Source organism: Butyrivibrio sp. NC2002, from assembly GCF_000702265.1.
Lineage (GTDB): Bacteria > Bacillota > Clostridia > Lachnospirales > Lachnospiraceae > Butyrivibrio.
In genome coordinates, this window is the sequence record NZ_JNKZ01000010.1 from 57672 (window position 1) to 115342 (window position 57671).

A 57671-nucleotide genomic window follows, 5' to 3' on the forward strand; every position below is an offset into this window, starting at 1 on the left:
CAGCTTTGGCCATACGTCCCATGATAAACGATGAATGGAGCGGTTCATCGGGAAGTGCCTGACATGAAACTATAAGGCGACCTTTTATCTTATTTAATATTGCTAAATTCTTTGAATTATCCATATTATCCTTTCAAAGAGCAGCAGATACAGCTCTTACTAAATCATTGTGAACTACTCGGTAATTGAATTGCCGAGGATTCTCGCTTAGTATTCCTAAATACCATTTATTATTCTAGTATTTCTCTCAATTTACATTACAGGCAAATTTACAGGATTTGCAAGGAAAAAACCCGTTTTCCGAAAGTTCTTTCCTGGAAAAGCTGATAATATCAGCTATATTCACAATTTTTGCATCATGTTTTTGTGCATTATGGACAATGGCTGTGAATGGTGTTTCAGATTTCGCGTGACATATTGTGTTTATGTGATAGGCAATCATACAATCAATATAACGATATCCTAATGTCAAATATTGCGGGATTACGACCGCTTCAACAAATATGGGAGGTTTCTTTTTATGAAAATTATCAAAGTAAAAAATTACGATGAAATGAGCAGAAAGGCAGCAAATATCATCTCCGCACAGGTTTTGATAAAGCCCGATTCTGTTCTTGGACTTGCAACAGGCGGAAGTCCGCTTGGAACATATAAACAGCTTATTGAGTGGTATAACAAAGGTGATATCGATTTTTCAGAGATCACCTCTATAAATCTTGACGAATACGTGGGGCTTCCTGACACACATGAGCAGAGTTATCACTATTTCATGCATGAAAACTTTTTCGATCATGTAAATGTCAAACCGGAAAACATCCATGTTCCTAATGGAGTTGCTGCCAACATGACCCAGGCTTGCCGCGAGTATGAAGAACTCATAAAAAAAGCCGGCGGAATCGATCTTCAGTTACTTGGAATCGGCACAGACGGACATATCGGTTTTAATGAGCCCGATGACTTTTTCGAGCCCTTAACTCACGTAGTCAGCCTCACTGAAAGTACGATCAAAGCAAACACAAGATTTTTTGACAGCGAGGATGACGTTCCAAGGAAAGCGATCACAGTTGGAATAAAGACAATCATGCAGGCAAAAAAGGTTCTGCTTATCGTAAATGGAAAAAACAAAGCTGACGCAGTAAAAGAAGCTGTCTGCGGCAAGGTAACACCCGCTGTTCCCGCTTCTATTTTGCAGCTTCATCCTGATTGCACCATAATAGGTGACGAGGAAGCTTTTTCTAAGCTTTGATATAATGATTTCTAATTTCATTGGAGGATTATTATGAAAATAACCGGCGCAAAGGTCTTTGCAGCAGATCATATTTTTAAAAACGAAGATATTTATATAAAAGGCGACCGCATCGCAGAAGCTTCATCCGATGATGAAACATTTGATGCATCTGGATTAACCGCTATCCCGGGACTTGTCGATATTCATTTTCATGGCGCAGTTGGTCATGACTTTTGTAATACAGACTTGGATGGTCTTAGGAAAATCGCAGAATACGAGGCTCAAAACGGAATACTGGCAATATGCCCCGCCACTATGACCTATAGTGAAGAAATTCTTTCAGAAATCTGTGAAAGAGCGCATGAATATGCATCTAAAGAAAATGAGTCATCAAAAGGCCCGGAAAATAACACAGGCAGTGTATCTCCTGCAGCTGATTTTGTCGGCATAAACATGGAAGGTCCCTTCATAAGTAAGGATAAGATAGGTGCGCAAAACCCCAAATATCTGGCAGCTCCCAATGTCGATATGTTCCGCAGACTTCAGAAAACAAGCGGAAATCTTATAAAGCTTGTAGACATCGCTCCGGAACTGGATGAAAGCCTTGACTTTATAAGGGAAGTATCAGGTGAAGTAACGATTTCACTTGCGCACACATCAAGCGACTATGACACTGCAACAAAAGCTTTTAATGCAGGCGCACGCCATATGACGCATTTATTTAATGCTATGCCCGGAATAACACACAGAAGTCCCGGACCAATAATTGCTGCCCTTGAAAACAATGCTGAAGTTGAGCTCATAGCTGACGGAATCCACATTCATCCTGCAATGGTCAGATTTGTGTTTAACACTTTTAGCGAAGATAAAGTAATACTTATCGCAGACAGCATGGAAGCAACAGGTCTTCCCGATGGAGAATATCAGCTCGGTGGTCAGGAGGTAACAGTAAAAGGAAACCTTGCCGTTCTTACCGAAAATTCGGGAACTATCGCAGGCTCTGTGACAAATCTATATGATTGCATGAAAAAAGCAGTAAAAGAAATGGGTGTACCGCTTGAGAAAGCTATTCGCGCATCATCGGAAAATCCTGCAGTATCTATCGGCATCTCCAAGGATTATGGCTCAATCTCTGCCGGCAAGTACGCAAATATCCTATTAGTTGATGATGATCTAAACATTAAACATATCATTCAGCACGGAAAGCTGCGTAGCCTTTAACTACTATGGGGTTGTGAATTTTTTTCACAGCCCCACTTTATATTAATTATAAAAACTTCCCACATCTCGAGGGGTCATGGCGCCTTGGAGCGGGTGCATGACCCCTCGAGATGTGGGAAGTATTAGTTAATTAAAGTCGTACCTTTTTATTTCGCAATTCTTTATGCCGCATGATGAGAATTCTTCGTTGTCCATTTCCCTGAAATATGATTCGACCATTCGGACAATTCCGTTATGCGCAACGAGTATTACTTCTCTATCTCCTGCCTTGATGTCATCAAGCAGGTTATATATTCTTTGCGCAAGGTGGAGCATGGACTCTCCTGTTCCGAATCTGCTTGCCATATCTTTCTTAGCTTCATGGAATTCTTTTCCATCCCGAGGCGTTGATTCATACCTTCCAAAGTTTTGTTCCATAATCCTCGGCTCTACTTCCATCGGAATCCCGGTAACTTCGGAAATATGTCTTGCCGTCTCTTTTGCCCTGATAAGAGGCGAAGTAAGGATTATATCTGCTTTAATTCCCATTTCAAGAATCTTTTTGCCGGTTTCGATTGCCTGCTCATGGCCTTTTTCAGTAAGTTCTATATCCGTTGCGCCGCATATCTTGTTTTCAACATTCCAGACTGTTTCGCCATGCCTTACATAGTAAAAATGATTCATATTTTTAAACTTTCTCCCTTAAAGTCGTAATGCCCGAAATCAGCATTAACCTGCTTCAAATATGCCTTATTGCGGAGGATTTTCCTTGATATATTCATCAAGTATCTCTGCAGCATCTCCTATTATTTCCGGGCAAGGCCTTTTCTTGTAGTATTCAGCAGTACGCGCTTCAGGGACAGGAACATCATGACGGACACTGAGTCCAAGCATTTCGCGACATATAATTGTTCCGTGCTTTTCTTCAAAACGCCTGGCAAGCTCCTGAATTCTTACGTAGTGATCCGCTTTTACCTGACCTGTTTCCGGCCCGTCATATCCATACAGAATTCCGGCAACCATGAACATTCCACTCACAGACCCGCATACCTCGCGAAGTCTGCCCATTCCTCCTCCGAAAGATGATGCCATCCTGGATAAAACAGCTTCGTCTATCGGGATCAGATCCTTAAATGCAAGGACAACCGACTGCGAGCAGTTATAACCATTCATAAAATTTGCCATTGCCGCTTCTCTTCTAGTCAAAGTTCCTGTCTCCTTTTAGTTATAATAATCCCGCCATAACAAATACGAGGGGTGAGTTCCAATAAATTGTAATCTCATTTAATGAATAACACGCAATATCGTCAAGATAGCATTTCATAGGTGCTAGATCTTTAGGAAGTTCCCTTGCTTTCTCGTCCTGAAGACCTGTGTTTGGTCCGCCGGAAACAAGACCCGGCCAGGGTTCTTCTATATCATCCACAGCTGTCGGACGAAGGTGGGGATTTTTAAATGCTTTTTCTCCGTTGCCTGTTACATAGCTGACATCCATACTGTTGCAGCCAAGAAGATAATCAAGTCCTGAGGTAATAGCTACCTTGTACTCATCCTTGTGAACAATCTTTTTATCAGTAGTTGTGAGAACCATAAGGTATTTAAGAAGCTCCATATTGCTTCCCCAGATGAAATCCTCTGCTCTCATGCACAGGCCAAAGCCGTTCTTTTTTGCCTCATTAACAAGCCTGTCTGATTCAGCCTCAAAATGTTTTTTCATCTCATTAAGAAGGTCACCCTCTTCATTTTTAAGCATGATAGAAAGTGCTCCAAGACCTGCAACTTCTGCCCAGCCAAGTCCGGTGAAAGCATCTGCAGTAAAACCCTTCTCTTTTGCTTTTTCACTGAATGCTTCAAGTCTTTCTTTTTCACGGATGATGTCTTCGTAATAGTCTTTATCTCCAAATGCTTCATATAAAGCTGAGGCAGCCCAGAATCTGTTGGAAATATCTTCAGCCTCATCATACTGTCCTGTATTAGAGCCATCAGGGTTATAAAATAAGAGCTCGTCAGGATTCTCCTTAAGCCACTTATAAGCCTTCTTTGAGCAGGATGCAAGCTTATCGGCATAATCCTTGTCATAATCCTTGTAAATGCTGCATGCAAGTGCAAAAACGGCTGCTATATCAGCTGTTGCAAGGGATGATACCGCAAACAAAAACAGCTCTTCCTTATCATCCTCAGGCATTACAAAGGGTGCGTGATTAAATGTGGTAACTTTATGCCACACTGCTCCGTCCTGTCTCTGCATCTTCATAAGGAAATCCAGCTCAACCTTAACCTCAGCAAGTATGTCAGGAAGATTTCCTTTATCGCATGAAACCGCGGGAATATCGAACTTTACATCTAAGAGATTTTCAAAAAATCTGACTCCGTATAAAATGTGAGCCACAGCAACTGCGCCTGCAGTCGAATATCTGCCAAAATCTCCTGCATCGTGCCAGCCGCCTGTTACATCGACAGGCTCTGCATCCTCGCCGTATACTGTTGCCTTAGTCATATGGCAGGGCTTATGGTAATATTTTCCGGCAAATTCTTTAGTAAGCGCATCTCCGCAGCGAAGATAATAAAAGCACTTACATATATCCTTCATAAGCTTTTCATATACATTTTCGCCTATGCTAAATGATGCACTCTTTGCATCTTTTGATATTACATTATATTTTCCGTTTTCCTTAAGGTTACTGAAATCGGCTACGCTAACGTCCTCTCCGGATATATCATCCTTTCCGAAGTGAACAGCTTTTCCGGTGTAAACACATTCCCCATTACTGTTTACTACCTTGTAATCATCCCCTTCAAAATTAAATACTGCTTTTTTTGTGCTATCAGGAGTAAAACCTACCTGATTCAAATAGATCTTTCCCATACCTAATACCTCTCCTTAAAAAATATTTACCCATAAAATCATACCACTATTTTTATCTTTTTTTAATGTGTTACATGTGCTGAACTGATACTTTATATAGTATGATGATAGAGTCAAAAGAAAGGATCATCCCTACTTGTGATATTTAATTAAATTTTGAAAGGATCATATCCGGATATGAATATATTCGACATAGTCGGACCTGTTATGGTGGGACCCTCAAGTTCTCACACTGCAGGTGCTGTAAAAATAGGAAATACATGCTATAAGCTGATGGGCGAAAAAATTGTAAATGCAGACATTTTTCTTCACGGATCATTCTTAAAAACAGGCGCAGGCCACGGCACAGACCGGGCAATTGTCGCAGGGCTCATGGGCTTTTTGGTGGATGATATGAGGATCTCCGAAAGCTTTGAGTTAGCAAATAGCTATGGGCTTAAATTCACGATAAACGGCGCCGATCTGGGAAATGTACATCCCAATTCAGTTAAGCTTCTTCTCACCGGAATAAGTGGCAGAAAACTGGAAATAATAGCTGCTTCCATTGGTGGCGGCAGGATAAGGATCTGTGAAATAGACGGGATCGCAGTTAATTTTTCAGGTGAAAGCCCGACTCTCATCGTGCATAATCTCGATCAGCCGGGACATGTCAAAGAGGTTGCCGGAATACTTGAACAGAAGGCCGTAAACGTGGCAACTATGCAGCTGTACAGAAAGAGTCGCGGAGGCGAAGCTGTAATGGTACTTGAATGTGATCAGGAAATACCCATAGATGCAATCAGATCCCTTGAAAAGATCGAGGGCATAATCAACGTAACTTATTTAAGCCACAAATGATCACAGCTAAATTATCGAAAAAAGCATGACAGGAGTAACACGATATAAATGTATGAATCAATATCAGCAATAATCGAAGATGAAAAAAAGACCTCTCTTCCCTTCTGGAAGCTTATCCAGAGGGATGACTGCATAGAGCGTGACGTCAGTGAAGAAGAATCCTTTGAAAGCATGAAGAAGATGTATCTGACTATGAAAGACTGCGTGAAAAATTATGATCCAACCCTTCACAGCAACAGTTCTCTCGTAGGCGGAGAAGCAGTCCTTCTAAGGAAATACATAGAAAGCGGCAAGCTTTTATCCGGGGACTTCATAGGTCAGGTCATGGAAAAAGCGCTTATGGTGGCAGAATCCAATGCCTGCATGAGAAGGATCGTTGCAGCACCCACCGCAGGATCCTGCGGCGTTGTTCCGGCAGTTTTCATCTCATTGCAGGAAAAGCTTCAGATATCTGATGAAGAAATGACCAAAGCCCTCTACGTCGCTGCAGGTGTCGGCGGAGTAATTGCGATAAAAGCATCACTTTCAGGTGCTGAAGGCGGATGTCAGGCAGAAATAGGCTCTGCATCTTCAATGGCGGCTGCAGGAATGTGCTACCTGCTGGGTGGAAACAGTGACCAGATCGCAAATGCCGCGGCTCTTGCGCTTAAAAACCTCCTTGGGCTTGCCTGCGATCCTGTTGCGGGACTTGTCGAAATCCCCTGCGTAAAAAGGAACGTATGCGGTGCGGTAAATGCCGTGACCAGCGCAGAACTTACAATGGCGGGCATCTCATCCAAAATCCCCGCAGATGAAGTATTTGAAGCAATGCACAACATAAGCAGAACCATGAGCGATACCATAAAGGAAACAGCTACGGGCGGCCTCGCCACCACTCCCACCGGAAAAGAAATTGCAGCAAGGTTGAGCAGATCATGAACTCTTTTCCTTTTTGCGTTCATGAAATCGTGTTATACTGAAAAGATACTTTAGAGAAAAAAGTAATATTTTTTGCTGTAATAAAGGAATAACTATGGAAAAAGAAGTATTTGAAAAAGAACAGGCTCACCTGTCAAAAACCTACAAAAGACTCCTTGAAATGAAGGAAGAGATCGAATCTCAGATCGCTGCCCTCGATGAAAAGGCTCTTGATGATAAAAACGATATGCGCGATAATATGCGTTTTGACTACGCAGATATCGAGACAACCATGGAGACGCTGGCAGAGCTTGAAGTATGGAACAGGTATATCGATACCTATAACGTAGAGAGCGATTCTCTTGGAAAGCGCTTAAAAACAGTTAATAAGCTGTTGGAGTCACCATATTTTGCAAAGATACAGCTTCAGTTTGATCCTTCCGAGGAACCGGAAAGCTATTATATAGGCCGTGCCGCAATATCAGAAAACGGCTACGATCAAATGGTTGTCGACTGGAGATCTCCCATTGCCGAAGTGTATTACAATCAGGAAACAGGACACACTCACTATACCGTTGAGGATAGAGAGATCCCCGTTGATCTGCAGCTTAGAAGACAGTTTGACATAGAAAAAGAAAAGCTTATCTCCTATTTTGATACTCAGATCGCAATTGAAGATCCAATGCTTTTGCAGTCCCTGTCTCAGACACACTCTGACAAAATGAAGGCCATAACTGCTACAATTCAGAAGGAGCAGAACACCGTGATCCGCTATCCCGATATGCCTTTCCTTCTGGTAAATGGTATTGCAGGCAGCGGAAAAACCTCGGTCCTTTTGCAGCGCATAGCCTATCTGTTCTATCAAAAGAGAAAAACCTTAAGACCCGATCAGGTATGCCTTATGACCTTGAACCCAGTGTTCAGGGACTATATTGACAACGTCCTTCCGGATCTTGGTGAGACCAATCCTCTCACCCTCACCTGGCAGGAATTTATGGAAATGGTCAATGTTCCCTTTACAAGTGAGGAATTTGATTACACAGAAGAAAAGAGCCTTAAAAAAATCCATAAAGCCCTTCCGGATCTTGTTCCTGAAGTCGATGATTTCTTCGATATAAGACAAAAAGACAAGCTCGTACTTACAAAAAATGAGGTGTTCTCTGTAGTCAAAAAATTCAGTCAGTTCCCTATGGGTGTCAGACTGATGCAGACCGTATCAGATGAACTCGAAGTAAGGGCAAAGAATGCGCTTCATAACATGGATCATGATGAGAGTGACTCCTCAGGCGTTGCCAAATCAGATTCTGCTGAAAACAACCGAATAGAAAATGATTATGGCGGAGCACTTCGCGAGATCAAGCACTGCAGCTGGATCAACATCATGCATGTTGCAAAGAGGATTCTTGGAACACCCCAGATAACAGCTGCTGAGTGGCTATACACCAAGATGGAGCTGTCAGGCGAATGTGACCGCAACATGAAATACATAATGGTCGATGAGGTGCAGGATTACACCATGGCACAGATGATGGTGTTTAAAAAATACTTCCCCAATGCCCGTTTCATGCTGCTTGGCGATGAGTTCCAGGCTATAAGGGAAGGTACCGTAACATTTGCACAGCTTGCTGATATGGCAAAGGAAGACAAAAAAGAATTCGTGGAGCTTCCTCTTATGACTAGTTACAGAAGTTCACCGGAAATTACCGCCATGTTCTCTTCCATTCTTCCCGAAAAGAAGAAAATGATGGTATCATCCGTAAAACGTCCCGGAGAAGAGGTATCCGTAAAGGTTTGCAGCTCAGATAAAGAGTATATTGAAGCTCTTAAGGATCAGATAGCAGAATATGAGAAAATGGACGGGTTGACCGCTGTAATCTGCAGAAATCAGTACACCTGCGAAAAAATATCAGCTGATCTTAAAGACAGTTCACCAAAAGTAATTGCTGAAGATGATACTCTCCCTAAAAGCGGAGCATTCATCATAGAGCTGACACTTGCAAAGGGACTTGAATTCGATCACGTTATTCTTGCAGATGCTACACCGGAATCATATCCGGATGATGAGCTCGGAAACCACTGTCTGTATACCGCAATGTCGCGTGCTACAGGGCATCTTGCGCTCCTTGCCAATGGAAAGCTTGCAGAAAATATCAAGCATTAACACAATGCTTTAAATATTTTCATAAAAAAATCACTGATTTGCGTTGCATATTTGGTCTCTGATGCATATATATTAATGTATTATTTATGAGGAGGATAAAAAAATGAACAACGAAATAATAAATGAAAACGAACGCCTTACAGATGAGGCACTTGATGATGTTTCCGGCGGAGCCGGTGCTAAGAATTCAGGAAACAAGGTTGTAACCGGATATTGTCCTTTTTGCAAAACCAATAGGACTATCGCCGTTTATTCCGGTACCAGAGGTCGTTGCAAAACCTGCAAACAACCCGTAGAAATTTGATCCACGAGGATGCGCACTCGCGCGAAAGGAATATGTTGCATTCTGCAACCGCGCTCGGCGCGAGAATGTCGCGAGCGACATTCTTTTCTTATCGATTGGTGGATATTTTATAAACTTTTTATGACAAACATACATGTTCTAATATAAAATAAATATATGGAATAAATTCCAAATACTGTTTTCAGGGGGGCTTCATATGGTTTGGACTTTTATAGTAGCGGGATTTGTTGTAATTATTTTAGCTACAGCACTTTTGCATGCGTATACCGTGGCCGGTGCAATGCTTGTACTTCTGTGGATAGCCAACATTATTCATTATGTAAAAGCAAAGAAAGTTATTGCATCTGAAATGGTATGCCCGAAATGCGGAAGCAGTAATGTGACAGTAAGAGATCAGGATGGTGATAAGAAAACTACATTGACCAAAACGTCACATATCATTCCTCAGATCGGTACCTGTCAGGATTGCGGTAATGAATACCAGCATGTTCCGATCGAAGAAATTGAGAAGCAGCAAAAAAGGGCAACAGGTGGTGTTTCCATCGTTACACTTTGCCTTATTATCTATGTGATCATGTATTTCTACGCGAGATAAAAATTTTATAAGCACAGGCTTGGCGGCGCAATTCGCTTCATGCCATGAATTACCACGAATCTAAAATGACTTCTTGAACGAAAAAAAGCATTCAAGAAGTCATTATTCATTTATTCAAATGTCCAATATATGCCGTAGCTTTCGGTGTATTGGTTGTAATGAGTTGTGAAAACAAGTTTTCTGTCTGTTCCGGTGAGGTCGAATTCCATCTCGCCATCTCTCTTTATCAGATACTTATCTATATTGGCGATGAAATCGTCTACTGTTTTTTCTGAAGTGACTTTGACAATATCATTTTCCACGCTCTTTTCGGCAGATACGCTCACCCTTACTCCGTGAGATGTTTCGCTCATTTTGGCATTGCCAAGTCTTGCTGAGAGTACATAAGGTCCATAGATAAATGCATAGGTATTTGGGCCATCCTTAAGATTTGAAACGGTTATTCCCATGGGCAGTTTTGCGGTTATTTCTCCGCCTTCCCTGATCATTTCTGCAGGAATAACGTAGAATCCATCCTGTTTTTCGAGAGATATCCTGCTCTCTCCTATCGAAAACTCTGCTTCATTTTTGAGCCATGAAGGGATCATGAGATAAAAATCATCACTAACTGTTTTTCCTTCTACGGGCTTTACAGATATTTTCACCATATCTGACTTAGTAAGATCACAGTCAAGAGTCAGCTCGTAATCATCTGTTTTTAGCTCTGATGCGATGTACAAGGTAACTGCAAGTTTATTTTGAGCCTTGTAGTATATACCTCTCTGAAGCTTGGTGAAATTCTCGTATCCTGTTCCGGTGCAGCACCAGAAATTGTCATCCAGGTTGTTGAATACCTTATGATATCCGGTTGCCATAGGCTGAAAATATGTAGTAAATCCGCTTTCATGGTTCTGTGAAGCCATTATTGCATTTATCAGAGTGCGCTCTGAATAGTCTATATACTTCTTTTTACCGGTTGCTCCGAACAGTCTTCTTGAGAACTTCAACATATTGTAGGTATTGCAGGTCTCGTTGTTTACATTGGTCCTCTCTTTATCAAGGATATTGTCCTCGCCAAAGTGCTCATCCTCACTGTTTCCGCCCGTTACATAGGTATGTTTGTCGACAACCATATCCCAGAAGGCTTCCGCATATTCAAGGTATTTATCCTCGCCCTCAACGGCATCATATCTTGCAAAAGCACCTATAAATTTAGGGATTGTGGTATTTGCGTGTACGTTGTTAAGAAGGTCCTTCTTACCGGTTAATATCTTCTCAAACAATGCAACATCATCAAAGCTGTGAGCTGCATTCTTGAATCTCTCGTATTCCTTGTAATACAGATCACTTCCGCTCTTTTCAAGATCCCTGTTTATCTCATACAGTTCGTAGAGGCAGTCATTTATTCCACCGTATTCTATTCCGAGAACTGTTTTCTGTGTTTCCTCTGACCAGCCTTCTGTTCTGTTTGCGATCCATTTTCCAAGGTCGTTTGCAATCTCAAGTGCCACTTCAGAGCCTGCTATCGCAAATGCTGCATTAAGGCCTGTAAGTATCTTGTGCATTGTATACCACGGCACCCATGCCTCGTTAAATAGGTGGCTAAGTCCCTTCTCCACGTTGTCAAACTGAAGGACAGGATTCTTCCTGAATTCTTCAGTAGGCATAGCTGCAGCAAAGATATAGCCTTCATAAGGCGTACCAACTGTCAGCTTCTGACACTCTCTTATAGATGTAAGGATATAATCAAGGCGCTCTCTTACCTTAACAGCCTCATCCTCTGACAACGCAGGATTCCCTACTGCCTGCGCAAGTGCTGTGATATAGTGACCCATGGTATGACCTCCAATAAGTCCGTCTTCCCACATTCCACCGTAGCGGCTCTTTCCCTTCATAAATTTAGTGATCTCTTCGCTGCTCATTCCTGCTATAACTCCGGCGGTATCCCGAAATCCCGCAAGAAGTCTGTCTGCATCAAGAAGCAGCATATTTTTTACATCCAGATGAAATGCTTCATCGTAATACTTGTCGGTAACCTTCACTTTATTGAATTCTACCAATGTCCATTTTTTGCTCATTTTCCCTCTCCGTTCTCTGTTGGCCATAGTGTTGTTTCCCGGCCGTTTTGATATTCCCAAGGTTATCATTTTGAATCCTCACTGAAAATAGGACAAAGAAAGAATAGGTGTCATTTTTCCACATCTTTAAAATTGTAATTGACCGGCAATTAATGTATGATATTCTTCGTTGTCTTTAAAGAGGAAAATTTAAATGGAAAAAATACAATCAGATAAAAATTTAATGACTGAGGGCTCTGTATCAGCTAAGATAATAGGCTTTGCAGTGCCTCTTCTTTTAGGAAATCTGTTTCAACAGCTCTATAACACTGTTGACTCTCTTATAGTTGGTAATTTCCTTGGAAGCGAGGCTCTGGCTGCTGTCAGCACCGCAGGAAACCTGATATTCTTCATGATAGGTTTTGTTATCGGTCTCTCTCAGGGTGCAGGTGTTGTTATCGCGCATTATATCGGCGCTAAGGATTCAAAAACAACCGAAATTGCTGTACACACTACTGTTGCCCTTGGATTATTCTGCAGCGTCGCCCTGACACTTGCAGGTGTCATTTTGGCACCTCAAATACTTATTCTGATGGGAACTCCGGATACTGTATTATCTCAGTCAATAGGCTACTTCAGAGTATATTTCGCGGGCGGAACCTGCTTTGTAATGTACAATATCTTTGTTGCTATCTTGCAGGCTGCTGGTGACAGTAAGCATCCGCTCCATTATCTTATAATATCTTCAGTGATCAACATTGTGCTTGATATACTCTTTATCAGATATCTTGGATTTGGTGTTGAAGGAGCAGCCCTAGCCACCGTCATCGCGCAGGGTGTATCGGTAGTTTTGTGCTGCGCACGGCTCATGAGAACCGAAGATGATTACAAGCTTGTCTGGTCAAAAGTAAGATTCCACAAGGACACACTTGTAAAGATCATAAACTACGGTCTTCCGTCGGGATTTCAGAACTCGATCATCGGTTTTGCCAATGTGGTGGTTCAGTCACACATCAACTATTTTGGAGAAATGGCTATGGCCGGTGCCGGTGCTTATGCCAAGATTGAAGGTTTTGCTTTCCTCCCGATAACAAGCTTCACAATGGCGCTTACAACATTTGTAAGCCAGAATATCGGTGCCGGAAAATACGACAGAGTAAGAAAAGGCTCTATATTCGGCACAATCTGTTCCGTTTCTATAGCAGAGCTGATTGGCGTCATTATCTACATTTTTGCTCCAACCTTCATAGCTGCCTTTGACAAAACAAGCGCGGTAATAAATTTTGGAACAGAAAGAGCAAGGATCTGCGCTCTCTTCTACTTCCTTTTATCATTTTCGCATGTTATGTCCTCGATCCTTCGCGGAGCCGGACATTCTGTTGTGCCTATGATAATCATGATGGTATGCTGGTGCATTATAAGAGTCTCTATCCTTATGGTTTCGAGTCTCTTTGTCAGGGATTTAAATATCGTAAACAGTGTATATCCCATCACCTGGGCTCTTTCATCAATCTGTTTTTGCATCTACTTCAAGATCAGCAAGGTATTGCAGCCAAAAGCGACCTGATCTTATCTAAAGCACAAAAAACGGACGTGGATTTTTATAATCCTTCGCCCGTTTTATTTTAATTATTTAAAATATTGTATTTTCTCAACTACCTTCACAGGACTTTTAACAAGTTCCTTGAAAGCTCTTCCGTCTTCTTCTTTTCCGACGATATTGCCGTAATGAGTGGGAATTACATACTCAGGTCTTATAGTGTTGATAAGGTCGGCTGCTTTCTTTACATCCATAGTGTAGGTTCCGCCTATGGGTACCAGAGCCACATCACACTTAACCTTTTTTGCTTCCTTGGTAACCCCTGTATCTCCGGCGATATAGATTCGCTTTCCATCAATTTTCAGGATATAGCCAACCCATTCTGCCCTTTTGGGGTGAAAAGGTTTAATGTTGTTGTACGCGGGAACCGTCTTTATCTCAAGTCCGTTTATTTCCTTGAACATTCCCGGCTTTACTGAAATGATGCTCTTAACTTCCCTCTCAAGTTCTCTTGCATCTTCCACCATACTCTCCGGAACGACAAGTATAGTTGACTCTTTTAACACTTTTCTGATGTCTTCTGCGGAGTAATGATCCGAATGTGGATGAGTTATCATGATATAATCAGCATCATGCTTCTCCTCCCTAATCTGAAATGGATCAATGTAGATTGTTCCGACGTGATCAGTAATCCTGATGCTGCTGTGAGTATAAACCTCGATGTTATCTATCATTCTTTTCCCCCCTAGAAAAAAATATCTAAGATAATAATACCATTTTTATAGGAAACTGTGGAACAAAGTATAGTATCACGACATTCTACGCAATGCTCATGTGAGTTACAGCAGTCGGTCTGAATTCTTCGCGAAGGCTGATGATGATATTGGCGTTATTTTCAGCTTTCTTCCTATCCTCAAAGAAATTGTAATAGATATCTTCTATCTCCTCTTTGGAATAATTGCTCCAAACCATCTTTGCTCTGCAAATATAAAAGAGAGCTGCGTTAGAAGTAATCTCTTCAAGGTCTGAATACTTAAGAGCATGCTCAAGCAGGATCATTACATGATAATGCTGCTCTTCAACAAGAGCATGAAGGTCACCTAATGTTTCAAGACCAAGCTGTCCAAGCAAAGGAAGATATCCTTCCGCGCCTACGTGAACAACTTTTCCGCATGTCATGGAAGCCATCTCATCATAGAGCCCGGTGATAGCCTGGCTATGCTCCATAAATGTATTTAAAGTATGAGTATCTAAAGTCATATCTCCAGCAGAATCTGTACGAATTCTCTCAAGAGTCTCGTTTTCATATCTGCTAAGTGAATTCTTTATATTTTCAAAAGAATCATCTGCGATTTCAAGAAGTCCTGCTATACGCGCAAACTCGCGGCGTACTTCTCTTGGTATCTCAAGAAAAGTCTTATAACCAAGGTCATGCTCAATTTCTGCCCAGGCATGCTGAAGCATAGTCCTAAGCTGGATCTCAAACTTAAGATTGGCAATTTCCTCCGGATAGCCCTTGTCTTTTCTAAGGGTGCAGATCATGTGAAGAGACACGTAGCCAAATGAATTTGCGGACATAGACATACGCTTATCATCTGAATTCTCTGTATCTACATCAAAGACACGTCTTACTAGATCAGCTGCCTCATCCACGTTGGACAAAAAATAGCAGACAATACGGATACCCAGAATATCCGTAAGATCAGATACTTTTGAATAGCGATCGGGCTTCTTTAAAAGCTTTCCCTCTACAGACTGCCAGCTCTTTATTCTGTGCGGAAGCTGCATGATATCCAGACGGGCATGGGAAAGCTCCTGCTCAAGCTGCTCTACAGCTATCTTTTCTACCTCTTTATATTTTAAAATGATCTCTTCATAATTCTGTTTTTGAATTTGTAATTTCAGGTTCATATCGTTTTCTTCGCAGTTTTATCTATTTTAGTTTTTTATTTAATAAAACTATAACTTATGATGTCCAACAAATGTCCAACACAAAACAGAGCTCTCCGATTCATATCGGAAAGCCCTGTTTTTATTCGATCATCTGTTATTTTCTTCGTATTTGGAAGGATCAAAACCAATTGGCTGATCAGAAATCTCTTCAACCGGTCTGTAGTCTACATCAACGTAGTCTTCTTTATTTATCTTTACATCCTTGTATGATACAGGTCTTTCCTTCGCATCAATATAATTCTCATCGCTTCCGTAACCTGTATAGGTCTCATCTTCGATCTGCTCTCTCTCATCAGCATCGTCAAGAATAAATGCAAGGATGAAATATACCCAGATACTTGTTCCCCAGGCAAATGCCAAAACTGCCCATACTATTCTTACCAGAGTCGGATCTATCCCAAAGTATTGGGCAATTCCTCCGCACACACCACATATTTTTTTGTCTCTGGATTTGCAAAGTCTCCGTTTACTCGCCATTTTAATACCCTCCATACGCGTTCTCCTTCAATTCGTTTTTTATTTTATCATATATTGGAATAATATTAGAATATAGAATAAGCTTTGCCAAAAGAATTTCTCTATTTCCCGAAATTTGCAAAAAAAGAGTTCACATTAAAATCGCAGGTGATCATCCGGTGATCACCTGCGCCCTCGTAATAATTCGCTATCCCATAATTTATTTAAGTGTGTCGAGTACCATATCGAATGCTACGCTCTCGTCCATGTCATAAGCATCATATATGGTTCCATCCTCATCTACAAGGAAAGAATCAGCATCTTCATCCTCGAGATGGAAGTGATAACCGAATTCCTTATCTTCGATCAGCATCTTAGAATACTCGCGTCCGTCTTCTGTTGTTCCATCCTCTGTAGTAAATTCGCCGTAGTAGGTATTTCCGAGCTTCTGAACAACAGCTACCGGTACCCCTGCATTTTTGAATATAGCCATCATAAGATCATTCTCAGGATCCTTGATGTAAAGACCACCCATGTAAACAAGGTCTGCCTTCATTGCTTCAAGCTCTTCCTCGGGTGTTCTAATCTCGTCCCCGTCAGCTTCTGCTGCATCAGCAGCTTCATCTAACGCTTCCTCAACATCACTGCTTACCTGTTCCACAGCATCTTCTGCTATTTCACCTGCCTGTGCAACAGCCTCTTCGTTTACTTCTACCGATTCTGTCTTACCACATCCTACAAGAGACATAACTGTTATTGCAGCTGCAGTAGCTAAGGTTATCATTGCATTTCTTTTCATTCCACTTTCTCCTCTTATATTATGTATTGGCACGATTGCTCCGCAATCCTGCCCTATCGGTCGGAACCATTCCAAATCATGACTTCGTCATGATGGTTCCTCCCTCACAGAAAAGTATTATTTTGTTCCCCTTCTCTGAAAGAGATAATAACAGTGCATGTCCAACAAATGTCCAACAAGATGTCAAAAAATAATATGAAAAAGTGAAAGGACTACCAAAAACAGGAAATTTACTGCTGTAAATAAGAGAATATATTTACCGGTTTTATCCTTGTAATCATTAGTATATGCCTTAAATGAGATAAGGCTTGCCATGGAAGCAATAAGCGTTCCAAGGCCTCCGACATTCACTCCAATAAGAAGCTCTCTGTAATCACTCACATAATCAGATAGAAGAAGTGTCGCCGGAACATTACTGATAAACTGACTGGTAACAATCGCCGTAACAAATTCTCTTCCCTGTACGATACTTTGCAGAATATTCCTCACACTGCCTATCTTCCCCATGTTTCCGGTAAATATGAAAAATCCGATAAACGTAAGAAGCAATATGTAATCTGCACGAAGCAGGATCTTGCCATCTAAAACTGCAACAGTTATAAATATGACAAGGAGCATAAGCCAAAAAGGAATGATCCTAAGCACGGTAAGAAGCGCAACTGCAAACAAGACCGAATAGATCACTACCTGCAGAGTACTGCCAAATCCTTTTACTATATTGTAATCTTCGGTTCTGTCTTCCAGTTTTTTATCTTTTCCCGGAAGGAAAAATATCGATATCCCAAGCATAAGCGCAGCCAGGACTGTGTAAGGAAGCATGCAGGATACAAATTCCTTAATCCCCATACCTGTAATTCCGTACAGATAGAGGTTCTGCGGGTTTCCTATAGGTGTCATCATACTTCCGAGATTGGCCGCAACGGTCTGAAGTACGATCACAGGGATCATCATATCCTCTCTTTTGCAGTTATGGAGCGTCATAAGCGCAAAGGGAACAAAAGTGATAAGTGCTACGTCATTGGTTATAAACATGCTTGAAATAAAGCATATAAATATAAGAGCAGCCGCAACCTGCCAGCCTTTCGAGACTCTCTTAAGTAGTGCTTCGCCTATCTTCTCAAATACTGAATTCTCTCTAAATCCCTGCACTACTACCATCAGTCCCCATAATATTCCAAGAGATCTGAAGTCTATGTATTTGATATATTCTTTGCCGGGATGCACGAAAAATGCGGATATTATAGCAAGAATCCAGGCTGCTATGAGCACCGGATCCGATTTTATTTTTCTGAATATCTTAGTTAATATCTTCATGGTCTTACCTTAGTGCCTTTCATCCTCATTCTCATATTTCTCGCAAAACCTTGCTGAAAATGAAGGCATATCCTGTCCCATAGTAAGATGCGTTATATCTCCGATCCTCAGAGTCCTGAATATCGCAATTCCTTTTTGCCTCTCTTCACTTACAACCTCAGTTACAGAAGTCGGCGCCGCAGCCAGATACTGGAAAAGCGTAAACGGAGATATCTGCCAAAGATATGATAAAAGAACACATGTAATTCCAAAATGGCAGAAAAATGCTACTACTTTATCATTTCCTTCTTTTACTCTGAAAATACGGCCATCTCTTACATATCCATAATCCGCAAGTAATTTCTCAAACTCGGAAACAGCTTCATCATATAGAGGTACCATATTACTGCATTTAACTATTTCCGATTCTCTCCACTTAACAGGATCGAATATATCCTGATGCTGCGCATAATATGAAGGGAGCACATCCCAGAGAATCCTTCCGTCGTATTTTCCGGTCTCCTTATTAAAAACAAGTTCATTTTCATAGGCTTGCCTTGCAGACTCGGACAAATTGGGATCAAATACAGCCGGGAATTCTTTTAGCCATTCATATGTAACTGCCTCTTTTCCGAGCCTTAGTAAACTATATGATGCAGTTTCTTTGGCTCTTCCAAGCGGAGACTGATATACATCATCTATCCCGAATGTGTCTATCATATTAGATAGAAGCATTGCCTCCTTTTTCCCTTTTTCCGTAAGTGCGTCCTTCTCGTAATCTGGGTCGCCGTGCCTTATAAATAATAGTTTCATATTATCCTGGTTCCTTTGGTTTTAGTTCTTCGCAGACTTAAGATTTTAGTTTGCTTTTTCATACCCTGTTATATCAAAATAAGTAAACTGATTTAATGTTTCTTCATACTCAGCCATTGATATCTTATTATCGTTTAGATAAAAGTTGCTGTTTTCATCGTAGCTTTCGCCCTCTGAATCCTCATATTCTACGGACAGCTTGATACTCTCAGTGATATTGCCGTCCATATCATACAGACAAAATTCATTGTACTGTCTTCCGAAATGCGTTGTATCACTATGTCCTATATATATCTGTCCATTTCTGTCAAATAAGCAGACAACATCTGCGGTTCCGTCACCGCCCGTTATAAAATGCAGATCAGATCCATCATTAAAATATATATCATAACCATAGTAAATACAGCTTACGACCAGGTCTTCATAACCGTCGCCATTTATATCCATGCAGTATGCTGAAGGATCCTGTCCTATCTCTGAAATAAGCTCCTCATATCTCTCTTCAAATGTCAGGCCGTCAACCCTGGTTATACCTGCAAGATAATCGCCGCATACATCATTGGATGTTACAACTGCATCAGTTTCTTCAGAATCAGCCGCGTCTTCTGTACTCGCAGGCTCATTTATTACCTTATCTAGTGAAGGTGCATCTCCCTCCAGTGTCTCCTGTTTGTCATACTCATAATTCTCTGTCTCTTCTGCAAGGTCAGAAGCACTTTCTGTCTCTGCCTCATAGGCAGCCTCTTCGGATGCTGATTCCGATTCTGACTCGCTTGGAGCCTCTGTCTCATAAGCGGCCTCTTCAGATGCTGATTCATTCATTCCACCGGGAGCCCTGAATCTTCCGGTAACTACTGCCGCTACCCCGAAAGAAGCGATCAGGATGGCAAATACTGCTGCAATCTGTCCCGCCCTGCGGATCACTAGCTTTATGGACTTCTTGCTTCTGCCTGTATCTATAGGCGTTACATTGGTTTTACTTTGCTCAGCGCTTGCTGTTTCTTTTTCTATATTAGACAAAATGCGCTCTCTCATTTCATCCGTAACTTTTACATTGTCCATGATCTCATTATATTTACTCAAAATCGTATGCCTCCTTAAGAACAGCTTTTAAACTATCTCTGCCTCTCTTAAGGTCTGAGCGCACTGTGGACTCATTCCTTCCAAGAATATCAGCTATATCTTTAGTGGAATAGCCTTCCTCATAATACAAATGGATAACTTCCCTGTATTTTTCAGGTAGTTTCTTTACCGCCTCCCAGACAAAAGACAGGTCTTCTCTGCCACCGGCTACAAGTTCTTCATTTAGTTCATCCGTTTCCCGGAGCTTATTATATGAAATCCTGTTTTTGCTCAGATTTGAAGCCACTTTTATAAGCCATGCCTTTTCATGGGAACTGCTCAAAAAATGCGGCTTTGTTGTAAATACCCTGATAAGTGTTTCCTGCAGGATATCCTCTGCGTCACTCATATTGTGCAGATATGAGTATGCCACCCTTAAAATAGTGTCGCCGTAACTATCAAGGAGCCTTCCCGCTATCTCTTTTGAACAGGAAGACTCCTTGGTAGCGGCACCATCACTTTTTTCGCTCATTCTGACCTGCGCAAATAAACTGATCAGATTGTGAGTGATTTTTTCCTTCATAACTATCAGATCTTCACACAGCAAAATTGAAAAAGTCTGTCTGACAGTAAGTGCCAACATATATTTTTATCCTCTTTTCGCTACCATTCTAACCATCTGATAAAACTCATCCCTATATTCATCTCTTGCCTCCAAAGAAGGATAATTACTGATTATATCCTCAAGTGTTGCTGTCCCCTTATTGTCACTGTCTCTTAAAATCATAGCAAATTCAGCAACAAGAGCTGCAAATTTTATATTTTCTCCGGGATCATCTTTATAAGATAAGTTGTCTATTACTACAGAAACCTGCTCAGATTTGCTCTTTTCAGGCTCTTTATACCTAACGCTTAGTGTAGCATATTCGTCGCCATAATCAAGGTCTTTAGAGTCGCCATACTTAAGATTTATTGCATTTTCACTATCAGCAGGAACAAATTCATAGAGGGCTACAATGCTATGACCTGCGCCGATCTCGCCGCCATCTTTTGAATCATCCGTAAAATCTGCATCAGCCATTACTCTGTTTTCATAGCCAAGGAGTCTGTAGGAATTGACAACTGCCGGGTTGAACTCAACCTGAAGCTTGACATCCTTAGCCACTGTAAGGAGTGTTCCTCCCATCTCATCAACCAATACCTTTTGCGCTTCCAGAACTGAATCTATATATGAGTAATTGCCATTTCCGCAGTCTGCAATGCGCTCCAGGTTATCATCCTTATAGTTCCCATCGCCAAAGCCAAGAACGGAAAGGAAAATGCCGTCATCCTTCTTTTTACTGATAAATTTTTCAAGCTCATCAGGGTCCTGAATGCCCACGTTGAGGTCACCGTCGGTTGCAAGGATAACCCTGTTATTTCCGCCGTCTATATAGTATTTTTTGGCGATCTTGTAAGCCTGCTGTATTCCGCTCTCTCCGTTTGTGCATCCACTTGCGCTGAGGCTGTCTATGGCTTCCTTGATTATTTCCTTGTTTTCCATGCTTTCGCCGCTTAGCACAACTTCTTCTGAACCGGAATATGTAACTATTGAGACTGTTCCGTTACCCGGAAGCTCATCTACAAGCTTATTAAACGACTTCTGCAAAAGAGGAAGCTTATTGGCTTCATCCATCGAGCCGGATACATCTATAAGGAAAACCAGGTTGCTGTCGGGTATTTCTCTAAGGTCAATATCCTGTGTTTTCATTCCTACGAACATAAGCTTATGTTCTTCATTCCAGGGGCAGTTTGATACCTCTGTCGTAAATCCGAATTTGTCGCCTTTTTTGGGTGCATTAAGATCATAAGAAAAATAATTGAGAAACTCCTCTGTTCTTACGGCATCTGCATTTATTTCAGACAGGCTTACGCCATTCTCGATCATCCTTCTGACATTTGCATAAGAAGCCGTATCTACATCGGCAGCAAAGGTAGAAAGGGGAGTTGTTTGAACGAGATTGAATTCATTTTCTTCAATTGACTCATAAGACTCTGTATTATATTCGTGGTCATCATAGGGGAAAGGGCAGTTAAGCGACCTGTCGTATTCGCCAAGGCATTCTCCCTCTATGCAGGCTTCCACCTCACAGTCTTCGCTTGCCGCGCTATCGCAGGTGCTTTCTTCATATGTAACCGGCACATCTCCTTCCACCGGCTCTGTTGCAGCATCAGCCTCTTTTTGTGACATCTGAGGCTCTGTAGCAGCTATATCTTCTTTTACTGCCACTTCACTTGCAGCATCCATGTTGCCACAACCGGATAGCATTCCTGCAGCAATCATCACTGTCATTAATTCTGAAACCACTTTATTATTCTTCATAATTTTATCCTCCAAATGTGTGACTTCTTGCGGGCATTTCCTTTTGCCTTAAAAAGTCGTAGGTTTTTTCGCTTCTAACCTATATACATTTGAGAGGATAAAAATGTTGCAAATATTTCAAAAAAAATTTTTTTATTTAATTAAATAGAGATTTCCCCTATAAGGGCAAGACGTGGTCCTTGATCATCAGTTTTTATCGCCTTTTCGTACTTTTAACTCGGGATGATCTTCATAGAATTTTTGCTTTATCTTATACATTTCCTGATCAGCTTCGTGCATGGCAAATCTGATATCCTCGCCGTGACTTGCATAATATTTTCCTACCGCCGCTGTTATCTGGGCCGGATAGGCTGTTTTTTCACGAATCTCATCTATTAGCCGGGAAAAAATGTCTTCTTTGCAATCAGCGCATATAACAGAAAATTCGTCGCCACCTGCTCTGTATACTTCGAATCCATCAAAAACTGAGGATAGCATTGTAGCCGCTTGCCAAAGCATATGGTCACCTGCTTCATGACCGTTTTCATCGTTCATCTTTTTAAGACCGTTAAGATCTACAAAAGCGACGCCATACGGAGTATCGGTAAGAGCCGAGTTCATGACAAACTCATCAACTCTGTTATTCATGGCATTTCTGTTTTTTACTCCGGTGAGCATGTCGATTTTACTCATGTGCTCAAGATCCAGCAGTAAATTGTGGTTTGCTATCTCGGCTGCAAGGAAAAATGAAGTTAGCTCTATAAGTTCCTTGACTTCTGTCACTCTGCTTGTATCAAAATCGGCAACGTACAGATAACCTATTACTTCATTGTTTTGATATAACGGAATAAAACAAAGACTGTGGACTCCGTCACGTTTAAGAGAATCAGCCCATTCGGGATTTTTCCCGGATAAAACCTCCATATCATATTCATTTGCTATGATCAGGCAATTAGTTTTGTAGGTCATTCTCTTCCATGTTTGGACAACTGAAAAAGGAATTCTTGCTATGACCGCCTTGACTTCATCCTGACTACGTCTGGTAGAATGGCCTCCTATATATGTGACTTTTTTGTTGAATTCATCCACACTAAGAACCACGCATGACTTCGCGCCACATTTTTCAAGCAACTCTTTTACGACAGAATCGATAGCATCCTGAAAAGAATCTGCAGTGCGGAAAACTGCGCAGCTTTTTATGACAGAACTGGCCGTATCAATAGATACATCGCCCATTCTGTCGGGGTCCGGTTTCTTGGTCATTTCATACGTAAACAGGCAATATCCAATATCTTCCCTGTCAGACTCAAGCGGCACATAGAACTGGTCCATCCAATAGCCTATGCCTTTGCCGTCCACGTATGTATGCATCAGCCTGTGCTCAAAAGCTACCGTAGAGACAAAGTATTCAAACTTTCTCTCCTTTTGCACAAGTTCTGAATATATTATTCCGGGATAATATTTTGTCTCAAACTGTTCAATATATCCCTTATTTGCAGCTATAACGCGAATGTCTCCTATGTCTCCCGTTTCAGTTTTTTCAACGGATAAGACACAGCCAACACTCTCTATAGTATCTACACACTTCTGATAATCCATATTGAACCCTTTTTCTTATTATGCACATAGAGAGACCATGAAACCATTAACCGGTCTGCACAGTCCCTCTACAATTAAGCTTAAAACACTATCCGATTATTCTCTGCCCGGTTAATGTTTTACAATTCAAATTTAGATACAAAGTTCTGAAGATCCTGTGCATTTTCTGCAAGCTTATCAGATGCTTCTGCAACTTCATGTGTTGATGCCGTCTGCTGCTGTGATGCGGCTGATACATTCTGGGTTTCGTCCGCAACACTTACGCTCATCTCTTCAATCTTCTGAATGTTATTGGCGATAGTATCGGTTCCGCTTGAAAGCTGTCCTACTATCTCGCTCATTCTGTTGGATTCCTCAGCAATTGAGTAAACCATATCAACGATATTGTTGAAGGTCTGACCTGCCTCATTAACAGTTCCGGTTCCTTCTACAACGCTCTGAGCACCTTCTCTCATAGCTTCAAGTGCTTCTTCGGAGCTCTTGGTAATATCTTCGATTAGCTCTGTGATATTGGCAGCGGCCTGATTGGATTCATCAGCCAGTTTGCTGATCTCACTGGCAACTACCGCAAATCCCTTCCCCATCTCTCCTGCTCTTGCAGCCTCGATAGAAGCATTAAGTGAAAGCAGGTTTGTCTGACTTGCGATCTCAGAGATTGTATCAACGAAAGTATCGATATTCTTAAGTTTTTCACCAAGGCCTTCAACAACAGATGCTGTGTTCTCAACGGATTCCTTGATGGTTGTCATCATATTGGTTGCATTGGTCATGTCCTGAGCACCCTTAGCAGCTGCTTCATTAGTGGACTTGATCATATCATTAGAACGGACAATTGCTTCCTCAAATTCCTGCATGTTAGCAACGAAGGACTTGGTTTCATCACTTGCGCCGGATACTGCTGTAATCTGTCCTGAGCAGGAATCTGCAACGTTTGTACAGGATGTAGCAACCATTTCACTGGCCTGTGCAGACTGAGAAGCACTTGCTGAAAGTTCTTCAGATGCTGATGCTACATAAGCGGTTGTATCTGAAATGCGCATCATCAGATCTCTTATATTGGTATGCATAAGGTCAAGTGCCCCAGCAATAAGACCGATCTCATTGTTTTCCTTCTTAAGTTTACGAACATCTCCCATTTCCTTATTTTCAGTAAAGTCGCTGTTAGCCATACGAACCATCTGATTTGTAACAAGCACGATGGGATTTGCGATTTTCTTTCCCATATAAACTGCAGCAACAACACCGATCACTATAAGAACAACCAGGATAATAACTGACTGTGTAATACTCTTTCTAAGTGCCTCATCTGCGTGAGTCTTGTATACTGCTTCCATCTCATCTATGTTGTCAATCCATACTCCGGTTCCTATAACCCAATTGTAAGGTTTGAACTCTACTGAATATGACATCTTGGGAAGAGGTTCTGTCTCATTTGGCTTAGGGAAACTGAAATATGCATATCCACCACCGTCCTGCATACCTGCATTAAGGATTTCCTGGATATACTTAACACCATTTGGATCTACAAGATCATATCTGTTGGTTCCCTCTGTGTCTCTACCAAGAAGAACCACGTTATCACCATTTACGGTGTCAATCCAGAAATAGCCATCACCGTCATCATACCTGAGTTCTCTTACATAATCAGCGCATATCTTCTTAGCTTCTTCTTCGGTAAGAACTCCGGCTTCCTGAGCCTTATATGTTTGTTCAATAAGACTTACAGCCGTCTGAACCTGATTCTTAAGTTCCATCTGCTGATCTTCCATCAATCTGGATCTATAAGCCTCTGTCTGCTCTCTGTTGGTGGCGATTGTTGAATTAATAGTAAATAGCTCAATAATTAGTCCTGTAACAACAACAGCTCCAATAATTACAGCAACTATTACATATAAAAGTGATCCCTTCTTTTTTTCCATCTTAAAGAACCATCCCTTTCTACAATAATGTGTTCGTAATAACGATAATAAAACTATATCATCGTATTTTTTCAGGTACAACTACCCCCAAACCCAAAAGCGCCTCAAACTCCAGATTTAATCAGCACTTCGCGACTTATTAACATTGTATAAATTTATTCTTAAAGAAATAAAACCATTCGATAAAACATATAACAGATAAAAATCAAATTTCTTTATTTTTTTGTATCATGGCGAAATTATTTTTATTTTGGGTATAAAGTTTTTGGAAATCAGAGACGATATATCTATCAGAAAACAAAACATACAGGGGATGAGACAAGACTCCGTTTTCTGTATGAACACTTCCCGAGAAAGCCCGAGCTTTCAGAGGTTGCACCACAAACCAAACAATGACCGGAGAATTTCTCCTTTTTAACTCCTCCTATAAAAAAGACCTGATTTGCCATTATCAGGTCTTTTAAATTGCATTTTTAAATTATTTACACTACCAACATACTAAAGAGCCCTGGCGCCTTGATGTGGGTACATGGTCGCTCAGGATGTGGTGAGTTCAAAAAAAATTAAGAACATCAGTCAGGGTTTTTAGTGCTTTGCTGTCTTTTACGGCAATTCTATAGAAGCCTTTTTTAAGCCCTATGAAATTAGAGCAGTCACGTATCAGGATTCCTTTTTCGAGTAGCTTATCAAAAATATCTATATCTGTTTGCATGAGAATATAGTTTGTATCCGAGTCGAAAACAGTAAATCTGCTTAGGCTTTTTATCAGTTCTTCTCGCTGCGCACGTATATAATCTAATGATTTTGAGACATAATCCGAATTTTGTACTATATCTGCACAGGCGCATCCAGCCTTCTGTGAAAAGATACTCATGTTCCATTCAGGCAAAAACTTCTTTAAAGCTTCAATTTCTTTTTTGCCCGAAATCGCATAGCCTATCCTGACTCCCGGTATTGCAAACAGCTTGGTATAGGCATTTATTACAAACAGGTCCGGAATGATCCCAACATATTTTTCTCCGCTTGCCCTGCCGCTTGAGAGGTCAAAAAAGCATTCATCCAAAATTATCGCAGTTTTTGTTTCCTTGCAGCGATATAGGATTTTACTTAGGATATCGTCGCTTATGCACTTTCCCGTGGGATTATTGGGATTAGCAAGAATGATCAGATCTGTTTTATCAGTTATCTTTTGCAAAAAGGTCTCTGTGAGCTCAAATCCGTCCCTGCTATCAAGTAAATGCTCTTCTATCTTACAATCCGGGATCATATTCAGAGCATGCCTGTATCCGTAAAAGCTTGGAACAGGAAGAAGAACTTTTTTGGGAGCTATCAGCCTGACCACAGCAGATATCAGCTCTGATGCACCATTTCCTCCTATCACGTTATCCGCACTTATGTTATCACCTTTTGATGAAGCGATAGCTTCTCTAAAGAGGGTCTGTGACATATCAGGATACTGTCCAACATCAGAAACGGCTCTGGTAAGAGCCTCTCTGACCTTATCAGGGCATGGGTAGGGATTTAGATTTACCGAGAAATCATATTCTATTTTTTTTCCGTAGATTTCGCCTCCGTGAAGCATTGTCCCTCCCAAAGCAAGAACTATATAAGTATTATTCCTATGATCATCAGTATTATCATGCAGATATCTTCAGTCAGATACATGAGCCGGGCCGCTCTTTTTATATCCTCTGCCTCAATCTGCCTTAACTTGTCACCTATATAGGGCTTTTTTACGATTTTTCCAAAATAGCTGGCATCTCCCGCAAGCCTTAGTCCCAGAGCACCGGCACACACGCTTTCTGTCTGCGCAGAGTTCGGGCTTTTGTGATTATATCTGTCTCTTTTGAAAATCCTGTATGCGTTTTTTCCTGAAAAAATGACACCGTCGGTAGAATCTTTTTTGCCGGATTTAAATACTCCTGCAATGCCCAAAATATAGGCAGACAGGATCATTAAAAAGGCGCTGATCCTTGCGGGAAGATAGTTTACGAAGTCATCGAGCTTTGCAGCTATTTTCCCGAAGTACTCATATCTGTCGTTGTGGTAGCCTGTCATTGAATCCATCGTATTAACTGCCTTGTAGGTAAAACCCAGGATCGGGCCGCCGATAAACGTATAGATAAGTGGAGCTATAACTCCGTCCGAGGTATTCTCCGCAATTGTCTCTACCGTAGCGCGCGTGATACCGGCTTCATCAAGGCTCTTGGTATCCCGCCCTACTATCATAGATACTGCATATCTGGCGCTTTCTATCGTTCCTTTCATAAGCTCAGTGTGCACCTTCATGGATTCATCCTTTAAGCTTTTTGCTGCAAGAATGTAGCAGGTCAACACTGCTTCTACTGCGATTCCTAAGGCTATATGCAATTTATAGGCTGATATGACAACTGCCGCTGTGATGAACGCGGTCAATGTTATCGTTAATATGCACATAACCAAACCATATATAGTTTCACGTCCCGGCTTTCTCTCCTTGTTTTCCACATCTCCAAGAAACTTCTTGTCAAAAAAAGCGATAAGACTCCCAATAAGTCTGATGGGATGCGGAAAATTCATGGGATCCCCTATTATTCTGTCCAAAATAAAGCCTATCAAAAAGGCTGTTAAGTGACTTTTCATATCTGTATTACCCTGCAAACACCCAGTATTATAAGGAAGATGCACTCTCCCATCACCACGAAATAACCTGCCGTATCTCCGGTCACTCCTCCAAAAAGCCTGCCGGTCTTAGCTTTGTATATAAATAAGTAAACGAGCAAAATAAGCGCTGTAAGTGACCCTGCAAAAAGATCTGTATAGACCATAAATGCTGCTCCGAGGAGCGCTTGTACAATAAGAAAAATAATATCTGCGCGGCTGCTCTTTTTGGTTTCCATATTGAGCATTCCGTCCTTTTTGGCTTTCGAAAAACAGATGCTGCCGATCCCGCAAAGAGCTCTGACATAGAAAAACATGCCGCAGTACAGGTTCATAAACAGGCTCGTTCCTGCCTGCATGCAGCTATCCATAGTCAGATACAAAAAGCACACCCAGATAAGTCCAAGAACTGAGAGACTTATTATCGCGAAGGCTCCCACATGAGGATCCTTCATTATTTCCAGCTTCTTTTCCCTATCCTGATATGAATTTCCGGCGTCCTGAACATCCATAAATCCGTCCAGATGAAAGCCCCCTGTTATCAAAACAGGAGTCAGCATCAACAAAAGAACGCGGCACAAAAGCGGAATATCCAAAGCTTCCGTAATCCTGATCACTGCATAAGAAACCGCTCCGATCACTATCCCCACAAGAGGAAGAAAAGCGATCGCATGCTTGGTGTCATCCTCATTCCATGTAAACACAGGCATCGGAATCCTCGAATATAAAGAAAATGAAACAATTATGCTTCTAATTATGCTCACTTAAAACCCATTCTCCTTTAACTAATTCATAGATCTGATCCACTTTTTCCTTCAAGGCATCGTTAACCTTATTGGTAAGCGCAACGTATCTTTTAGTCTCAGCATCAAAAGAGTCATCATCCTCAAACCTGTTTGAAACAATGACAAGGTTCGCAGACTCTTCTGCGATCTTCATTACCTGATCCGTTATCTTCTCTGTAAGCTCTTTATCTCCAAGGTCCCTGTTACTTTCAAGATGCATCTCATTCCCCACAAGGTTAGATATACATTCAAGAAGGCAGGTTTTTCCGCTGATTTCGTCCTTATTATCTGTAAGGAGCTGATCTATGTTGTACTGCTTTTCAATGGTGACAAAGCCTTTTCCTTCTCTTAGCTTTTTGTGCCGTTTTATTCTCTCCTGTCCCTCTTCTCCAAAAGGGATCATTGTGGCAATGTAAACCCTTTGAGAGGGATCTGATAGCGACATGACAATGTCCTCAGCCTTTTTCGATTTTCCGCTGTCAGGAGTCCCCAGAACAAGTATATTCATCATGAAAACCTCTTGTATTCATCTATGCTGTAATCACTGAATTTAGCGCCTTTTACAAAATAGTCATTTGCAAGGTCAATTAGCGGAAACAGCATTATTGCACCTGTCCCCTCACCAAGAGCCATATCGCCGTCTATATAAGGCTTAAGGCCAAGAGCTTTAAGCGCCAGCATATTTCCCACTTCTCTTCCTCTGTGGGAAGCTATGCAGAAATTCGCAGCTCCCTGTACCAGCTTCTCGGCAACAACTGCCGCGGTAGAACTAATTATCCCATCAAGTACAACAGGAACATGATATATCCCGCAACCGATGATCAGCCCGCAAAGAGCGGCTATATCAAGTCCTCCAAGGCACATCAGTATATTAAAAGCCCTTTCCTTTTCATCGGAAATGCTATCAAAATCGTATTTAGAGATGCCTTCCCTGATCACTGCCTTTTTCCTCAAAAGGCCTTCATCATCAAGGCCTGCACCTCTTCCTGTTATTTCATCGCTATCTATGCGAAGGATCGCCGACAAAACAGCGGCGGAGGTGGTGGTATTACCTATTCCCATCTCGCCCGTGGCGAGGATGTCATATCCCCTGCCTTTCAGCTCTTTTACAAGGTTCATTCCGGTCTCTATAGCAAGGCACACTTCTGCGCTAACCATCGCAGGTTCCTTAAGGAAATTCCTCGTTCCGTTGTTTATCTTGGCATATTTGATCCCATATATATCTTCACTTGATGCAATCCCCACATCCACGGGGATAACGTCAACTTTTGCCGATTTTCCCAGAGTATTTGCTGTACTTATTCCGCTTCCAAGGGCTTTTGCTACGGCAAAAGTAACGTCCTGTCCGCACTGTGAGACACCCTCTTCAACAATTCCGTTATCTGCGCAGAATATCACAGCCGCTCTGTTTTCAACCCTGGGAAAATATGTGCCTTCTATAGCCGCAAGAGTGCATATCAGGTCTTCAAAATCGCCAAAGCCGTCAAGTGGCTTGGACAGGCCATCCCAGGCCTTTTTGCACTGCTCATAATATGTGACATCCGGTTTTTGTATTTTTAATCTAAACAATAATTCTTTTGTAAGCATCCATTCTTCCTGCCTGTTTAGTTGTATTCGCGCGTATTTATCTGTAAAAATCTATCTATGAACGCCTCGCAGGAAGGGTAGTAAAGATGCGCAAATCCTGCAAATACATTCCCTTTTTGCCTGTATCCCTGCCAGGAGCGGTTTTTCCCGGGCTTACTTATATTGCATACGCAGCCGTTATCCGAGGTGTCATAGTAGTGAAATTCGTGCGCGCGAACTATTTCATTATCGCACAAATAAGGATTTTTCTCACTCGCTATTACATTGACGTAGCCAAAGTGTGAAAGTTTTCCCGTGTAGTGCGATTTTCCGGAGAAAATTCCCGTCATTTTGTGCTCTTTTCCATCCATATCCGTAAGGCTTTCCAACAGATATAGAAATCCGCCGCATTCTGCAAGTATTGGCATACCTGCATTTGCAGCTGCTCTTATGCTACGCATCATTGACGTATTCTGTGCAAGATCTGCCGCATAGAGCTCAGGATATCCTCCGCCTATTATAAGCCTTGATACATCGGGGATTTGTTTGTCATGTATAGGAGAAAAGGGGACTATTTCTGCGCCTTTTTCCTTCAAAAGGTCCAGATTTGCTTCATAATAAAAAGAAAAAGCTTCATCCATCGCTATACCGATGCGGATTTTCTCAGACGGCATATTCTCTTTTCCTGAATCTGTGAGTGCATTATTATCTGTATATTGATAGTTTGTGCTTGTTATTATGTGTCCATTTTGGTTCCTGAGTCCCTCAGCTTCCCAATATCCGGCTATTTCAATCAGCTTTGTAATATCAAGATGCTCTTCCAGCTTTTCAGAAACCCTGTCGATCTCATCAAGAACTTCCGGAATCTCAGACGGCATAATAAGCCCCAGATGTCTGCTCGCTATAGATAGATCTTTTATGGGAGGAAGATATCCCAGTACCTTGGTTTTAACGGCATTTTCAACTGCTTCTATGATCGTATCCGCAATCATAGGAGATAGATTGTTTAATATTATGCCTTTTATCCTGCCTTCTATCCTACCTTCCATGTCGTAGTCGCAAAAGCCCTTTACAAGCGGTATGACAGAATGACTCATGCCCTTACAATTAACTACAAGTATTATGGGTAGCCCTGTTATTTCGGATATTTCATAGGAAGATCCCTTGTAGGATGAAGCTCCGCTTCCGTCAAACAGCCCCATAACGCCTTCTGCAACGCATATATCCCTGCCGAGGGCGCCTTTACTTAGCTCACTTTTTATGCCATCTTCTCCTGCAAGGAAAATGTCCAGATTTCTTGCAGGAATACCAAGTACCTTTTTATGAAACATCGGATCTATGTAGTCCGGCCCGCATTTAAAGGATGCAGGTTTATAGCCCTTTTTTTCAAGAATCCGCAAAAGGGCGCACGTGATCAGGGTCTTTCCGCTACCACTCGATGTTGCTCCTACTAAAAAGCCCAAAAAATTCTTATCCTGCATTTTCCGCCGCCTTATCGCTACTTATTGTAATAATGTAAATCGGATTTCCTGCATCAGCCATGTGATAATTCCCCACATGCCTGTATCCGGTAATACTTACCATGGTTATGTCAGGCTCTGTAATCCCAAGCTTTTTTGCGGCTTCCAGAGTCTCAGTCAGGGTCTCTAGTGTTATGCAGTTTATGACTATCCTTGTCCTGTCATTCTTATTAAGGACTGCCGCTAAGATCTCTCCTAATCTGCCGCCGCTTCCACCTATAAATACATGAGTCGGAGCCTGCAGATCATTTAAAGCTGTTGGGGCTTCGCCCTCTACTATCTGCATATTTTCCAAGAAAAACTTATCGCGATTTTTTTGTAAAAGCTGCAGAGCATCCTTATTTTTCTCAATTGAATATACCTTTATATCTGGTGAATGAAGAGCTGCTTCAACAGATACAGAGCCTGTTCCGGCTCCTATATCGTAAAAAACCGCATCAGAAGTGAGCTTAAGCCTTCGCATGGATAATGCCCGTACTTCTTCCTTAGTCATAGGAGTCTTGCCCCTGATAAGGTCATTGTCTGATACAACACTTTCCAAAGGCGCTTTGCGTGCAGCCTGATTATTTATGTAAAGAAGGCATTTCCCCTCCGAAAATACCGCTAAATCGTCTTCTTTTGCTATCTTAGCAATTTTCTCAGAAGCCGTTCCAAGGTCTATTCCCGCTATTATCCTGATCTCTTCATATTCTTCCTTTAAACTGAGAATATTTTTGCAGATAGATGCTGCATGATCACAATTTGATGGAAGTACTATCAGCTCTTTTTCCTGCACCGCATAGCCTGTGACATTACATTCTCTTCCGTGAGCACTCACTATATGCACATCTTCAAGGCTAAGACCCAGCTTTCCGGCAAATAGCGAAACAGAAGAAATACCTGATATCTTTTTTACCGTGTAACCGTTTTTAAGAAAAATTGGCTCTGCCTTCTTTGCTCCGCTGCATAGACTTATATCTCCGGAAAAAACAACCAGCGGATTGGTAAACCCAGGGTTTTCATCAAGATATTTAAGTATTTTATCTCCCTGATACCATACTTTTACAGGCACAGTAACTTCTAAAAGCCTTGAAACAACAGACTCTGCGCCAAATATGATATCCGCCTTACCTATAGCTTCTCTTAGCTCACTTGTAAAATAAAGGCGATCTCCGGGGCCTATTCCCGCAAGGGTAATTGTCTTGTCTTTGTGCCCTGATGAGGTATCAAGTGTGTCCGAAACAGGGTCTTTTATATCGGTATAATCCGCAGTTTTTAGCAGTATATCGATTATTTCTTCGAGTAGGTAGCTTTCCTCTTGCTTATTTTTCTCCGGATTACGTATAATTATTGCTTTAATTCCGCACTTCATGGAGGCTTTAATTTTTTCATCAAATCCCCCTGTCCTGCCGCTTTCCTTTGTTACAATAACACTCGCTTTTATTTCTCTGATAAGAGCTATGTTCATTTCTTCGGAAAACGGACCCTGCATTGCAATTATCTGTTTTCCTGTAAGTCCTGCCTCTTTGCATTTTTTCAGGCTATCCTCGTTAGGAAGGACCCTGGCATATATGCTTGCGCGGTTTTTTATATTTTCTGTCAGAGTATTTAAGTCCTTACTTCCTGTAAAAAAGAGGATGTTTCCGTTAATTTTGCCGCTTTTTTCCGCATCTCCCAAAATCCTTGCAGCTTCTGTCATGTCGCCTGCATAGGTTATGTTGTCATCTTCATATTCTTTCATGGAGGTGTCACGTAAAAGGCGCAGATATTTTGCTCCTGCTATCTCGCAGGCTTCTTTTATCTGCTTTGATACATCTATGGCAAAGGGGTGCGTCGCATCGACAACCGTAAGATATCCTTCTTTCTCCATGATATCTGCCATTTCCCCGGCGTTCTTTTTGCCGACAAAGAGGTTAGTTTCGCCATCTTTTTCCTCTATTTCCCGGCCATAGGAAGTGGCAACACTGACTGCATGCGGGATGTTTTCTTTTTTAAGGCATTCTGCAAGCAGCCGACCTTCAGTTGTTCCTCCAAAAATCAAAATCTTATTTTTCACTTAAGTATCCTCTTTGCGTCACCATCATTCCGCCCAGATTCTGTGTCGATGAGTTACCGATAAAAACTGTTGTAAACATATCTGCCTTATACTCTTTGAGATCATAGAGGTTCATGATCCCATACTCTTCGTTATCTCGTCCTATATTTCTCGCAATACCGCATATAGTTTTCAAGCCTCTCTCTGCCAGTATTATCTTACAGGCATGCTCAAGGTAGCCCGCTCTGCTCCTACTTTCAGGGTTATATAGGACGATCACCATATCTGTTTTTGCTGCAGCTTTGAGCCTCTCTTCTATAACTTCCATGGGAGTTAGTCTGTCGCTTAAGCTTATTACGCAGAAATCATGTATGAGAGGCGCACCAAGCAGTGCTGCACCGCTTAGAGCAGCTGTAACTCCGGGGATCACCTGTACCGATATATCGTCATAGTCTCTTGCCATACTTATTGCAAGACCGGCAAGTCCGTATACTCCGGCATCTCCGCTGCAGATAAGGGCAACATCGCTTCCTTTTACAGCTGTATCAAGTGCCATGCGCACTCTCTTTTCCTCTCCCATCATTGGAGTTTCGATGTATTCTTTTTCCGGGTAAAAGGGTCTGACCAGATCACAATATACCGTGTATCCGGCTATATGACTGCACTTTTCAAGAACCTTCTGCGCCCGGATCGTCATATCGTCCATTCCCCCGGGTCCTATACCTACTACATACAATTTTCCCTTAGCCATTTATTTCAAGCTCCATTATTCCTGCAGCGAAGGTCATTCCTTCCTCTGCTGTCTTTTTTACCAGTATTTTTTTGCATCCACAGGCCATAACCGCCCTCTCGCAGACATTGTCTGTGCCTGTCGTCTTTTCTACAAAAGGCGACTTAGTAAAATCGCCCTCCTGCGCCATCAGTTCCTCTGCGGAAAAAGTTTTAAACGGCACACCAAGATGCTCTGATAGCTGGTTCAAACATGGTTCGCTCCTCTTTAGATCAATTGAAGCGATAGCCTTAATACTTCTTAGGTCAAGACCTGCTTCCGACATCTTTTCCTTGCAAAATGCGCATATTTTTTCAAAAGAGATGCCTTTTTTGCAGCCAAGTCCTATCACAATGCATTTGGGGATAAGGACTGGAATGTTTTCATCTGATATGGCAGGACTTATCAAAAATTCGTTTGTTTTTTGGTAGGTGTTATCATGATCCATGTCCCCGGTATTCAAAAAACCATTCAGGTGGATAAAATCCTTAAATCGCTCATCTATTCTGCATTTCGGTCTTATGTCTTCATCCTTTAAAAGAGAGGCGGTATATTCTTTTGCCTTCTTCATATCGGAGATTATCAGATTATTTTTTGTCGCAAAAACGTCAATTGCAAATTTCCCTTCGATATCAGAAGCCGTGGTTATGACTGCCTCTGCTCCCAGTAGGCTTGCTATAAGCCTTGCAGCTTCCACTCCTCCTCCGATATGCCCGGAGAGGATAGGAATCACATATTTTCCGGCTTCATCTATCACAATTACAGCAGGGTCCTGTGTTTTGTCCCGTAAATGCCCTGAGATCGCCCTTACAGCTATTCCGGCAGCTCCTATAAAGACCAGGATATTTCCCTTAACAAAGCATTTCTTTACCCATTCTCCCAGGTCTGAGCTGGATTCTGTGTATTTATCTGTATGCTCCCCTTCGGATTCATCCTGACAAGTGGGACTGTCTATTACTTTTTTTCCGTCTGAGAAAACTTCCTGAATTAGTAGTTTTCTGAGCCGTATCATAAGCCGTCGTCCATTGTCGGTAAAACATATAAATTTATAGTTTAAAGCCTCAGTTATCTCCATACATCTTTTCCTTAAGTTTCTTTATCACTTTGGCATAGTTATCTCTATCATGCGGGAAAGTGCAGTCTTTGCAGTTTTTTGCGCCTTTTTTCGTATATGTGTAGCTTCCTCCGCAGTCCTCAATGTCGTACAGAGGGCAATAGCAGAACAAGCAGCTGAATTTCTCCTCCGGCAGTTTATGGCACGGATAGTATTCGCACTCTTTATTTAGAAAATACGCAGAATGTCTCTCTTTTTTATCCGGTTCAGGGCTAGTATCCCTATTTTTATCTGCAGCGAAGCGGTAGGATGCCAGAGAGCCTTTGACCCTCTCATACATATCATCATTCATTCTGTAGAGATCCTTTAAAAGGTTTTCCCCTATTACTTCTGCGGGAAACTTGCACATAGCATTCCCGTTATCATCTATCAGAAGGAGCCTGTCTGATATTTCAAAAGCATGCTCAAGTTCATGAATAGACATGATGATCGTGATGCCTTTTTTGGACAGCTTTCGCAGTACATCCATCAACTCGATCCTGTACCTGATGTCGAGATAAGAAGTGGGCTCATCCATGATAAGATACTCCGGATCCTGGCAGATAGCCCTTGCAATAAGGCTTCTTTGCTTCTGCCCGTCGCTTAGCGCATCAAACGGTTTATCTTTGCATTTTTGTAGATTCATAAGCGTTATTGCGTTATCTGCGGCAGCAAGATCCTCGCTTCGAAATCTGCCCACTGCGTCTGTGTATGGATGTCTACCTGCAAGAACAACATCAAGACATGTCATATACTGAGGATTTATCCTCTGCGTGGTCACGATTGAAATCTTTTTTGACAGTTCTTTTAAAGGCATTCTTTTTATATCGTCTCTGCCGATATAAACTGTGCCTCCCATCATAGAGAGCTGCCCGGAAATAGTCTTTAGCAGAGTCGACTTTCCGCCTCCGTTTGGCCCGATGACAGATATTATTTCGCCCTTTTTTATATCAAGGCTAAGCTCATTAACTATTATGTTTTTCCCATAACCTGCTTTAACTTTCTCAAGCCTCATGGTTTTTGTGTCTCCTGATGATCATATAGATTACGATCGGCGCTCCAAGGAGCGATGTGACCGCCGAAATATTAAGCTCTGTAGGTGCAAAAAGAAGTCTCGCAATAAGGTCGCTGAACATGCAAAATATCGCTCCTGCAAGAAACGATGCGGGAATAAGGATTCCTGTCCTCGATGATCTGAGTGCCTCTTTCATGAGGAATGGGACAGCGATCCCGATAAATGATACCGGACCTGCAAATGCTGTAACTGTAGCCGCAAGGAGACTTGAAAAGAGGATGATAAGCACTCTGCACAGCTTAATATTGACTCCTACACTCCTTGCGTAGGTTTCTCCCAATCTGAAGGCATCCAGGTTCTTGCTTAAGAGCATTACAAAAATAAACGATATTCCAACTATTGCAATCGAATAATATACGCCTTCCATAGATGCCCCGGAAAAGCTTCCCTGCGACCAGCTATGGAGATTCACAATATCAGAATCGTCTGCAAAAGCTATCAAAAAATCGGTAACAGCGCTACAGATATAACCTATCATTATTCCTGCTGCAAGAAGTGCTGCCATATTTCTAACTTTTCCGGATATCAGAATGATGAATCCGGTTGCCAGAAGCGCTCCCAGAAAAGCTGCGCTTATAAGCAGCATCCCTGATGATCTCCCGGTTTTTCCTACAAAAAATATAAGGAAAAGAGCAACAACCATCTTAGCTCCGGAGGATATTCCAAGGATATACGGGCCCGCTATCGGATTGGCAAAATAGGTCTGGAGCAGAAATCCCGAGACTGCAAGCGCACCTCCCAGAATAAATGTGAGTATTGCACGGGGAAGCCTGATATTCATTATTATGTTTTTGGTCTTTTCTTCCACATTGCCGGTAAATAGAGCATTTATCACATCATTCATGCTTACCTTTATATTTCCTATGCAGATGCTTGCTATAAATGCAGCTGTTAGTAGCACTATGAGTACCGGAAATACTACATATTCTCTGTGTTTTAGTCTATTCATTGAGATTTTTACCCATTCTGAAACCTGTGCTGAAATCAGGCGCATACAGTCTTGATTTCTCATATCCTGTCTGCTTTACCGTTTCGCCTACGATTATCAGCGCTGTTTTGCTTATTCCATATTTTTCTGCTGTTTCGCCAAGTTCCGACAACCTGCACACATATTTTTCCTCGTCATCCCAGGTTGCCTTGTAGACTAACGCACAGGGTGTTTCTGCATCCAGACCGGCGCTAAGGAGCCTGTTCTGAAGGCCGGACGCATCCCCCGCAGATAAGAAGAACACCATCGTCGATCCGTGTTTTGCAAGCTCTTCTACAGATTCCCTCTCCGGTACAGGGGTTCTCCCTTCCATCCTTGTTATGATCACGCTCTGGCTGATCCCGGGCAGTGTGTATTCCATGTTAAGAGCTGCAGCAGCCCCGCAAAATGAACTGACTCCCGGAGTAACGTCATAGCCTATGTTTTTTTCATACAAAATATCCATCTGCTCCCTGATAGCACCGTAGATACTGGGGTCACCGGTATGCAGTCTGACTGTTGTTTTATTCATGGCTTCTGCTTTCACGATTATTTCTATTACTTCGTTCAGGTCAAGCCTTGCACTGTCGTGTATTTCGCAGTCTTTTTTTGCATATTTTAAAAGCCCCGGATTAACGAGGGACCCTGCATATATGATCACATCTGCATTTTCTATGAGTTCTTTTCCTCTAAGAGTTATCAGATCCTCGGCCCCCGGCCCTGCTCCAACAAAGTGAACCATTTATATTTCCTCCATAAACTCAAGGGCATTGTCAGTCCTTATAAGTTCTGTATTTTCATTTGAAAAAACGATTATTTCCGCTTTTATTCTGTCATCGCTCCACAACTCAATGTTTCTGCTTATGTTAAGAGCCATCTCCTTAAATACCGCATCTCCTATTCCTTCTTCATTTAGGATCCTCACCGCCTCATCAGTCATTACGCATTTTGATAGTTTCTCGGATATTTCTGCGGCTTTTTCATCCGGCAGATAGTGACCGGCAAGCTCTGAAAGGATTTCCATTCTATGATCGCCATATCGTGAATGAGTATTCTTTATTCCGCCCGCAACCTTGACAAGCTTTCCTATATGACCCACAAAAAGAAGCTTCTTAAATCCCATATCTGCAGCTATTTTAATGCTGTCGCAAACAAAATTGGAGATCATCACTGCCTTGTTTTCATCTATTCCATACTTTTCATTCAAAAAAACAAGGCCGTAGTTTCCCGGGGCAAATAAGATCACTTCTCTTCCTTCTGCCCTTCGTACACTCACCTCTGCCTTTATAGTGTCTACAATTGCGGTATCACTCATAGGTTCCACAATTCCAGTTGTTCCAAGGATTGATATTCCCCCGACGATTCCAAGCTTGGGATTAAAGGTCTTTTGGGCGATCTCTTTGCCGCCGGGGACGGATATCTCTATCTTTACCGCTCTGTCCTTATAGTTATACTTTCTTAAAACTTCATCAATATTCTGAAGGATCATTTTTCGCGGAACTGAGTTTATCGCATACTCATTGGCAGGCTGATCAAGTCCGTTTTTTGTGACGATCCCGACTCCCTCACCGCCTGTGATCACGTGGTCTTTACCCTCTGTAAAACATACTTTGGCGCAGATCTTTGCTCCTGTTGTAACATCAGGATCATCTCCGCCGTCCTTTACAACCGCGCAGCTTACATAGCCGTCTCCGCGCTCTATATCCACTATTTCAGCGTTATAAACTGGTCCCTTGGGAGTAACTATCTCCGAATAATGGATGTCATCTCCCGTTATCAGCATGGTAAGCGCTGCCTTAGAAGCTGCTGCGGCACAGCTTCCTGTGGTAAATCCGCATCTTAATTTTTTGCCACCTTTTTCTATATATAGCGCATCAGCCATTACAGTTATCCTCTGGTTATCAACGTATGAACGTCCTGTTATGTATTGTTATTACGTTTATCACTTCTCTATATTATATAAGATCGAGTTACAAATGGCAGCCGCAACTCCGCTTCCACCCTTTCGTCCCACGTTTATGATATACGGGATGTCCGTTTCAAGAATAAGCTCTTTTGCTTCGACAACATTAACAAATCCGACGGGAACTCCTATTATCACTTCAGGCCTATAGCCTTCATCTATCAATTCCCTTAGTCTTATCAGCGCCGTAGGCGCGTTTCCTATTGCATAAATTAACGGTTTGCCTAGTTTTGAAGCCTTTTCCATGCTGACGTATGCCCTTGTTACCTGCCTCTTTTTTGCATCTTCGGCAACATCCTCATCTGCCATAAAGCAATGGACTTCGCCGCCATATTTTGCAAGTGTTTTCCTGCTTATTCCGGAAAGTGCCATGTTGGTGTCGGTTACAATATGCGCGCCATTTTTTATAGCATCCCTTGCCTTTTGTATTACACCTTCTGAAAAGCTCATGGTATCAGCGTATTCAAAATCAGCTGTCGTATGAATTACTCTTATCACTGTGGGCTCCAGCTCTTTGGGAATTTGTTTTCCCATTTCTGCAAGCTCGCCTCTTATTATCCTAAAACTCTCCTTTTCTATATCCGAAGGGAGAATATGCTGTATCTGCATGTTATTTACCTCTGTTTCTCAATTCCAATGGCTCTATATATCAGGTCAAAATCCAGGTTTTCCCTAAGAACGTCCGCAAGCTTATCAAGCTCTCTCTCCTGCCTGCTAAAGGCGCTCTCTATACGTACATTTGAAAAATCCAAACCCTTTTTGGCATACAAAATGCCAACCATTCTTCTGCAAAAATCCTCCGAGTCGAAAATCCCGTGAATGTAGGTTCCAAGTACGTTTTCCTCTACTATTACAGGGAAAATATCCTGTTTAGTTCTTGCTCCGGTTCGTCCCATGTGTATCTCATAGCCTGTAAATGCCGCACCTGATAGGGCTTTAAACGGGCCTTCTATTTCGCCGATTGTTCCGGTTGTCTGTTTAAGAGTCTTATCCTGTACAAACTCAGTATCTATAGGCAAAAGTCCAAGTCCCTTATGGGTCAGAGCCTTATTTTCCGAATCGTCACTTCCTGTAATAGTCCTTCCAAGCATCTGAAATCCGCCGCAAATACCCATTATCAGGATTCCCTTTTGCTTCATTTCTATTATTTTTGATGCCACGTTACTTTGATACAATGACATCAAATCATCAACCGTGTTTTTCGTTCCGGGAAGTATGATAAGATCAGCATCGCCTAAATCAGCCGCGTCCTTTGCATAGATGAGATTCACACCATCTACTCTCTCCAATGCGGAAAAATCCGTATAGTTACTGATAAAGGGAAGTTTTACAACGCAGATTTTTACCGGTCTATCATCGTTGATGGCAGCATTTTTGCCTGAGAGTTTCTCTGAAACAGAGTCCTCCTCATCCAGTTCCAGGCTCACATACGGCACAACTCCCGCAAAAGGAATATCACAGTATTCACCAAACATTGACAGTCCCGGTGTCAGAAGAGATACATCTCCTCTGAATTTATTGATAATAAGCCCCTTTACGCGTGCTCTCTCCTGTGCGGACATGAGGTTGACCGTACCAAGAAGCTGCGCAAACACGCCTCCCGGATCTATATTTCCTGCAAGGAGTACCGGTGCATCCAGTATTTCTGCAAGCCCCATATTTACTATGTCATTTTCCCGAAGGTTGATCTCTACCGGGCTTCCCGCGCCCTCGATCACTATAATATCCGCAGTTTCTGATAGATTGTCGTAGGCCTTCTTTATATCGGGGATCAGGTCTTTTTTCATTTTGAAATAGTCAGCGGCCCTCATATTCCCTATGGGAAGGCCATTTACAATAACCTGAGAGGTCGTATCTCCCATCGGCTTTAGCAGGATAGGATTCATATCGCAGGATGGCTCTTTATGGCACGCAGCAGCCTGTACAACCTGTGCTCTGCCCATTTCCTTGCCATCCTTTGTAACAAACGAATTTAGGGCCATATTTTGCGATTTGAAGGGTGCACAACTAAATCCGTCCTGAGTAAGTACTCGAAGGATCCCTGCCGTCAGTATGCTCTTTCCCGCTCCGGACATTGTGCCCTGTATCATCAGATTTTTAGCCAAATTTATCTCCTGTCACTTACTTTTTAGCTTATGGAAAAAATCAGTTTCCTCTTTTTCCTCAGCAAATATTTCATTAAGATTACTTATTATCGTTCCTATTTTATCTGCATATTGATAAAGTGATTTATCCGTATACCACACTTTACCTTCCTTACATGCCTTAAAATCGCCAAATACCGGATTATCGGCAACAAGCTCTGCTACTGATGCCGGTGCATCCTCTATCGCCTGGTTATATATCAGTATATCTGCATCTGCAGCATAGTTATAAAATGCCTCCATGCTGATCGTTACCTGCGACGTTGCTTTTTCATCATCCTTTTTCTCAGGTCCCATATATTCTCCGCCTGCAAGCTCCACCATTTTGGCAAAGTAATCGCTGCTTTTTCTTGTCACAATCTGTTTGTTTGCATTTATGGAAAAAATTGCCACCTTTTTCCCTGTAAATAACGCATCGCTGACGGACCCGGCCATTTCTTTCTGACCTTTAAAAGCATCAGCAGCCTCTTTTTCCTTATCTGTAAAAAGTCCGTAGACCTTCACCCACTCACATCTTCCAAGGGGCTTACTTTCGTAGTTGCTCCATTCGATAAACACAGGTATTCCTATGCTTTCGAGCTTTTCCCTGACTTTGGGAGTCCTAAGGATCATGGTGTTTTCAATGGCTAGATTAATCTCCTCCATCACCATCATCTCATAGTCGGGTGCGCTGTATTTGCCGCCATAGATCAGGCTTCCTTTGTCCATTGCATCTATTGCGCTGTCGATGTACCACGCATCTTTTTCAAGGCCTGATAGCCTTATTTTTCCTATTTCATCAATTGCATCGAACTGGCACATTGCACCCGATGCAGCCAAATATATCTTATCAAGTGGTTTCCTTAGCACTATGAGGTCGTCCGTATCATCAGGCGCTTCTATCTCCTCGGGAAGAATGAGATAATTTCTACCATCACGTACTGAAACCACACAAATATCATCTTCATATCTGTGGATCGCAAAACCTGTTGCATAGTCATTTTTATCGGTACTTATATAGTCAAAACCATAGTCCGTAAGATCAGGCGGTGTAAGCTCATATATCTCTTTACTGCTAAGCGCAGCTTTAGAATCTGCGCTATCTCCGGTGTTTTCTTCTCCTGTAGAGGCGTTGGATTTACCTCCATCTTCCTGTCCTTTTTCCTTATCTGTAAGGCTAAATGTCAATGAATAATCGATCAAATACGGTTTGCTCATGGCTGTAGTGTCAGCCTGAACGTTCATTTTCTTATCAATCGTGACAGGGATTATGAATTCTGAGTTTCCGTCAGTATTCACGGGATAATATTTCTCCCCGTCTACTACCATGTAATCATAGTTTGGGCTGCTCCATGTGATATCTGCAGTCACTTTTCCATCTTTAACAATAACGGTGCATGGATTTTCAATATACGCTCTGCCGCTTCCTCCCTCCATTAGTACAGATGCGGCATATTCCCCATCAGAAATACTGCCGCATCCTGCTAACATGAAGGAGAGAAACATAAGCAAAACAGATTTTTTTATATCAAAAAATGTTTTTATGCTTCTTCTCATAGATTATTTTATAACTTCACCTGTATGTGCTACATAAACGTCCTGAACACCGGCAATTCCGCCAAGTCCTGCAATCTGACATTCAACAGATTCAAAAGATCCGTCTGCTTCAAAGCAGCTCTTCCAGGAATCTTCCTCGTCTCCTGCCATATCATTGTTTGCATGATCGCCTGCTACTACCATGAGAGGACGAAGGATTACCTTCTTGTAGCCCTTTGCCTTAACCGCTTCAATCACTGCATCAAGAGCTGTATCTTCAGGAAGTCCCTCTACTGTTCCGATAAATACGTTGTCATAGGACAATTTATCCATCTGAGCCTGCATCTGATCGTAGGTTACATTTGCTGTGTGTGATGTTCCATGTCCCATGAACACGAATGCAACGGAATCTTCTTTTGCTGCTTCAAGGCTGTCATATCCAGCAGTTTTAACCGCTTCTTCAGTTATAGCCTTTGCAACTGTTTCCTTATCTTCGTTTATTACAGTAGCATCTTTTCCAACTTCGCCAAGAAGAGGCTCTGCGACTGATACACTTTCGAATTTATCCTTATAGCCATCTAAAGCTTCTGTAAGCTCATCATACTCGGCGCCGTGCATGAGGTGTGTGGGCTGAACCACAAGGTTTTTTACACCGTTATTTACTGCTCTTTCAAGTGCCTGCTCCATATTGTCGATCTTTTCACCATCCCTTGCATAGATGTGGTTGATGATGATCTGCGCTGTAAAAGCTCTTCTTACTGACCAGTCAGGATATGCTTTTGCAAGAGCCTTCTCTATTCCGCCTATATCATTTACTCTGCTGTCATTAAATGAAGTACCAAAGCTTACTACCAAAAGCTCGTTCTCGCCTATTTCATCGCCGTTTAACGGATCATCTTTTGATGCATCACCGGTATCTGCTCCAAAATAGTCAGGTGATGCTTCTTCGCCTTCTACAAGTTCTTTCTCCTCATCAGAGAGAGCATCCCATGCTTTCTTTGCCTCTTCGCAGAGAGAATCTGTATCCTCTGTCCACTCCTGAACATAAATTGAATCTATAAGCTCAGCAACTTTATCTGCGCCGGCCTTGTCTTCGTCAGAACCTGCATTCTCTGCCTGTACATCAGATACAACTACTTCATGGTCGTACCACTTTCCCTTTGTTCCTATAAGTGCAACCTGGAAGGGCTCATCAATTGCAGGAACGGGAATGTCAAATCCATTTACTTCTTCAGTTGTTCCATCTTCATAAGTTACTTCATCTGTTGTGGGTTCGATCAAAGCAGCTCCCTCCTTCTGCGCATCCTCTGCAAGTCCCGGGAAAAGATTTACGATATTCTTGGAAGGCATTGTGATATGAATAGTCATCTCACCATCTTTTACTGTAAGAGTTCCTCTGTCACCATATACCTCGTTTACGTGAAACATTGAGCCATCGGTTGTAAAGCTCGCGCTGTAAGTACCATCCTCAAGGGTTTCTTTCTGAGTATCTGCTGCATCCTCAGTTTCTTTAGGTGCAGCATCCTCTGTGCTCTCTGAAGGCTCTTCGATTTCATCCTCTGATAAAGCCTCTGCTGCGCTTTCTTCTGTGCTCTCTTCAGAGCTTTCAGTTGTCGCATCAGTCTGTGTTTCTGCTCCTTTGGAACATCCTGCTATAGTAACCATAGTCAGCGCCATAGCAAGCAAAACTGCGATAGATTTTTTCTTCATATTATTTTTTCCTCCTATTGTTTTATTACATCTAGGATAATTGAGCACACGAAACAGACTCTGCGAATTTCCATTTCATAAGAGCTACCTATTAAAATGAAAAAGCCCCGTCAGAAGACGAGGCGAAAAGACACAGAAAGAAAAGCAAATATCACATTTGCTAATATCTTCGTACAGCCAATTCCTCGTGGCTCGGTTACCCATGTACAACGACAGGCAGGTCTCCCGGCTGATCGGTTCATAATAACACTCCTACTCCCTTCCCGGCTTTTACCAGTGGCTAATAGCAGAAACTCCCGAATCACGGTGACGAGATCGTGCAGGATTTGCACCTGCTTCCCTTTTCACCTGCGCAGCTACGCGTTCATAATTGTTCATCAAACGTTTGTAGCCCGCAGACACCTTCCGTTTTATGTAATTGTTGCGATTATGATATCATATTTTTCTAAAATGTGTGGCTTAAATTCATTAAGATATTATTAAAGTCTCCCCAAAACCATTTGCGGCTTTAGAGAGACTTCTTTATTATCTTGATTCGCTAAGATAAAGCGATATTCTGCTTTGGATGATGTTGGTGACTTCATCTACCGTTTTCTGATCCTCAAAATAAGCGCCTGTCTCTTCCTGAATAATTTCATTTACCTTTTCATCATAATGCATGGTATCTGATATGGATTTGATGAAATCAACCAGCTGGGCTGTCTTTTCAGGACTCATTGCCTTTATTTCTATCTCTATATCCTCTCCTATGCACCATACCGAATTATCAGGCTGTTTTTTTCCTTCTTCGTCAATATAATAGGGATCTTCCTGAGCCTTTTCTTCAAGAGCCTTGAGCGAATCCTCTCTAACGGGAAATGCCCACTGCAGATTTTCCTGATAATCCTTCTGGAGGAATATCTTTAAAAATTCCCATGCTGCATCTTTATGCTTACAATCCTTGCTCATGGCAAGCTGCAGATTAGGGGAGATGTAGGATTTAGTTCCATCAGCTGTAGGGAAACCGTTAAAATTGACATCTGTTCCAAAATATCCCTTTTCAAGTGTTTGATAATCTGTAAATTCGCTGATCCAGGTTACACGAAGAAGTCCCTTTTTCTCCCTGAACATTACCTCCTCTTCCTGGTAATCGTAATCATCAGTCCTTTCCGGAAGTTTTTTGTTAAACTCCAGGAATTTTTTGAACTCATCTGAATCAAAACTGCAGGTACCGTTTTCCCAGTCAATAAAGCTTCCTCCGATGGTGGTGTAGAGCTCATAAGTGCTGTCTTTAAAGAGCATTCCCATCATATACTTATCTTCGATGTTGTTCTGCTTGCAGAGTTCTTCGGCATTATCCCATGTAACTACAGTATCTCCCACCATATCCTTTGAAGAAACTGCAGTAACTATGGAAAATGAGGGAATAATCATCATCTGTTTGCCGTTTCTTTTTCCTGCATCCATTACGTTTTCCAAAAACTCGGTTTTTGAGAGCTCTTCGTCATTTTCCAAATAAGAATCAAGTGGCTCAAACACGCCCTTTGCTATATAACTCTCATAAGGTATATATGAGTCCAGAACAACGATATCAGGAGCATTACCGGACGTAATATCCAGATTCATCTTACTTGTCATATCCTCAAAACTATCAGCGTCCTGCTCGCCATAATTTTTTATCTTTATCCTGTATTTGTCTGAGTTTTGATTGAACTTAACAACAGCCTTTCTGACCGCATCATCAATAAATATAGTTCCGATAACAAGCGTCTCTTTTTCTACAACTTCAGAAGGGTCAACCTTGGTAAGAGTTCCTAAAATGTTCGATGCGTTGGAACTATCCGAAACTATGATAAAATCACCGTTTGTTAATTCTCCCACATAATTGGTGTAACTAAGGTCAAGATCCGAAAGAGTGTAGTCGCATACTTTCTTGCTCTCAAAGTCAGCCAGGTTCAGGCCATATATACAATCGCCCTGAGCATAATAAAAATCGTAAGTTTTTCCGGGATAAAGGTTTGATCCAACATATAGATCATCCGGTATAGGCTGTCCTTCTCCAAACTTTTTGGCCTTGGGATCAAATTCGTAAAAAGAGTATTTCCAGTCACTGTCAGGCTCAAAAAGATATGTTTTACCATCCCTTATTCTATAGATCCTTCTATCGATATAATCATCTTCGCCTGAATTAGATCTGATCTCTTCTCTGCTTCCATTCTCTATGGAATACATACTGATGCCTTTTTCTGTACAGCATAAAATGCAACTGTCCTTCACGTAGCTTACAGAGCTTATATAGCTTTCTTCATCTTCATCAGCAACATCGAACATCCACTCACAGTTTCCATCCGGTGTAAACTTGGCGATTTTCTTCTCCCCGGGAAGATATTCATCATCATATTCTTCAGAGGTCTCTTCATCTTCTGCTACTTCTTCACTTTCGGTGGCCTCATCGCCTTCTGATGCCTCTTCTGCGGTTTCGTTATCTTCTGAAACTTCGTCCTCTTCGGATTCATTTTCTTCTGTATCGATCACCATCTCTGTTTCTGCACCATCATAAGCTTCGCTTCCATCAGGTTCGTATTTTTCAACTATAGCGTATATGTTTCCGTCTTCGTCCACATCGAATTTGTTCGTACTGTACTCTACGTCTTCATTCTCCAAGGTAATCTTTGAAAAAGATCCCTCACCATTTTGGAACTTCACGAAAGCCTGATTCCCATCATCTCCGTAAAAGGAGGTATACAGATCGTCACCTTGTATGGCAAAAGAGTCAAAATACACTCCGGTCAATCTTTCATCGTCAATTTCACTGTATTTATATACACAGTCCTTATCTTCCTCACTAAGAGTACTTTTTGTTCCTGCCGAATCAGTGCCACCCTTTTTGCCGCATCCCGACATGAAACACGACGTCACTGACAAGACAAAAACCATCCCCCAAATGATTCTTTTCTTCATACACTTTTCTCCTCGTATAATTTATTTTTCCTTAAATATCCCCACAAATAGCACTACTTATCAAATGATACTTGATATACAATGGATAGTAAATGTTTTTTTATAAGATAAACCACTTATATAACGTTTTATTCATCATTTTAGGGACACTACTCAAGAAATTATGTTATACTTCGTTGATGTGAGGTCATTATGAGCAAATTTAAGAAATCATTAAAGTGGATCGCGATATTACTAGTATCTGTCGTTGTTATTGCAGCCATAGCTTTCAAACTATATACAAAAGACTATTACCACGCAGATAACACAATCATCAGTTATGTGCAAAACCTGTTTGATAGTGAGGTTCATTCATACTCTGATGAAAACGGAACGGTATTTATCCCTCAGACAAAAGATATATCTGCCGTTATTGTCTTTTATCCGGGCGGAAAAGTCGAATATACCGCGTATTCATCATTAATGTATGATCTTGCATCAAAAGGATGCCTGTGTCTTCTTCCCAAAATGCCTGAAAATCTGGCCATTCTGAGAGTTAATGCCGCAGATGTACTAACCAAAAACTACGATACACAAAAAGAAATGGTAAAAAATGTGGACTGGTATCTTGCAGGGCACTCACTGGGAGGCGTTGCAGCAGCATCATTTTTATCTGAATGTGTGGCTAATGATGAGACTCCGGGCGAAGATCCGTTTGAATATAAGGGGATAATCCTATGTGCTTCTTTCCCCTCAGTTGACTTATCAAACTCAGACTTAAGGCTTTTGTCAATCTATGGTTCAAATGACGGAGTCCTGAATATGGAAAAATATGAAGCAAGCAAGGTCAACTGGCCCAAAGATTCTGAAGAACACATTATAGAAGGCGGAATACACTCATACTTTGGAAATTACGGTCTTCAGGATGGAGATGGCACACCTTCCATATCGAACGAAGAACAGATAATAGAAACTGCAGATACAATTATGGATTGGATTGGTATCTATCAGCAATAATCATCAACTATAGCAGAAAACAGTATCACAAGCGCTGCGCTTATGAGGATGCCTCCCACAATGTCTGTGAACCAGTGGGCGCCTGAGATAAGTCTGCCTATAACCGTTGCAACCAGGACAATGCCACTTAGTATGCGGACTATGGTTGCAATTGCCTTGTTCTTAAAGAAATGTCCTGCTGTGATAATGAGAGAGCCCATAACTACGCATATCAGCATAGTATGTGATGAAGGGAAAGATGTCTCAAGCTCTGTCTCACCGGGCATTATCATAGGTCTGTAGTTGATCGGAATCTTGTCAAAAAGGACATACAGAATTATAGTCACTACATACAAACCTCCAAGGGCAAGTATTGTCTTATCTACACTCTTAATGCTTTTTCCCTTTATAAGCTGCAAAGCGCCATATAATCCGAACAATGCACATACGCATAGTGCAAGAATTCCGAATACTTCTGTCAGTTTATACCAACCTTCATTAAGACCACCGCCAAAAGCAGCATATATACCGCCATTTATAGTTGAAAAGCCTACATTTGTTCCGTTCGGACCGATCGGTGCTACATCAACAGTCCTGATAAGCAGGATCCAAAGGACAAAAAGGATGCCCCATCCTGCAGCAAAACTATATTTAACATTCTTTTTCATACAAATCTCCTCACCGCCGCTATGGCATTTTTACATATTGCTTATAAGCTCATCCATCTGCTCCCACTTGAAGTTCTTGAGCATTTTTTCAAGCTTGTCAAACCTTTCCTGATCTTCCTTTTGCAGCTTATAACCATGGAGCTGTTCAAGTACAAATTCAGCTGAATCATAGTCCATAGAAGTCGCTGCTTCCTTTATAACGTCATAAGCTCCTTTTAGTTCATCCTCCGTGATGTCCTTTTTCTTAACTACTTCGCGGTTTTCGTCTACAACAGCAAGTTTTTGCTTGTACTTCATAAAGAATTCGAGGAACTCTTCGTTATTATTCAAAATATAGTCAATATCGCCCTTTTTACCGGCTTCTTCGAGCATCAGCGCATCATTTGACAATTTGGATGCTCCGATTATTCTGGCCGTGCTCTTAAGAGCATGTACTTTTATGGTGTAGAGCTCATAGTCCTTTACATCAAAAGCATCTTTTATCTCTTTTGCCTTGGAATCTATGCTGTCATAGAAGCTTCTAATGAACTTGATAAAGGCCTTTTCTCCACCGCAGTACAACAGACCGTCTTCAATATTTATTCCCTTGGCTTCTCGTAGCCATGCATTTTCCGGGCTCAGTCCATCACCATATTCATCACTCTCAGAGGGCTCCTTAAGCAGGTCTTTGGGCACATAGTTCTTTATGGTTTCCTCTAGCTGTTTACCGTTTACAGGCTTGGGAAGATATCCGTTAAATCCAAGCCCTTTATAGAATTCTTCTCCGTTGTGAGCAGCATTAGCAGTAAGCGCAATTACAGGCAGATCTTCAAATTCCTTGCGGATCTCCTTAAGTGTCTCTACTCCATCCATTTCAGGCATCATATGATCCAGAAGAACTACATGGAAATCCTCAGTCTCCATCTTTTCAAGGCATTCTCTTCCGCTCTGGACGAGTGTAACCTGCATTTTTGTTGCACTCAAAAGTCCCTCGATTACCTGTAGGTTCATGTCATTATCGTCAACTACAAGGACTTTTACACTAGGTGCGACATACTCCGGAACATATTTTTCCAAAGGTGCCTGTTTTTCATCCTCAACATATTTCCCGATAGGCGTAGCATCTATTATTCCCTGCTCTATGGTGAAATAAAAATCAGATCCCTGGCCATATGTGCTTTCACACTTCAGCTCTCCGCCCATAAGTTTAACAAACTGACTTGATATATGGAGACCGAGTCCCGTCCCCTGTATACCGCTGTTCTTTTCTTCTTCGAGACGTTCGAAGGCAGTAAAAAGCTTCTCTATGTCTTCTGCCTTTACTCCCATTCCCGTATCCTTAACACTGAAAAACAATTTGCACTTATCATCACTTTTTTCCACAAGTTGTACTTTAAGTGTAAAGCCGCCTTCCTGCGTGTATTTAACAGCGTTTGTCAAAAGATTAAGAACTATCTGCTTTATCTTACCTTCATCGCCAAAGAGCATGCTTGGAATTTTTTCATCAATATCTGTTGTAAAATCCAGACCCTTCTCATTACTTTTTACTCTTATCATACTTGTAAGAGAATGCAGCTGATCAAGTGTGTTATACTCGGTATTTACGATATTGGTCTTACCTGATTCCACCTTGGTGACATCCAGGATATCATTGATTATCCCAAGCAAAATTTCAGATGATTTCTTGATCGACAGAGAATACTTTCGCACTAAAGTCTCATATTTTTCAGGTACATCCTTAGTGTCCTCTCTTAGCACCATCTCATTCATGCCCATTATTGTATTGATAGGCGTTCTGATCTCATGGGACATATTTGCTACAAATCTTGATTTCGCAAGATTTGCCCTGTCTGCTTCGTCCTTTGCATTTTTTATCTGAAGATACTGACCGTCGATGATGCTGTGATACTTAGATGTCATCCACAGCCCAAAAGTAAGGCTCACAAGCAAAAATCCTGCTGAGATAAGTCCTACTCTAAGTGAAAAGCCGGTAATACTATCCCTTATATCTGACATTGCCATATCTGCGCCTACATACGCAGTGCAATTTCCATTGCCGTCATATATTGGAGAATAGTAAGTTATAAACCACCCGTATTTATCGGTTACTTCTATAGGCTCTATCTTTTCTCCCTTCATCAGTGAGGGGATATATGGTTTAAAACCATCATCGACAGCTAGTCTTTCTCCGACAGATTGTACCTTCTGAAAATTCGGATCAGTATCAAATACTATCTCTATTTCTTTTTCGAAGACCTTATATATATATACATACTCTATTCCTGGTGTATTTTCCTGAACAGCAACCATAAGGTCGTTTATACTATCATATTCAGGATCTCCAAAGCCCCTCTCAAGATAATAATCAATTCTATCTGCATCTACTGCGCCGGATATAAGCTGAGTAACACCCTTTACTGTGCTTATTCTTTCCGCCTTAAAGTTCCCCACATACAGATTTATACTTACCCTGGCAATGACTACCGTAAGAGTTATCGCAAGGAATGAGAGCACCCAAAGCAGCCTGCGTTTGAGCATATTTCTCTTTTTTTCATCAAATTCGCCATTATCATTATCAAGCTCACCGAGATCACTTTTTTCTATATCTTGCCTGATTTTAGAAGGAATCACCCATATTATGGCTCCTGTAGCCAGCACAGAGAGCATTTTATCCGGCAGATTATAAATTAATCCGGCAAGAATATATGACAACGGTCTGTTAAGTCCTACGATGCTGCTCAAATAATTAATTACATCACCTTCCATAATTTCAGATGCATCGATTGAAAGCGCAAGTTCAATAGAACTGCCCAGTATAGTAGAAATAATAACATTCAAAATTATAAACAAAGCTACTTTTCTGACAGTGACCTTTTTCCCGTTATGGAAAAAGAATGAAGTCAACATAGCTATCGCAATATTTACAATTGCAAAATATATGGAAACACCATCCATTGAAGTATAGATCGCATTTGAAATAAGCGCTGTAACAACGCCTCCGATAAGCCCACATACGTAAGAAGAAACCATCGTGCCTATCGTATCCAGATAAAGCGGATAACCTAAACAGTCAGCAATTCTTGACAAAAAAACATTCCCTATAATGCAGCAAAGAATAATAAATAGTCTTATAAAACTTACCTTATTATCAGAAATAAATTTATTTATTACATTTATCTTATTCTTCATATTCCCTCTACAACTAAAAAAACATACGTAAATTATATTATAACAAAAATATATAAATTAATGAATTCATTAAGTACTTCAATGTTTTTTGATATTCAATGTCGATATTTCTGCACAGTCTGATACAATGATATATAAAATCAGCATCAAACTAGGAAGGATTGCCTTATGGATATACACGGACTTCAAAAAATGACTCTTCTTGATTATCCCGAGCACGTTGCTGCCACTGTTTTTCTTGGCGGTTGCGATTTCAGATGCCCTTTCTGCCATAACTATGAGCTCGTTGACGGATCCTTTTCCCCCATTATGACCGAAGATGATCTGTTCTCATTTCTTCAAAAAAGAGTCGGTATCCTTGACGGGGTCGCAATTACAGGTGGTGAGCCCTGTATCCGGCAAGACCTTATTACTTTTATCAAAAAAATCCGTTCTCTTGGCTTTGCCATAAAGCTGGATACCAACGGCAATCACCCGGAAGTACTCGACCGTATATTAACAGAAGATTTGGCTGATTACGTTGCTATGGACATAAAAAATTCTCCCTCAAAGTACGCATCAACTATAGGGCTAGATCACTTTGACACCAAAAACATAGATAAAAGCGTATCCATGCTGCTTTCATCCTCTATAGATTACGAATTCAGGACAACTGTAGTCAAACAGTTTCATGAAGATTCCGATTTTTTGCAGATCGGAAAATGGCTTAGCGGTGCGAAGAATTACTATCTGCAGCAGTTCACTTCCCGTAATACTGTGCCTGACAGTACACTTTCATCTCCATCTGCCGATGAAATGGGAAGATTCCTTAACATAGTTTCTCCACATGTAGAGCATGCGGCTATCAGAGGCATGTCATAAGATTTAAACTACATATTTCAAGCCTTTAAGCCCCCTTTGTTTAATCTTTACACAATATATAGTAGCTGTTTTTTATTTTTGTACTATATATTGACCGCAGAAGTATTAAGTGCTATCCTTTAATTATGGTGGATTTAGCATTCTTCACCATTCTTGGGGATTTCAGTGTTGTATAGTTTTAGGGGGTATTTCTTATGTATGACGTAGTAAAACGTGATGGTTCCATCGCAGATTTCAACATCGCAAAAATATCAGCCGCTATTATTAAGGCTTTTGAGGCTATGGAGAAGCCTTATCATACCAGTGTAATAGACCTTGTTGCCCTCCGTGTTGCTTCGGATTTCGAGAGCAAAATAAAGGACAACAGAATATCTGTAGAAGAGATTCAGGATAGTGTTGAAAAGGTTCTGTCCGAATCCGGCTATCCCGATGTTGCCAAAACCTATATTCTCTATCGTAAACAACGTGAGAAGATTCGCAACGTCAATTCTGCGCTTCTTAGCTACAAGGATCTTGTAAACGATTACCTTAAGATAAATGACTGGCGAGTTAAGGAAAACTCAACAGTAACATATTCTATCGGCGGACTTATCCTGTCCAATTCCGGTGCGATCACAGCCAATTACTGGCTTTCAGAGGTTTATGATGATGAGATTGCAAATGCTCACCGCAGCGCTGCTATTCACATTCATGATCTCGCTATGCTTTCCGGATATTGCGCAGGTTGGAGCCTTAAACAGCTCATCAAGGAAGGCCTTGGCGGTATTCCCGGCAAAATCACTTCCGCTCCCGCAAAGCACCTCTCTACGCTCTGCAATCAGATGGTCAATTTCCTCGGAATAATGCAGAACGAATGGGCAGGCGCACAGGCATTCTCATCTTTTGACACATACCTTGCTCCTTTTGTAAAAATAGACAATCTGTCCCAGGAGGACGTAAAACAATGTATCCAGTCCTTCGTTTATGGTGTTAATACGCCCAGCAGATGGGGAACACAGGCTCCTTTTTCAAACATCACTCTTGATTGGACCGTTCCTGCTGACCTTAAAAATTTAAATGCAATCATCGGCGGCGAAGAAGTGGATTTCACCTATGGCGATTGTCAGCATGAAATGGACATGGTCAACAAGGCTTTCATCGAGATCATGATCGAAGGTGACGCCAACGGACGCGGATTCCAGTATCCCATCCCAACTTATTCAATAACAAATGATTTTGATTGGAGTGAAACAGAAAACAATAAACTTTTATTCGAAATGACGGCCAAATACGGCACTCCGTATTTTTCAAATTACATCAACTCAGATATGGAGCCCAGTGATGTCCGCTCCATGTGCTGCAGACTTCGTCTTGACCTTAGAGAACTCAGGAAAAAGTCAGGCGGATTCTTCGGTTCCGGCGAATCCACAGGTTCTATCGGTGTAGTAACCATAAATATGCCTAGAATTGCATATCTTGCTACAGATAAAGCCGATTTTTATAAGAGACTTGATCATCTGATGGATATTGCTGCACGCAGCCTTAATACCAAGAGAAAAGTAATAAGCCAGCTCCTTGACCAGGGCCTTTATCCGTACACCAAGAGATACCTTGGATCATTTAGCAACCACTTCTCAACGATCGGTCTTATTGGTATGAATGAAGTCGGTCTTAATGCAAACTGGCTTGGCGCGGATATGACAGATACCCGCGTTCAGGAATTCACCAAGGAAGTCCTCAACCATATGCGTGACCGCCTCTCTGATTATCAGGAAAAATATGGCGATCTGTTTAACCTTGAGGCAACACCTGCAGAATCTACAACTTACAGATTTGCTAAACACGACAAGGAGCTTTACCCCAATATAATAACAGCCAATATGAATGGAACGCCCTATTATACTAACTCTTCGCACCTTCCTGTTGGCTATACAGAAGACATTTTCTCTGCACTTGATATTCAGGATGAGCTTCAGACATTGTATACTTCAGGAACAGTATTCCATGCTTTCCTTGGAGAAAAGCTTCCTGATTGGAAAGCTGCAGCCAGTCTTGTAAGAAAGATCGCGCAGAACTATAAACTGCCCTACTACACCATGTCTCCTACCTATTCTGTATGTGAAGACCATGGATATCTCACAGGAGAACAGCCTGTATGTCCTTGCTGCGGCAAAAAGACAGAGGTATATAGCCGAATTACCGGTTACTACCGTCCCGTTGCCAATTGGAATGATGGTAAAGCTCAGGAATATAAGGATAGAAAGGTCTACAACGTAGGTAACTCTAAGCTTACACACGAAGGACCGGTAGAAAAAGCATCTGAGCCACAGACAGCATCAAAGCCTGAAATTAAGACCATATCAAATGCGCAAAACACCGTAGGCGCTGCCAAAGCACCATCTGCATCAAATACAAATCAGGTTCTCTTATTTAAAACCAAAACCTGTCCAAACTGCCATATTGCCGGTTCTCTTCTCGACAACGCAGGAATAAACTATCAGCTTCTTGATGCAAGTGAAAATGTGGAACTTGTTGAGAAATTCGGTATCATGCAGGCTCCCACTCTGGTTGTCGCCGGTGATAACGGTTTTAAGACATATCCCGGAGTATCGGATATAAAAGGATGGCTGAACAGCAGATCAGCTTCATAACACATCGCAGAATATTTTACTTAAATATGTCAAATATTGACCGGCAGGGGTTTATCCTGCCGGTCTTTCTGTTATAATACCAATTATATGACAGGGGGCATGCTCCAAAGGGAGCAAATTATATTTATGAAAGAGGTTTATAATGGGGAAAAAATCTATAAAAGAAAACAAGAACATCTATTTTGAGAGCCGCGAAGAAGCAGGACTTACCAGAGCCCAGGCAAGTGAACTCCTTGAATTTATCAGCGATAGCAGACTTGAAAAAATCGAGACAGAAAAGACTTCAATACAGCCTGAAGACGTGGTAGCCCTCTCCAAAGCTTATAAAAAACCCGAACTCTGCAATTATTACTGCACTCACGAGTGTGCGATTGGAAAAGAATCCGTTCCGGAAGTAAAAATGTCCACATTGTCAGAGATCGTTCTTGGTATGCTCGCATCCCTTAACTCCCTTGAAGTTCAGAAAAACAGACTCGTCGAGATCACCGCGGACGGAGAGATTTCAGATGATGAACTTCCTGATTTTATAAAAATAAAAAAACAGCTTGATCAGATCGACGTTACCGTGGAATCTCTTAAGCTGTGGATGGCAAATATGGTCGCAGACGGAAAGATAAATGAATCCTTACTAAATAAACTCAGCAACTGATCAGGATACCTTTAAATCGACTTTATTTGCGTTTTTAGCCCATTTAATTCTGTAATACAACACTTCTATAGCGCAGCAGCACATCCAGCCTACAGGGTAGCCAAATCCCACCCATTTGGG

The 57671-nt window shown here is 41.6% G+C and carries 49 protein-coding genes and 1 riboswitch (2 of these 50 cut by a window edge); of the genes, 12 read left to right on the forward strand and 37 right to left on the reverse strand.

Annotation, left to right across the window (positions count from 1 at the left end; all coding sequences use genetic code 11):
- Window positions 1-124: the 5' end (the start) of an N-acetylmannosamine-6-phosphate 2-epimerase gene (locus tag T543_RS06055; protein WP_035766790.1), read on the reverse strand. 587 nt of this gene lie to the left of the window's left edge; 124 of the gene's 711 nt are visible here — the first part of the coding sequence; it begins with the start codon at window positions 122-124; the stop codon falls past the left edge of the window.
- Between the two features lie 396 nt (window positions 125-520).
- On the opposite strand from T543_RS06055, the gene nagB reads away from it, so the two are divergent.
- Window positions 521-1246, forward strand: coding sequence for a glucosamine-6-phosphate deaminase (gene nagB / locus T543_RS06060; RefSeq protein WP_035766792.1), 726 nt, complete (start codon window positions 521-523; stop codon window positions 1244-1246).
- 33 nt (window positions 1247-1279) lie between these two features.
- Window positions 1280-2449: an N-acetylglucosamine-6-phosphate deacetylase gene (gene nagA / locus T543_RS06065; protein WP_035766794.1), complete on the forward strand. Its 1170-nt coding sequence runs from the start codon at window positions 1280-1282 to the stop codon at window positions 2447-2449.
- A gap of 126 nt (window positions 2450-2575) precedes the next feature.
- On the opposite strand, the gene T543_RS06070 is transcribed toward nagA, so the two are convergent.
- From T543_RS06070 to T543_RS06080, 3 genes are all read right to left on the reverse strand, one after another.
- Window positions 2576-3112, reverse strand: coding sequence for a histidine phosphatase family protein (locus T543_RS06070; RefSeq protein WP_035766796.1), 537 nt, complete (start codon window positions 3110-3112; stop codon window positions 2576-2578).
- A 66-nt stretch (window positions 3113-3178) separates the two neighbouring features.
- Window positions 3179-3634, reverse strand: a complete 456-nt coding sequence (locus T543_RS06075; RefSeq protein ID WP_035766797.1) for a C-GCAxxG-C-C family protein — start codon at window positions 3632-3634, stop codon at window positions 3179-3181.
- Between the two features lie 19 nt (window positions 3635-3653).
- The gene (locus T543_RS06080; RefSeq protein WP_035766798.1) at window positions 3654-5294 is read right to left on the reverse strand and encodes a glycoside hydrolase family 9 protein; all 1641 of its coding nucleotides are present in this window, start codon (window positions 5292-5294) and stop codon (window positions 3654-3656) included.
- A 177-nt stretch (window positions 5295-5471) separates the two neighbouring features.
- Here T543_RS06080 and sdaAB point away from each other — a divergent pair, with 177 nt between their 5' ends.
- The 5 genes from sdaAB (at window position 5472) to T543_RS06105 (ending at window position 10088) form a co-directional block, all read left to right on the forward strand.
- Complete coding sequence (gene sdaAB, locus T543_RS06085) at window positions 5472-6131, forward strand: L-serine ammonia-lyase, iron-sulfur-dependent subunit beta (protein ID WP_035767001.1); 660 nt, start codon at window positions 5472-5474, stop codon at window positions 6129-6131.
- Window positions 6132-6179: 48 nt separating this feature from the next.
- The gene (gene sdaAA, locus T543_RS06090) at window positions 6180-7049 is read left to right on the forward strand and encodes an L-serine ammonia-lyase, iron-sulfur-dependent, subunit alpha (protein ID WP_035766801.1); all 870 of its coding nucleotides are present in this window, start codon (window positions 6180-6182) and stop codon (window positions 7047-7049) included.
- A gap of 94 nt (window positions 7050-7143) precedes the next feature.
- Window positions 7144-9189: a HelD family protein gene (locus T543_RS06095; RefSeq protein WP_035766803.1), complete on the forward strand. Its 2046-nt coding sequence runs from the start codon at window positions 7144-7146 to the stop codon at window positions 9187-9189.
- Window positions 9190-9292: 103 nt separating this feature from the next.
- Window positions 9293-9493 (forward strand): hypothetical protein, encoded by a 201-nt coding sequence (locus T543_RS06100; RefSeq protein ID WP_035766804.1) that lies wholly within the window; start codon window positions 9293-9295, stop codon window positions 9491-9493.
- 196 nt (window positions 9494-9689) lie between these two features.
- Window positions 9690-10088, forward strand: a complete 399-nt coding sequence (locus T543_RS06105; protein WP_035766806.1) for a hypothetical protein — start codon at window positions 9690-9692, stop codon at window positions 10086-10088.
- 110 nt (window positions 10089-10198) lie between these two features.
- On the opposite strand, the gene T543_RS06110 is transcribed toward T543_RS06105, so the two are convergent.
- Entirely contained in the window at window positions 10199-12145 is a 1947-nt protein-coding gene (locus tag T543_RS06110) for a beta-L-arabinofuranosidase domain-containing protein (RefSeq protein ID WP_051638586.1), read from the reverse strand.
- A gap of 193 nt (window positions 12146-12338) precedes the next feature.
- Between T543_RS06110 and T543_RS06115 the strand changes: the two genes are divergently transcribed.
- Complete coding sequence (locus T543_RS06115; protein ID WP_035766810.1) at window positions 12339-13691, forward strand: MATE family efflux transporter; 1353 nt, start codon at window positions 12339-12341, stop codon at window positions 13689-13691.
- 62 nt (window positions 13692-13753) lie between these two features.
- On the opposite strand, the gene T543_RS06120 is transcribed toward T543_RS06115, so the two are convergent.
- The 29 genes from T543_RS06120 to T543_RS06260 form a co-directional block, all read right to left on the reverse strand.
- Window positions 13754-14398 carry an MBL fold metallo-hydrolase gene (locus tag T543_RS06120; protein WP_035766811.1) on the reverse strand — a complete coding sequence of 215 codons (645 nt, stop codon included), beginning with the start codon at window positions 14396-14398 and terminating at the stop codon, window positions 13754-13756.
- A gap of 85 nt (window positions 14399-14483) precedes the next feature.
- Window positions 14484-15575, reverse strand: a complete 1092-nt coding sequence (locus tag T543_RS15150) for a GTP pyrophosphokinase (protein ID WP_051638587.1) — start codon at window positions 15573-15575, stop codon at window positions 14484-14486.
- A gap of 129 nt (window positions 15576-15704) precedes the next feature.
- The gene (locus T543_RS16450; protein WP_081829980.1) at window positions 15705-16094 is read right to left on the reverse strand and encodes a PspC domain-containing protein; all 390 of its coding nucleotides are present in this window, start codon (window positions 16092-16094) and stop codon (window positions 15705-15707) included.
- Window positions 16095-16293: 199 nt separating this feature from the next.
- The gene (locus tag T543_RS06135; RefSeq protein ID WP_035766814.1) at window positions 16294-16872 is read right to left on the reverse strand and encodes a hypothetical protein; all 579 of its coding nucleotides are present in this window, start codon (window positions 16870-16872) and stop codon (window positions 16294-16296) included.
- 183 nt (window positions 16873-17055) lie between these two features.
- Window positions 17056-18186: an SLC13 family permease gene (locus T543_RS06140; protein WP_081829971.1), complete on the reverse strand. Its 1131-nt coding sequence runs from the start codon at window positions 18184-18186 to the stop codon at window positions 17056-17058.
- A 9-nt stretch (window positions 18187-18195) separates the two neighbouring features.
- Window positions 18196-18978 carry a histidine phosphatase family protein gene (locus T543_RS06145; protein WP_035766816.1) on the reverse strand — a complete coding sequence of 261 codons (783 nt, stop codon included), beginning with the start codon at window positions 18976-18978 and terminating at the stop codon, window positions 18196-18198.
- 45 nt (window positions 18979-19023) lie between these two features.
- Window positions 19024-20061, reverse strand: a complete 1038-nt coding sequence (locus T543_RS06150) for a hypothetical protein (protein ID WP_035766818.1) — start codon at window positions 20059-20061, stop codon at window positions 19024-19026.
- A complete protein-coding gene (locus tag T543_RS06155; protein WP_242839486.1) occupies window positions 20054-20683 on the reverse strand; it encodes an RNA polymerase sigma factor in 630 nt (209 codons plus the stop codon). Before T543_RS06155 ends, T543_RS06150 begins: the two co-directional genes overlap by 8 nt.
- Before the next feature lie 6 nt (window positions 20684-20689).
- Window positions 20690-22402 carry a vWA domain-containing protein gene (locus tag T543_RS06160; RefSeq protein ID WP_242839487.1) on the reverse strand — a complete coding sequence of 571 codons (1713 nt, stop codon included), beginning with the start codon at window positions 22400-22402 and terminating at the stop codon, window positions 20690-20692.
- Window positions 22403-22588: 186 nt separating this feature from the next.
- A complete protein-coding gene (locus tag T543_RS15155) occupies window positions 22589-23980 on the reverse strand; it encodes a sensor domain-containing diguanylate cyclase (RefSeq protein ID WP_051638588.1) in 1392 nt (463 codons plus the stop codon).
- A gap of 119 nt (window positions 23981-24099) precedes the next feature.
- On the reverse strand, window positions 24100-25899 hold the full coding sequence (locus T543_RS06170) for a methyl-accepting chemotaxis protein (protein ID WP_035766822.1): 1800 nt from the start codon (window positions 25897-25899) through the stop codon (window positions 24100-24102).
- Between the two features lie 553 nt (window positions 25900-26452).
- Window positions 26453-27481 carry a pyridoxal phosphate-dependent aminotransferase gene (locus T543_RS06175; protein ID WP_035766825.1) on the reverse strand — a complete coding sequence of 343 codons (1029 nt, stop codon included), beginning with the start codon at window positions 27479-27481 and terminating at the stop codon, window positions 26453-26455.
- Between the two features lie 20 nt (window positions 27482-27501).
- Window positions 27502-28521, reverse strand: coding sequence for an adenosylcobinamide-phosphate synthase CbiB (gene cbiB / locus T543_RS06180; protein ID WP_035766827.1), 1020 nt, complete (start codon window positions 28519-28521; stop codon window positions 27502-27504).
- Window positions 28518-29303, reverse strand: coding sequence for an adenosylcobinamide-GDP ribazoletransferase (locus T543_RS06185; protein WP_155843181.1), 786 nt, complete (start codon window positions 29301-29303; stop codon window positions 28518-28520). The genes cbiB and T543_RS06185 overlap by 4 nt, the downstream gene beginning before the upstream one ends.
- Window positions 29290-29835, reverse strand: a complete 546-nt coding sequence (locus T543_RS06190; RefSeq protein ID WP_051638589.1) for a bifunctional adenosylcobinamide kinase/adenosylcobinamide-phosphate guanylyltransferase — start codon at window positions 29833-29835, stop codon at window positions 29290-29292. Before T543_RS06190 ends, T543_RS06185 begins: the two co-directional genes overlap by 14 nt.
- Window positions 29832-30911 carry a nicotinate-nucleotide--dimethylbenzimidazole phosphoribosyltransferase gene (locus T543_RS06195; protein WP_035766833.1) on the reverse strand — a complete coding sequence of 360 codons (1080 nt, stop codon included), beginning with the start codon at window positions 30909-30911 and terminating at the stop codon, window positions 29832-29834. The genes T543_RS06190 and T543_RS06195 overlap by 4 nt, the downstream gene beginning before the upstream one ends.
- A 17-nt stretch (window positions 30912-30928) precedes the next feature.
- Window positions 30929-32371, reverse strand: coding sequence for a cobyrinate a,c-diamide synthase (locus T543_RS06200; protein WP_035766836.1), 1443 nt, complete (start codon window positions 32369-32371; stop codon window positions 30929-30931).
- On the reverse strand, window positions 32361-34445 hold the full coding sequence (gene cobK, locus T543_RS06205; protein WP_035766839.1) for a precorrin-6A reductase: 2085 nt from the start codon (window positions 34443-34445) through the stop codon (window positions 32361-32363). The genes T543_RS06200 and cobK overlap by 11 nt, the downstream gene beginning before the upstream one ends.
- Window positions 34435-35175 (reverse strand): precorrin-3B C(17)-methyltransferase, encoded by a 741-nt coding sequence (cobJ, locus tag T543_RS06210; protein WP_035766843.1) that lies wholly within the window; start codon window positions 35173-35175, stop codon window positions 34435-34437. Before cobJ ends, cobK begins: the two co-directional genes overlap by 11 nt.
- A complete protein-coding gene (locus T543_RS06215) occupies window positions 35168-36268 on the reverse strand; it encodes a cobalt-precorrin 5A hydrolase (RefSeq protein WP_035766846.1) in 1101 nt (366 codons plus the stop codon). Before T543_RS06215 ends, cobJ begins: the two co-directional genes overlap by 8 nt.
- Entirely contained in the window at window positions 36255-37301 is a 1047-nt protein-coding gene (locus T543_RS06220; RefSeq protein ID WP_051638590.1) for an ATP-binding cassette domain-containing protein, read from the reverse strand. Before T543_RS06220 ends, T543_RS06215 begins: the two co-directional genes overlap by 14 nt.
- Window positions 37291-38310 carry a FecCD family ABC transporter permease gene (locus tag T543_RS06225; protein ID WP_035766848.1) on the reverse strand — a complete coding sequence of 340 codons (1020 nt, stop codon included), beginning with the start codon at window positions 38308-38310 and terminating at the stop codon, window positions 37291-37293. The genes T543_RS06220 and T543_RS06225 overlap by 11 nt, the downstream gene beginning before the upstream one ends.
- On the reverse strand, window positions 38303-39070 hold the full coding sequence (cobM, locus tag T543_RS06230) for a precorrin-4 C(11)-methyltransferase (RefSeq protein ID WP_035766852.1): 768 nt from the start codon (window positions 39068-39070) through the stop codon (window positions 38303-38305). Before cobM ends, T543_RS06225 begins: the two co-directional genes overlap by 8 nt.
- Window positions 39071-40210, reverse strand: coding sequence for a cobalt-precorrin-5B (C(1))-methyltransferase CbiD (gene cbiD / locus T543_RS06235; RefSeq protein ID WP_035766855.1), 1140 nt, complete (start codon window positions 40208-40210; stop codon window positions 39071-39073). It abuts the gene before it with no gap.
- 60 nt (window positions 40211-40270) lie between these two features.
- Window positions 40271-40900 carry a precorrin-8X methylmutase gene (locus tag T543_RS06240; RefSeq protein ID WP_035766857.1) on the reverse strand — a complete coding sequence of 210 codons (630 nt, stop codon included), beginning with the start codon at window positions 40898-40900 and terminating at the stop codon, window positions 40271-40273.
- Between the two features lie 5 nt (window positions 40901-40905).
- Window positions 40906-42396: a cobyric acid synthase gene (locus T543_RS06245; RefSeq protein ID WP_035766858.1), complete on the reverse strand. Its 1491-nt coding sequence runs from the start codon at window positions 42394-42396 to the stop codon at window positions 40906-40908.
- 12 nt (window positions 42397-42408) lie between these two features.
- Complete coding sequence (locus tag T543_RS06250) at window positions 42409-43971, reverse strand: ABC transporter substrate-binding protein (protein ID WP_051638591.1); 1563 nt, start codon at window positions 43969-43971, stop codon at window positions 42409-42411.
- Window positions 43972-43974: 3 nt separating this feature from the next.
- Window positions 43975-45162 (reverse strand): sirohydrochlorin cobaltochelatase, encoded by a 1188-nt coding sequence (locus T543_RS16565; protein WP_442856089.1) that lies wholly within the window; start codon window positions 45160-45162, stop codon window positions 43975-43977.
- Between the two features lie 696 nt (window positions 45163-45858).
- Window positions 45859-46075: riboswitch (cobalamin riboswitch) on the reverse strand.
- A gap of 110 nt (window positions 46076-46185) precedes the next feature.
- The gene (locus T543_RS06260) at window positions 46186-48600 is read right to left on the reverse strand and encodes an ABC transporter substrate-binding protein (protein ID WP_081829972.1); all 2415 of its coding nucleotides are present in this window, start codon (window positions 48598-48600) and stop codon (window positions 46186-46188) included.
- A 192-nt stretch (window positions 48601-48792) separates the two neighbouring features.
- Here T543_RS06260 and T543_RS06265 point away from each other — a divergent pair, with 192 nt between their 5' ends.
- Window positions 48793-49596 carry an alpha/beta hydrolase gene (locus T543_RS06265; RefSeq protein ID WP_035766862.1) on the forward strand — a complete coding sequence of 268 codons (804 nt, stop codon included), beginning with the start codon at window positions 48793-48795 and terminating at the stop codon, window positions 49594-49596.
- Here the strand turns inward: T543_RS06265 and T543_RS06270 are convergent.
- The gene (locus T543_RS06270) at window positions 49587-50243 is read right to left on the reverse strand and encodes a phosphatase PAP2 family protein (RefSeq protein WP_035766864.1); all 657 of its coding nucleotides are present in this window, start codon (window positions 50241-50243) and stop codon (window positions 49587-49589) included. The two genes, T543_RS06265 and T543_RS06270, sit on opposite strands and share 10 nt — an antisense overlap.
- A 30-nt stretch (window positions 50244-50273) precedes the next feature.
- Window positions 50274-53411: a response regulator gene (locus tag T543_RS15160; protein ID WP_051638592.1), complete on the reverse strand. Its 3138-nt coding sequence runs from the start codon at window positions 53409-53411 to the stop codon at window positions 50274-50276.
- A 168-nt stretch (window positions 53412-53579) separates the two neighbouring features.
- Between T543_RS15160 and T543_RS06280 the strand changes: the two genes are divergently transcribed.
- The 3 genes from T543_RS06280 to T543_RS06290 all read left to right on the forward strand — a co-directional run bounded on the left by T543_RS06280 (window position 53580) and on the right by T543_RS06290 (window position 57551).
- Window positions 53580-54272, forward strand: a complete 693-nt coding sequence (locus T543_RS06280; RefSeq protein WP_035766866.1) for an anaerobic ribonucleoside-triphosphate reductase activating protein — start codon at window positions 53580-53582, stop codon at window positions 54270-54272.
- Window positions 54273-54466: 194 nt separating this feature from the next.
- Window positions 54467-56902: a ribonucleoside triphosphate reductase gene (locus tag T543_RS06285; RefSeq protein WP_035766868.1), complete on the forward strand. Its 2436-nt coding sequence runs from the start codon at window positions 54467-54469 to the stop codon at window positions 56900-56902.
- Window positions 56903-57044: 142 nt separating this feature from the next.
- Complete coding sequence (locus T543_RS06290) at window positions 57045-57551, forward strand: helix-turn-helix domain-containing protein (RefSeq protein WP_035766869.1); 507 nt, start codon at window positions 57045-57047, stop codon at window positions 57549-57551.
- Here T543_RS06290 and T543_RS06295 read toward each other — a convergent pair whose 3' ends face one another.
- On the reverse strand, window positions 57552-57671 hold the 3' portion of the coding sequence (locus T543_RS06295; RefSeq protein ID WP_035766870.1) for an MATE family efflux transporter. 1245 nt of this gene lie beyond the right edge of the window; only the last 120 of its 1365 coding nucleotides appear in the window; its start codon lies off the right edge, out of view; its stop codon occupies window positions 57552-57554. It lies immediately after the preceding gene.

Coding starts and splice junctions, on each gene's coding strand:
- T543_RS06155 (WP_242839486.1), bottom strand. CDS start 20,683: ATGTTGGCACTTACTGTCAGACAGACTTTTTCAATTTTGCTGTGTGAA.
- T543_RS06240 (WP_035766857.1), bottom strand. CDS start 40,900: ATGCAGATACAGCATATTCTCCCTTCGGATATAGAAAAGGAGAGTTTT.
- T543_RS06280 (WP_035766866.1), top strand. CDS start 53,580: ATGGATATACACGGACTTCAAAAAATGACTCTTCTTGATTATCCCGAG.
- T543_RS06095 (WP_035766803.1), top strand. CDS start 7,144: ATGGAAAAAGAAGTATTTGAAAAAGAACAGGCTCACCTGTCAAAAACC.
- T543_RS06190 (WP_051638589.1), bottom strand. CDS start 29,835: ATGATGAATATACTTGTTCTGGGGACTCCTGACAGCGGAAAATCGAAA.
- cobJ (WP_035766843.1), bottom strand. CDS start 35,175: ATGGCTAAGGGAAAATTGTATGTAGTAGGTATAGGACCCGGGGGAATG.
- T543_RS06290 (WP_035766869.1), top strand. CDS start 57,045: ATGGGGAAAAAATCTATAAAAGAAAACAAGAACATCTATTTTGAGAGC.
- T543_RS15150 (WP_051638587.1), bottom strand. CDS start 15,575: ATGAACCTGAAATTACAAATTCAAAAACAGAATTATGAAGAGATCATT.
- T543_RS16450 (WP_081829980.1), bottom strand. CDS start 16,094: ATGGCGAGTAAACGGAGACTTTGCAAATCCAGAGACAAAAAAATATGT.
- T543_RS06105 (WP_035766806.1), top strand. CDS start 9,690: ATGGTTTGGACTTTTATAGTAGCGGGATTTGTTGTAATTATTTTAGCT.
- T543_RS06270 (WP_035766864.1), bottom strand. CDS start 50,243: ATGAAAAAGAATGTTAAATATAGTTTTGCTGCAGGATGGGGCATCCTT.
- T543_RS06220 (WP_051638590.1), bottom strand. CDS start 37,301: ATGAGGCTTGAGAAAGTTAAAGCAGGTTATGGGAAAAACATAATAGTT.
- T543_RS06145 (WP_035766816.1), bottom strand. CDS start 18,978: ATGAAACTATTATTTATAAGGCACGGCGACCCAGATTACGAGAAGGAC.
- sdaAB (WP_035767001.1), top strand. CDS start 5,472: ATGAATATATTCGACATAGTCGGACCTGTTATGGTGGGACCCTCAAGT.
- T543_RS15155 (WP_051638588.1), bottom strand. CDS start 23,980: ATGGATTATCAGAAGTGTGTAGATACTATAGAGAGTGTTGGCTGTGTC.
- sdaAA (WP_035766801.1), top strand. CDS start 6,180: ATGTATGAATCAATATCAGCAATAATCGAAGATGAAAAAAAGACCTCT.
- T543_RS06200 (WP_035766836.1), bottom strand. CDS start 32,371: ATGCAGGATAAGAATTTTTTGGGCTTTTTAGTAGGAGCAACATCGAGT.
- T543_RS06160 (WP_242839487.1), bottom strand. CDS start 22,402: ATGAAGAATAATAAAGTGGTTTCAGAATTAATGACAGTGATGATTGCT.
- T543_RS06225 (WP_035766848.1), bottom strand. CDS start 38,310: ATGAATAGACTAAAACACAGAGAATATGTAGTATTTCCGGTACTCATA.
- T543_RS06100 (WP_035766804.1), top strand. CDS start 9,293: ATGAACAACGAAATAATAAATGAAAACGAACGCCTTACAGATGAGGCA.
- T543_RS06250 (WP_051638591.1), bottom strand. CDS start 43,971: ATGAGAAGAAGCATAAAAACATTTTTTGATATAAAAAAATCTGTTTTG.
- T543_RS06265 (WP_035766862.1), top strand. CDS start 48,793: ATGAGCAAATTTAAGAAATCATTAAAGTGGATCGCGATATTACTAGTA.
- T543_RS06195 (WP_035766833.1), bottom strand. CDS start 30,911: ATGCTTACAAAAGAATTATTGTTTAGATTAAAAATACAAAAACCGGAT.
- T543_RS06140 (WP_081829971.1), bottom strand. CDS start 18,186: ATGAAGATATTAACTAAGATATTCAGAAAAATAAAATCGGATCCGGTG.
- T543_RS06285 (WP_035766868.1), top strand. CDS start 54,467: ATGTATGACGTAGTAAAACGTGATGGTTCCATCGCAGATTTCAACATC.
- T543_RS06175 (WP_035766825.1), bottom strand. CDS start 27,481: ATGCTTCACGGAGGCGAAATCTACGGAAAAAAAATAGAATATGATTTC.
- T543_RS06115 (WP_035766810.1), top strand. CDS start 12,339: ATGGAAAAAATACAATCAGATAAAAATTTAATGACTGAGGGCTCTGTA.
- T543_RS06215 (WP_035766846.1), bottom strand. CDS start 36,268: ATGGAGATAACTGAGGCTTTAAACTATAAATTTATATGTTTTACCGAC.
- T543_RS06170 (WP_035766822.1), bottom strand. CDS start 25,899: ATGGAAAAAAAGAAGGGATCACTTTTATATGTAATAGTTGCTGTAATT.
- nagB (WP_035766792.1), top strand. CDS start 521: ATGAAAATTATCAAAGTAAAAAATTACGATGAAATGAGCAGAAAGGCA.
- T543_RS06070 (WP_035766796.1), bottom strand. CDS start 3,112: ATGAATCATTTTTACTATGTAAGGCATGGCGAAACAGTCTGGAATGTT.
- T543_RS06260 (WP_081829972.1), bottom strand. CDS start 48,600: ATGAAGAAAAGAATCATTTGGGGGATGGTTTTTGTCTTGTCAGTGACG.
- T543_RS15160 (WP_051638592.1), bottom strand. CDS start 53,411: ATGAAGAATAAGATAAATGTAATAAATAAATTTATTTCTGATAATAAG.
- T543_RS06080 (WP_035766798.1), bottom strand. CDS start 5,294: ATGGGAAAGATCTATTTGAATCAGGTAGGTTTTACTCCTGATAGCACA.
- T543_RS06135 (WP_035766814.1), bottom strand. CDS start 16,872: ATGAAAAGAAATGCAATGATAACCTTAGCTACTGCAGCTGCAATAACA.
- T543_RS06110 (WP_051638586.1), bottom strand. CDS start 12,145: ATGAGCAAAAAATGGACATTGGTAGAATTCAATAAAGTGAAGGTTACC.
- nagA (WP_035766794.1), top strand. CDS start 1,280: ATGAAAATAACCGGCGCAAAGGTCTTTGCAGCAGATCATATTTTTAAA.
- cbiB (WP_035766827.1), bottom strand. CDS start 28,521: ATGAAAAGTCACTTAACAGCCTTTTTGATAGGCTTTATTTTGGACAGA.
- cbiD (WP_035766855.1), bottom strand. CDS start 40,210: ATGGCTGATGCGCTATATATAGAAAAAGGTGGCAAAAAATTAAGATGC.
- T543_RS06120 (WP_035766811.1), bottom strand. CDS start 14,398: ATGATAGATAACATCGAGGTTTATACTCACAGCAGCATCAGGATTACT.
- cobM (WP_035766852.1), bottom strand. CDS start 39,070: ATGGTTCACTTTGTTGGAGCAGGGCCGGGGGCCGAGGATCTGATAACT.